Origin of the sequence: Streptomyces mauvecolor, from assembly GCF_039532965.1 — a bacterium.
Classification (GTDB): domain Bacteria; phylum Actinomycetota; class Actinomycetes; order Streptomycetales; family Streptomycetaceae; genus Streptomyces; species Streptomyces violascens.
The window spans coordinates 1-57671 of sequence record NZ_BAAASQ010000001.1; the positions used below are offsets into that span (position 1 = coordinate 1).

49 protein-coding genes, 1 tRNA gene and 2 CRISPR repeat arrays are annotated in these 57671 nt (G+C 69.1%); of the genes, 28 read left to right on the forward strand and 22 right to left on the reverse strand.

The features are described from left to right. The first annotated feature begins 1193 nt into the window (after positions 1–1193). Positions 1194–1886 carry a hypothetical protein gene (locus ABD346_RS00005; RefSeq protein ID WP_344370311.1) on the forward strand — a complete coding sequence of 231 codons (693 nt, stop codon included), beginning with the start codon at positions 1194–1196 and terminating at the stop codon, positions 1884–1886. After that, entirely contained in the window at positions 1883–2305 is a 423-nt protein-coding gene (locus ABD346_RS00010) for a MarR family transcriptional regulator (protein ID WP_344370313.1), read from the forward strand. The genes ABD346_RS00005 and ABD346_RS00010 overlap by 4 nt, the downstream gene beginning before the upstream one ends. A gap of 83 nt (positions 2306–2388) precedes the next feature. Here the strand turns inward: ABD346_RS00010 and ABD346_RS00015 are convergent, their stop codons facing one another. Then, a complete protein-coding gene (locus tag ABD346_RS00015; RefSeq protein WP_344370314.1) occupies positions 2389–4365 on the reverse strand; it encodes an AAA family ATPase in 1977 nt (658 codons plus the stop codon). A gap of 409 nt (positions 4366–4774) precedes the next feature. Here ABD346_RS00015 and ABD346_RS00020 point away from each other — a divergent pair, with 409 nt between their 5' ends. The 9 genes from ABD346_RS00020 to ABD346_RS00055 all read left to right on the forward strand — a co-directional run bounded on the left by ABD346_RS00020 (position 4775) and on the right by ABD346_RS00055 (position 15340). Beyond that, on the forward strand, positions 4775–4936 hold the full coding sequence (locus ABD346_RS00020) for a hypothetical protein (protein ID WP_344370316.1): 162 nt from the start codon (positions 4775–4777) through the stop codon (positions 4934–4936). A 91-nt stretch (positions 4937–5027) separates the two neighbouring features. After that, complete coding sequence (locus tag ABD346_RS38560) at positions 5028–5279, forward strand: DciA family protein (RefSeq protein ID WP_381225412.1); 252 nt, start codon at positions 5028–5030, stop codon at positions 5277–5279. A 230-nt stretch (positions 5280–5509) separates the two neighbouring features. Further along, positions 5510–7135: a hypothetical protein gene (locus ABD346_RS00025; RefSeq protein WP_344370317.1), complete on the forward strand. Its 1626-nt coding sequence runs from the start codon at positions 5510–5512 to the stop codon at positions 7133–7135. Continuing rightward, a complete protein-coding gene (locus tag ABD346_RS00030; RefSeq protein WP_344370319.1) occupies positions 7132–7878 on the forward strand; it encodes a hypothetical protein in 747 nt (248 codons plus the stop codon). Before ABD346_RS00025 ends, ABD346_RS00030 begins: the two co-directional genes overlap by 4 nt. A 3-nt stretch (positions 7879–7881) precedes the next feature. Then, entirely contained in the window at positions 7882–12459 is a 4578-nt protein-coding gene (locus tag ABD346_RS00035; protein WP_344370321.1) for a coiled-coil domain-containing protein, read from the forward strand. After that, entirely contained in the window at positions 12456–13571 is a 1116-nt protein-coding gene (locus ABD346_RS00040) for a hypothetical protein (RefSeq protein ID WP_344370323.1), read from the forward strand. Before ABD346_RS00035 ends, ABD346_RS00040 begins: the two co-directional genes overlap by 4 nt. 550 nt (positions 13572–14121) lie before the next feature. Next, positions 14122–14331, forward strand: coding sequence for a hypothetical protein (locus tag ABD346_RS00045; protein WP_344370324.1), 210 nt, complete (start codon positions 14122–14124; stop codon positions 14329–14331). A gap of 206 nt (positions 14332–14537) precedes the next feature. Then, positions 14538–14855 (forward strand): hypothetical protein, encoded by a 318-nt coding sequence (locus tag ABD346_RS00050; protein WP_344370326.1) that lies wholly within the window; start codon positions 14538–14540, stop codon positions 14853–14855. Then, complete coding sequence (locus tag ABD346_RS00055) at positions 14855–15340, forward strand: hypothetical protein (protein WP_344370327.1); 486 nt, start codon at positions 14855–14857, stop codon at positions 15338–15340. The genes ABD346_RS00050 and ABD346_RS00055 overlap by 1 nt, the downstream gene beginning before the upstream one ends. 30 nt (positions 15341–15370) lie before the next feature. Here the strand turns inward: ABD346_RS00055 and ABD346_RS00060 are convergent, their stop codons facing one another. Next, on the reverse strand, positions 15371–16441 hold the full coding sequence (locus ABD346_RS00060) for a pentapeptide repeat-containing protein (protein ID WP_344370329.1): 1071 nt from the start codon (positions 16439–16441) through the stop codon (positions 15371–15373). Between the two features lie 328 nt (positions 16442–16769). On the opposite strand from ABD346_RS00060, the gene ABD346_RS00065 reads away from it, so the two are divergent. Both ABD346_RS00065 and ABD346_RS00070 read left to right on the forward strand, forming a co-directional pair. Beyond that, the gene (locus ABD346_RS00065; RefSeq protein ID WP_344370330.1) at positions 16770–17252 is read left to right on the forward strand and encodes a hypothetical protein; all 483 of its coding nucleotides are present in this window, start codon (positions 16770–16772) and stop codon (positions 17250–17252) included. A 55-nt stretch (positions 17253–17307) separates the two neighbouring features. After that, on the forward strand, positions 17308–19845 hold the full coding sequence (locus ABD346_RS00070; RefSeq protein WP_344370332.1) for a DEAD/DEAH box helicase: 2538 nt from the start codon (positions 17308–17310) through the stop codon (positions 19843–19845). Positions 19846–20327: 482 nt separating this feature from the next. Beyond that, positions 20328–20599: direct repeats of the CRISPR family, unit length 28 nt; unit sequence CGTTCATCCCGCGGCGCGCGGGTCAGAC. A 160-nt stretch (positions 20600–20759) separates the two neighbouring features. Here ABD346_RS00070 and cas3 read toward each other — a convergent pair. Beyond that, positions 20760–23738: a CRISPR-associated helicase Cas3' gene (cas3, locus tag ABD346_RS00075; RefSeq protein ID WP_344370334.1), complete on the reverse strand. Its 2979-nt coding sequence runs from the start codon at positions 23736–23738 to the stop codon at positions 20760–20762. A 124-nt stretch (positions 23739–23862) separates the two neighbouring features. Between cas3 and ABD346_RS00080 the strand changes: the two genes are divergently transcribed. From ABD346_RS00080 to ABD346_RS00110, 7 genes are read left to right on the forward strand one after another with little or no spacing between them, the layout of a single operon-like run. Next, the gene (locus tag ABD346_RS00080) at positions 23863–25926 is read left to right on the forward strand and encodes a type I-E CRISPR-associated protein Cse1/CasA (protein ID WP_344370335.1); all 2064 of its coding nucleotides are present in this window, start codon (positions 23863–23865) and stop codon (positions 25924–25926) included. After that, a complete protein-coding gene (locus tag ABD346_RS00085) occupies positions 25923–26120 on the forward strand; it encodes a hypothetical protein (RefSeq protein WP_344370337.1) in 198 nt (65 codons plus the stop codon). The genes ABD346_RS00080 and ABD346_RS00085 overlap by 4 nt, the downstream gene beginning before the upstream one ends. Continuing rightward, complete coding sequence (locus ABD346_RS00090) at positions 26117–26287, forward strand: hypothetical protein (protein WP_344370338.1); 171 nt, start codon at positions 26117–26119, stop codon at positions 26285–26287. The genes ABD346_RS00085 and ABD346_RS00090 overlap by 4 nt, the downstream gene beginning before the upstream one ends. Beyond that, the gene (locus ABD346_RS00095) at positions 26284–27702 is read left to right on the forward strand and encodes a type I-E CRISPR-associated protein Cas7/Cse4/CasC (protein WP_344370339.1); all 1419 of its coding nucleotides are present in this window, start codon (positions 26284–26286) and stop codon (positions 27700–27702) included. The genes ABD346_RS00090 and ABD346_RS00095 overlap by 4 nt, the downstream gene beginning before the upstream one ends. Beyond that, on the forward strand, positions 27699–28553 hold the full coding sequence (cas5e, locus tag ABD346_RS00100; RefSeq protein WP_344370341.1) for a type I-E CRISPR-associated protein Cas5/CasD: 855 nt from the start codon (positions 27699–27701) through the stop codon (positions 28551–28553). The genes ABD346_RS00095 and cas5e overlap by 4 nt, the downstream gene beginning before the upstream one ends. Further along, positions 28550–29329, forward strand: coding sequence for a type I-E CRISPR-associated protein Cas6/Cse3/CasE (locus ABD346_RS00105; RefSeq protein ID WP_344370342.1), 780 nt, complete (start codon positions 28550–28552; stop codon positions 29327–29329). Before cas5e ends, ABD346_RS00105 begins: the two co-directional genes overlap by 4 nt. Positions 29330–29370: 41 nt before the next feature. Beyond that, on the forward strand, positions 29371–30219 hold the full coding sequence (locus tag ABD346_RS00110) for a 3'-5' exonuclease (protein ID WP_344370343.1): 849 nt from the start codon (positions 29371–29373) through the stop codon (positions 30217–30219). Positions 30220–31213: 994 nt separating this feature from the next. Beyond that, positions 31214–31548: direct repeats of the CRISPR family, unit length 29 nt; unit sequence CCGTTCATCCCGCGGCGCGGGGGTCGGAC. Positions 31549–32513: 965 nt separating this feature from the next. Here ABD346_RS00110 and ku read toward each other — a convergent pair. Beyond that, positions 32514–33455 (reverse strand): non-homologous end joining protein Ku, encoded by a 942-nt coding sequence (gene ku / locus ABD346_RS00115; protein ID WP_344370346.1) that lies wholly within the window; start codon positions 33453–33455, stop codon positions 32514–32516. 151 nt (positions 33456–33606) lie between these two features. Here ku and ABD346_RS00120 point away from each other — a divergent pair. After that, positions 33607–33680, forward strand: a tRNA-Met gene (locus ABD346_RS00120). Positions 33681–33770: 90 nt separating this feature from the next. On the opposite strand, the gene ABD346_RS00125 is transcribed toward ABD346_RS00120, so the two are convergent. Continuing rightward, entirely contained in the window at positions 33771–33983 is a 213-nt protein-coding gene (locus ABD346_RS00125) for a hypothetical protein (protein ID WP_344370348.1), read from the reverse strand. A gap of 237 nt (positions 33984–34220) precedes the next feature. Further along, positions 34221–35147 (reverse strand): hypothetical protein, encoded by a 927-nt coding sequence (locus ABD346_RS00130; protein WP_344370350.1) that lies wholly within the window; start codon positions 35145–35147, stop codon positions 34221–34223. A gap of 255 nt (positions 35148–35402) precedes the next feature. Here ABD346_RS00130 and ABD346_RS00135 point away from each other — a divergent pair, with 255 nt between their 5' ends. The 3 genes from ABD346_RS00135 to ABD346_RS00145 all read left to right on the forward strand — a co-directional run bounded on the left by ABD346_RS00135 (position 35403) and on the right by ABD346_RS00145 (position 36871). Further along, complete coding sequence (locus ABD346_RS00135) at positions 35403–35705, forward strand: hypothetical protein (protein ID WP_344370352.1); 303 nt, start codon at positions 35403–35405, stop codon at positions 35703–35705. Beyond that, positions 35705–36178 (forward strand): hypothetical protein, encoded by a 474-nt coding sequence (locus ABD346_RS00140; protein WP_344370354.1) that lies wholly within the window; start codon positions 35705–35707, stop codon positions 36176–36178. Before ABD346_RS00135 ends, ABD346_RS00140 begins: the two co-directional genes overlap by 1 nt. Before the next feature lie 243 nt (positions 36179–36421). Continuing rightward, positions 36422–36871, forward strand: a complete 450-nt coding sequence (locus ABD346_RS00145; RefSeq protein ID WP_344370356.1) for a hypothetical protein — start codon at positions 36422–36424, stop codon at positions 36869–36871. Between the two features lie 9 nt (positions 36872–36880). On the opposite strand, the gene ABD346_RS00150 is transcribed toward ABD346_RS00145, so the two are convergent. The 4 genes from ABD346_RS00150 to ABD346_RS00165 form a co-directional block, all read right to left on the reverse strand. Next, positions 36881–37030, reverse strand: coding sequence for a hypothetical protein (locus tag ABD346_RS00150; RefSeq protein WP_344370357.1), 150 nt, complete (start codon positions 37028–37030; stop codon positions 36881–36883). 74 nt (positions 37031–37104) lie between these two features. Continuing rightward, the gene (locus tag ABD346_RS00155; RefSeq protein ID WP_344370359.1) at positions 37105–37491 is read right to left on the reverse strand and encodes a hypothetical protein; all 387 of its coding nucleotides are present in this window, start codon (positions 37489–37491) and stop codon (positions 37105–37107) included. Beyond that, a complete protein-coding gene (locus ABD346_RS00160; protein WP_344370360.1) occupies positions 37491–37715 on the reverse strand; it encodes a hypothetical protein in 225 nt (74 codons plus the stop codon). Before ABD346_RS00160 ends, ABD346_RS00155 begins: the two co-directional genes overlap by 1 nt. Before the next feature lie 292 nt (positions 37716–38007). Further along, positions 38008–38721 (reverse strand): alpha/beta fold hydrolase, encoded by a 714-nt coding sequence (locus ABD346_RS00165; RefSeq protein WP_344370361.1) that lies wholly within the window; start codon positions 38719–38721, stop codon positions 38008–38010. Between the two features lie 274 nt (positions 38722–38995). On the opposite strand from ABD346_RS00165, the gene ABD346_RS00170 reads away from it, so the two are divergent. After that, entirely contained in the window at positions 38996–42499 is a 3504-nt protein-coding gene (locus ABD346_RS00170; protein ID WP_344370364.1) for a DNA polymerase III subunit alpha, read from the forward strand. Positions 42500–42552: 53 nt separating this feature from the next. Here the strand turns inward: ABD346_RS00170 and ABD346_RS00175 are convergent, their stop codons facing one another. The 8 genes from ABD346_RS00175 to ABD346_RS00210 form a co-directional block, all read right to left on the reverse strand. Next, positions 42553–42969, reverse strand: a complete 417-nt coding sequence (locus ABD346_RS00175; RefSeq protein WP_344370366.1) for a hypothetical protein — start codon at positions 42967–42969, stop codon at positions 42553–42555. Next, entirely contained in the window at positions 42966–45062 is a 2097-nt protein-coding gene (locus ABD346_RS00180) for a hypothetical protein (protein ID WP_344370367.1), read from the reverse strand. Before ABD346_RS00180 ends, ABD346_RS00175 begins: the two co-directional genes overlap by 4 nt. Continuing rightward, positions 45059–46762 (reverse strand): hypothetical protein, encoded by a 1704-nt coding sequence (locus ABD346_RS00185; RefSeq protein ID WP_344370369.1) that lies wholly within the window; start codon positions 46760–46762, stop codon positions 45059–45061. Before ABD346_RS00185 ends, ABD346_RS00180 begins: the two co-directional genes overlap by 4 nt. Before the next feature lie 181 nt (positions 46763–46943). Further along, the gene (locus ABD346_RS00190) at positions 46944–48401 is read right to left on the reverse strand and encodes a site-specific integrase (protein WP_344370371.1); all 1458 of its coding nucleotides are present in this window, start codon (positions 48399–48401) and stop codon (positions 46944–46946) included. 141 nt (positions 48402–48542) lie between these two features. Further along, positions 48543–49487, reverse strand: a complete 945-nt coding sequence (locus tag ABD346_RS00195; RefSeq protein WP_344370372.1) for an RNA-binding protein — start codon at positions 49485–49487, stop codon at positions 48543–48545. 62 nt (positions 49488–49549) lie between these two features. Beyond that, positions 49550–50416, reverse strand: coding sequence for a hypothetical protein (locus ABD346_RS00200; RefSeq protein ID WP_344370374.1), 867 nt, complete (start codon positions 50414–50416; stop codon positions 49550–49552). A 224-nt stretch (positions 50417–50640) separates the two neighbouring features. Beyond that, a complete protein-coding gene (locus ABD346_RS00205) occupies positions 50641–51303 on the reverse strand; it encodes a hypothetical protein (protein ID WP_344370376.1) in 663 nt (220 codons plus the stop codon). Then, positions 51303–51767 carry a DUF2199 domain-containing protein gene (locus ABD346_RS00210; protein WP_344370555.1) on the reverse strand — a complete coding sequence of 155 codons (465 nt, stop codon included), beginning with the start codon at positions 51765–51767 and terminating at the stop codon, positions 51303–51305. The genes ABD346_RS00205 and ABD346_RS00210 overlap by 1 nt, the downstream gene beginning before the upstream one ends. 371 nt (positions 51768–52138) lie before the next feature. On the opposite strand from ABD346_RS00210, the gene ABD346_RS00215 reads away from it, so the two are divergent. Further along, positions 52139–53200, forward strand: a complete 1062-nt coding sequence (locus tag ABD346_RS00215; protein WP_344370377.1) for a DNA polymerase Y family protein — start codon at positions 52139–52141, stop codon at positions 53198–53200. Between the two features lie 9 nt (positions 53201–53209). Beyond that, positions 53210–53698 carry a hypothetical protein gene (locus ABD346_RS00220; RefSeq protein ID WP_344370379.1) on the forward strand — a complete coding sequence of 163 codons (489 nt, stop codon included), beginning with the start codon at positions 53210–53212 and terminating at the stop codon, positions 53696–53698. 100 nt (positions 53699–53798) lie between these two features. Here ABD346_RS00220 and ABD346_RS00225 read toward each other — a convergent pair whose 3' ends face one another. Then, entirely contained in the window at positions 53799–54191 is a 393-nt protein-coding gene (locus ABD346_RS00225) for a hypothetical protein (protein WP_344370381.1), read from the reverse strand. 543 nt (positions 54192–54734) lie between these two features. On the opposite strand from ABD346_RS00225, the gene ABD346_RS00230 reads away from it, so the two are divergent. Further along, on the forward strand, positions 54735–55391 hold the full coding sequence (locus ABD346_RS00230) for a hypothetical protein (protein WP_344370383.1): 657 nt from the start codon (positions 54735–54737) through the stop codon (positions 55389–55391). Between the two features lie 463 nt (positions 55392–55854). Here the strand turns inward: ABD346_RS00230 and ABD346_RS00235 are convergent, their stop codons facing one another. The 3 genes from ABD346_RS00235 to ABD346_RS00245 all read right to left on the reverse strand — a co-directional run bounded on the left by ABD346_RS00235 (position 55855) and on the right by ABD346_RS00245 (position 57476). After that, positions 55855–56112, reverse strand: coding sequence for a hypothetical protein (locus tag ABD346_RS00235; RefSeq protein WP_344370384.1), 258 nt, complete (start codon positions 56110–56112; stop codon positions 55855–55857). Positions 56113–56391: 279 nt separating this feature from the next. Then, the gene (locus ABD346_RS00240; RefSeq protein WP_344370385.1) at positions 56392–56655 is read right to left on the reverse strand and encodes a hypothetical protein; all 264 of its coding nucleotides are present in this window, start codon (positions 56653–56655) and stop codon (positions 56392–56394) included. Between the two features lie 188 nt (positions 56656–56843). Beyond that, positions 56844–57476: a GmrSD restriction endonuclease domain-containing protein gene (locus ABD346_RS00245; protein ID WP_344370387.1), complete on the reverse strand. Its 633-nt coding sequence runs from the start codon at positions 57474–57476 to the stop codon at positions 56844–56846. Positions 57477–57671 lie beyond the last annotated feature (195 nt).

The window sequence follows — 57671 nt, forward strand, 5'->3', positions numbered from 1 at the left end:
CCCGCGGAGCGGGTTCCATCGCGCTGCGCGCGATGCAGTGAAGAGCCGCGCTCCGCGCGGCTCGAACTCCGTTGCTCCGCAACGGAGTTGTGCCCGCTTCGCGGGCACCGGCCCCCAAAGGGGCCGTCAAGTCCTGCGCTCCGCTACGGACTTGTGGTGGCAGCTCCCCACCACCACAGAAGAGACAGACGGCCGCTGCGCGGCCTGACAGCGGGCCAGCTCCGCAGCCCCGCACGGCCCTTCCGGCTCCGCCTCCAGAACCAGAACAGCCCGCTACGCGGGCCAGGCTGGCTGCGAAACAGATCGGCTGGTGCATCACATCGAAAACAGCATGTAGCTTTGGGGAATTTCGAGCACTACCCCAACCACACTCCACGCCACTTAGCGAACCCGAGACGAGAGCCGCACGAAAAACCGAGACAAGGAAACCCGTCAGCAATCGGCACGCCCGGAAAACAGAATACCCACCCGCACCCAACACCACGCCACACGAGGAATCCTGACGAAACCTCAAAACAACCCAGCGAGCCGAAGAACACAGAGCCCCGCCAGAGACCCGACCGAAGAGCCGACCCGGGAGCCCTGGCCTGGATGGACCCCAAGCCCGCAGACGGCCACACAGGCCGCCACACCACCCCAACCCGCGCGAGGCCCCCGACCGAGCGCACCACAAACCACCCACCACGCGGCGGGCCACCGGCCCGACGCCCACACCAACCCAGCCCAGCGCAGCACCCCCACCGACACGCAGGTTCACCGCCGTGGCGTGATGCTCCCGGATGCCTCCGCCGGGTGGCAACTATGAGATTGGGGAAGACTTGCGTTTTTGCTGGTCACAGCGTTGCGAATGAGGTTTGGGTGTCTACTCAGGAGGGACATTGAGGGCTTGGACTGTCCCTCCTGAGTAGACAGAGGAGGAACAAAAAGTCAGAAATCCTGACGCCTGGACACGCGGTTATGTCAGGAATCCTGACTAGTTGGCATCCCAGAGGCCCTCATTCACTGATGCGCTCGGACCGGGTCGGCTTCCCGCTGGACGACTGCCACTTGTCGAACGACCGGGCCGGTCGTGTGTCACTCCAGGGGTGACACACGACGCGCCAGAAGTCAGAAATGCCGACTTGAAGGTCAGGAGTGCTGACCTTCTGCTACGTTGCTGCTCGTCAGGGATCTTGAAATATGGAGAACGTCCCGTGCCTGAGTCGCAGCGCCGCCGCCGTGTCCCGAAGCCTGCCGACCCTGCCCTGAAGCCTGATCCACTGGCCGCCTTCGGCTCGCGTCTGGCCAGCATCAAGGGGCTCGACGACCTCGCCCGTCAGTACCCCGGCCGGGACATCACCGTGGGCCGTCAGCGCCAGAAGGTGGAGTTCTACTCCAGCCCTGAACGCCCGAACGCCTTCGCCATGGTGGCCCTGGAGTTCCTGCTCGTCATCGCGCAGTACTACCGCGAGGCACTTCCCCTGCGCCTGATCCTGCTGCTCATTGCCGGGCAACGCGCAGGAGGCGAAGTCCCCCTCACCCAGGACGACATGGCCGCGATCCTGGACGTGCCCCGGCAGAAGGTCAACCCCGCACTGCAAGACATCATGGAACACGGGATCCTCGTCAAGAAGCGCCCCGGCGTCTACCAGTTCAACCCGCCCTACTCCTACGTCGCAGCCGAACTTCTCCGCGGCACCGACGGGCGCACCGAGTATGTTCAAGTGGACCAGGCAGACGCTCTTGAGGAGCTTCGTGCCGGACCTCTGCCGGAGCTGGTGCGCTACCCGTCGTTGCAGCACATGCGCGAAGCCATCGACGAACTGCGCCAGCAACGGGCCGAGAAGCGCCGTGAGCGCCGCGAGAAGTTCGAGGCGCACGGAAGGGACCGAAGGGACCAGGGATGAGCAACGGACTGCTGTTTGCGCCCGTCAACGCAGAGGGCGTCGTCGCGGCCCTCGACCTGCCAGGTCCCGCGTACCGTGTCCTTTTCGCCCTGCGCTCGCGCAGTGAGGCCGGCGGCCGGGCAGAGATGGGACAGAACGAGATCGCAGCCCTCCTCGGTCTCAGCCGCCCCAGCGTCACCGCAGCCCTCCGCGAACTGATACTGGCCAGGCTCGTGAAAAAACAGCGCAACGGCGTCTACCGAATCAATGCCATGCTCGCCGGGTACGAATCATTCTCCGACGCGCAACGCGCCATCGAGGACATGGACCTCGCTGACCGGCTGGACGACCCGAATTTCATCGCCCGCTACCGCCAGGCCGTCGAGGACTACCGGGAACAACTCGCCCGCGATCGGCGCAAGAAGCTTCATGTCGCCTGACGGGGCGAACTGGCTGACGCCCGCCCACGCAGGACGACGTACGGGCCCCGGGCATCATTCCGGGAGCCCGTGTACTGGCGGACTCAGGCCCTGAGCTTCTCGAAGACCGTCTCGAATCGGTCGAGGGTCTCGTTGTCGACTTGCTCGAAGAAGGCGTCCTTGTCGCGGGTGAGCTGGTGTGCAGGTCCAACGTGGTCGAAGTCTCGGGGCCGCTGCTGCTTCTGGCGGGCGATCCCGAGTCGCATGAGGATCGGAGTGGGTTTGTCGGTGGTGATCAGATCTGGCTCATTGACGGTGACCTCGGTGGCTCTGTTGTACAGCCAGAGGTAGTCCTTGGCGGAGAACAGGTCCTCGATGTCAGCTGTCTCGGGGAGCCCCTCGAGTTGCCCGATGACGGTGATGTGGGAGGTGTCGACGTTTGCGGCCTCGGCCGCGCTGAGGACCTTGGAGGTCACCCTGGTGGTCTCAGCTCCGTCGATGAGCGCGCGGACGGACAGGCGGCGTCCCATGACGGCGACGAAGGCCGGCATATTGCCGATGCCGCCGACCGGGATGATAGCCAGTCGCGGATCGAGCCCGGTTCGGCCCTTGCTGATCAGGTAGTCGGACATGCGCATGAGGAAGACGAAGTCGCTGCTGCCCTCCACGATCAGGAGGGGGCCGGCTCCGAGAAACAGGTGTTGCGACACGGAGTATCCGAGCGCCGCCTCCACCGGCAGGATCGTCTTGGGGTCTGCGGACAGGCTGACCGAGGTGATGACCACGCCCAGGTTCGGGTCGTCGCGGGTTGCCTGGTCGTGGATGGCGCGCATGGTCTCGTACCGCGTGGGGTCGATCATGTGCTGGGAGTGGGTGGTGTAGAGGACCTGTTGATTGGGTCCGAGCTGTCCGTAGACGTACCGGACGAAGTCGCCCTGGGCCTCGCCGTGCAGGCTGGTGCCCGGTTCGTCGAGCAGGACCACGACCCGCTCATCGGTGTCGCGGTAGGCGCTGAACGCGGCGAGGAAGGAGAAGAACCACTGGAAGCCGGTGGAGCGGGTGGAGAAGTTGGTCTCCACCCCGCCGTGCCGGTCGTCACGTAGCTCGATCTTGAGGAGCCGGCGATGGGGCTGTGGCTGACCGTCGGGGGCCAGGGGCATGGGGATCAGATCGGTGTCGAAGACGACGGTGAGGGCGTCGTTCTGCTTCCAGTATGCGAAGACCTGATCGCTCAGGTCCAGGCTCGCAGCTTGGAGTTCGGCCTTGCGGCTGTCGTAGTCCTCATCCAGGAAGTCTGCGGGGCCCTCGCCGGCAAGGCGCAGCAGAGACATCATGGTCTCGTCTCCGCGCTCCCACTGGTGGGTCTGCGCCCGTTCGGTGAGCGCATGGAGGTCGCACTCGCCAGGGAGCAGTTCGTAGGTGGAGAAGTAGAAGAACCGGGGGAGCAGCCCGATCAGTTGCTCTTGCTGCTCGTCGTCGAGCCTCTCACCGACGTACTGCCTGTACTTGTCCAGCTCGGTCGGGACCTGCTCGATCGCCTTGACCCGGGCCGGCTTCTTACCGCCGCCCACTTCCTTTGCCTGGGCCTTCGCTGCGGCACTCACGGCCTCAATGGTCGTGTGGTCTCCGGCGATGGCCTCACGGTCCTCCACGTCGTCGACGCCGACTTCTTCGAAGACATGGTTCAGGACGTCCTCGAGTGCGCAGTACACCTCAGCGTCGAGGCTGCCGTCATACCGCCGTGATGCCCTGACGTAGGTACCCGCCGGTGGGCGCACACCGACCAGTTCGTCGAGTGCGTCGAAATCTGCATCTTCCAGTGCGAACGTGGCCGCCACCGGAGCGACCCTGCTGAGGTCCTTGGAGCGCCGGTCCCTGGACAGATGCCGACGCGGATAGTCAGTGGTGACGTGGAAATCGTCTGCGTTGTTGGCCGGGTTCAGCCGATGCAGAGCTTTGAGGATCGTCGTCTTGCCTGACTCGTTCTTACCGATCAGACATGTGACCTCAGGATCGACCGCCATAGTCTGCTTGTTCGTGATGTTACGGAACGCCTCGACCTCCACGGACGTCAGCAGCATGGCGCTCCCTTCCAAGGGCCTCATCGCCCCTGCATGTACAGCGGCAGCATGAGACCCGGCAGACGGGACAGGAGCGACCGCGTGTTGTGGCTTGATGCGACAGTATGGATCCCGCCACCGCCAGGGCGTCTCGCTTTCCATAAAAGGGGTGGCTCACACCGCGCGGGCCGGAACGACGGGCGGGGCTTCGCGCACTACCTGACCCGGGCGCGGCTCGGAGGGAACCGTGCGCCCGGATCAGCGGTGCGCGGGTTCTCGTACACCGCCGCCCCAGTCCCATTCAATGCCTGCAAGGTGCCGACAGGACCCGTGCCTTTCGCCGAGGGACACCTGCGAGTACGTCACCAAAGCGAGGTGTCCTATGCCACCAGAGGCACGCGGATCAATGTCTGGTCGCAGGCTGGGCGCCGTGGCAGACCTCAAGAACTCTGCGGGCTTCAAAGCCCCGCTCGCCCGGGCCGAGGCCGAGTTGCACACCCGCGGCTTGGGCATCCAGCCGCGCTCTGCTCTGCGCTACATCGACCCAGCCATGTTGAGGCTGTTGTCGTCCATGGCGAGCACCGTGCGGTGAAACGGCATCTGGATCTTCAACGCCAAGACCCGCCGCCGCCCCATGCAGCACCTACCGTGGTGCTCCGGCGCAGTCTCGTGGGAGGTAGACGATGTCGCTGTCACGCCCCGGCTGGTTCGCGGACCTCTGCGTCCGATGGCCAGCCGTGCTTGGACCTGAGCTGTCGGACCACGTTGAGCCCCTGGGTGTGGATACCGAAGGCCGCCTTCATGTCCGGTGTACGACGCCCCCCTGGGCCACGCAGGTCGCTCTGCTGTCCGAAACCGTCACCATCCGCATCAACGCCAGCCTGGCCGATGGGGCTTCCATCACCGGCATCACGGTGACCTCCTCCAGGCGCTGAACCTCGATCGGCGGGTGATCTATCGGCAGGTCCGAGTGGTTGCCGGATACGCCGGATCCACGTGCACGGCGCCGATCAGGTGCCGCTCTCGTTGCTGGTAGACGCCAGTGCTTCAGGGACAGGAGCACCGGCTTTCATTCGTTTGGGCGCGCGCCGAAGCGGTGACGAATTAGCAGCTTTTCATATGTTTTGTCAGTGTCAGCTGATCCACTGCTGGCATGGCAGAACACATGGATCCCCGCGACGGCTTCGGCAGTCCGGAGGAAGACGACATCGAGGCAATGGTCCAGGGCCTGCTGGACCGGGAAGAACGCCGGCTGCTTGACGCCGCGCCGCATATGTCCGACGGCGTTGAGGAGTGGCAGGCGCTGGTGGCCGAGGCCGGATTCGTCCGGCGCAGTTCGGTATTGGCGCGAGGGGCCCCGCTGCACCGCATCGATCAGCGCCAGGCGTGGCAGCGCTTCCCCCGAGACCTCTACGACCCACGCACTCTCGCCCTGGCCGCGCTGGAAGTGGTGGTGAGTCGGCAGGAGATGGAGGCGGAGGCGACGACAGAGGAGGTGATCGAGTTCTTGGCCTCCCTGGCGGCATCCGCAGCGCCTGAACGAGCGGCATCGGAGCACCGGGCGGTGGCCCGGTTCGTCTTGCGTGAGCTGCTCAACGATGCGCAGCACGGGGAGGAGTTCGAAGTCTGCTACAGCGACTACCGCGATGGGCACCAGAGGGTGAGCCTGTCGCTGCGGATGCTGGAGGAGGGCATCGGGCGACGTGGCCAAGGCGTGCTGCGGGCCACGACGGTGGCCATCAACCTGCTGCTGTCCGGGCTGGAGCACGACCTCGAGGACGAGCAGGCCGCCAAGGACACAATGCTGCGCCGCCAGGTGGCAAGCGGCCGGTGGGGACGTGCGGAAGAGAGCGCGGCGGAGAGCCTGAAGCTCTCCCTCATGTACTGCGAGCGCGTGCGCACGGTGTTGGAGGAGACCGAGCGGGATATGCGGGCGGTGGACTGGAGCCAGGACGTGCCCGCGCTCCTGCAGGCCTCCCGTAAGCACCTCGGTGAGCGCCACAAGGTCGAGCGCGAGCTGATGGAGTACATGCGCGGCGTTCGTAATGACGTGGAGGACTCGGATGTACGGCGAACCTGCGAGCGGGTCCTGCAGCTGTTGAAGCGGGCGCATCTGCGGCATACGCAGCTGTTGGCCAAGGTCATCGACGCGCGTCCGGCGTTCTTGCGCTCCCAGGCCGAGCAGCGTTTCCGGCCTCCGCCGCGCCTCGCGCTCGTGGGGGTGCAGGAGGACGTGCTGCAGCCGCTTCTCCGCCTTGGTATCGAGGAGGCTGAGGTGATCGCGAGCCTTTTCGCCGACGCGGTCGGCGGCCCGGTCATCACCCGGCAGCCGCGGCTTCGGGACTGGTGGGACTCGCTGCTGGCTCCGGCCCGGGACGTGCAGCAGGCGGTGCCCGAGCAGGAGATCGAGTTGATCGCTGACGATGCCGGTGACGTGTCCTTCTACAGCGAGGAGGACTTCGCGGCTGCTCACAGCGTGCTGATGGAGTCCCTGCGTGGGCCGGTCCGGCTGTCCCAGCTGCTTGAGCAGGCGCTGGAGCGGTCGGTGGAGGCGGCCGATCTGCTGGCCGTGTCGGCGCTGCGTGCCTACGCCCCCGACCCCGAGGAGTGCGAGGAGGACGAGGTGGTGGACGAACTGGCGGACCTGCTCGACGAGCACCTGGTGGTCCTCGACGACGGCACCCTCTTCGATCTCGGCCCGCTCGCCGGAAGCGACCTGCTGCTCGTCCCGGCAAACCCGCTGATCCCCGATCCCACCTACGCCGACGACGGCATGGAGGTCTTGGTATGACCACGAGCACGTGCATCTACTCCCTCACCGACCTGGTGGACGCCTCCGTACTGGTGAGGTTCGGCTGCCAGCCGCGGCTTCGGCCGCTCCAGTTCCCGCAGTACCGGGCGCTGCTGAACCGCTATCGGATGGACGGGCCATTCCGCGACGCGGTGGACGCGGCCGCCGAGGGCTTGGACCTGGACGTGAAGGAGGCGCACCCGGTCGAAGGGCTGATCCTGCTCCCCAGGGAGGGGTCCTGGCTGTCCTACCGCCTCAAGGACAATCCCAAGCTGGGCGTCAATGACCGTCTCGTGCTTGGTCTCGCTCACGTCGCCGTCGCCGCGCGCGCCTACCCCACGGCGGCGGACCTCGAAGACGAGAGCGTCAAGCGGATCTCCCTCGCAGACGTCGATGACTTCCTGCGACGGCTCACCGACAAGCTCCGCGAGGCGGCCGTGGACGGGGACGGCCTGGCCGTGTCCCACCCCGGTCTCCAGGCTGCGTGGCAGCTGTACTCCAAGCTTCCGCCCTCCCGGTTGACACCGACACGGCAGCTGTCGCAGTCCAGCACCCAGCGGGTGATCAAGGAAGCGTTGGACTGGCTGGTGGATCAGGGCATGGCCTACCGCGCCGACGAACTCGGGCCGGGACACTACCGGCTCGCCCACCGCTTCCGCGTCCACGTACGCGAAGCGGCCGCCTCGGCGGCCTACACCGCGCTGTGCGACCTGCGCCGCGCTCACCTCGCTGAGGAGGACTGACTCATGCTTCAACTCCGACGTTTCCGGCTGGAGAACATCGGCCACCGCGCGGCCGGCTTCAAGTCTCTGGTGCTGGATCTGACCGGCGGACCGAGCTTCCTCGATGGCCGTCCCTTGCAGCCGGTCGACGTGATCCTGTGGCTGCGCAACGGCGGCGGCAAGTCGAGCCTGCTGTCGCTCCTGTTCAGCCTGCTGCTGCCGGCCAAGAGGGACTTCATCGGGGCGGCCAAGACCAAGTCGCTCGCCGAGTACATCCCCGACGGGCAGGTCTCCCACGTGATCGCCGAGTGGGGCGACTCCGAACGGCCCGCATCCGGTGCGGTCCTGCTCACCGGGGGCGTCTACCAGTGGCGCGACCGGCAGCGTCCGGCGGACGTGAGCAGTGGCTGGGAGCGGCTGGAGCGCCGCTGGTACCTGCTGCGGCCCCAGCCCGGCGGGACGGAACTGGACTCCCTGCCCGTACGCACCAAGGACGGCCAGCTCACCATGAGCACGTACGTCAAGGAGCTGCAGGCGGCCAACAAGGCGGAACGCCGCCTTCAGCTGGCTGTGGTGGATGAGCAGTTCGAATGGGAAGAGCAGCTGGACAACCATGGCCTCGACCCTCAGGTCCTCAAGATCCAGAAGGCCATGAACCAGGAAGAGGGCGGCATCACCGACCTGTTCAAGTTCCGTACCGCCGAGGAGTTCATCGACTTCCTCATCGACATGGTGGTCGACACGGGCGCGCCCACTGCGGCGCGTGAGGCGCTGTCCAAGCATGCCGACAAACTGGCTGCACGGCCCGCGCGGGAACTGGAGGAACGCTTCCTGGCGCAGGCCCTCTTGCTGCTGCGGCCGGTACAGAAAGCCTCGGCCGAGGTCGCCTCCGCTGAGCAGGCGCTCTATCAGCAAGCCCGGCTCGCCCGGCGGGCAGGCGAGCACGTCCTGGCCCAGGCCGGACGTCAGGAACAGCAGGCGGGCGCCCTGCGGCAGGAAGCCGAGGCCATTGCGCGCGAGGCTCAACAGGCTGAGAACCGGGTCAGCGAACGCCGCCACCGCGTGGCCGTGGTGCGGGAGGCGACCGAGCTGCTACGGAGGGGGGACCGCGAGCGTGAGCACGCCGCGCAGCGGGAGGCGGCGGGTGACGCGGAGCGGGAGGCCGCGGCCTGGAAGGCGGTTCCCGTGCTCCTGAATCTGGCTGACCAGGAGCACCAGCGCCGCGAGATCAAACAGCTGCTGCTCCGGGTGCAGAGCGAACAAGCCCCGTTGCGGAAGGCCGTGGAAGGGGCCGGCGCCGCCTTGTATGCCCGGCTCGAAGACAGCTTCATCCGGCTCGCCGATGAGATGGAGCAGGCCCGTGCCGACGCCGAGGAAGCCGGCATGCGGGCTCAAGCGGGTGAGCAGGGGCACGAGGAGGAAACGGCCGCGGCCGGACGTGCCGAGAACCGTGCCACGGCCGCGGAGGCACAGCGAGAGGAAGAACAGGCAAAGATCACGGCTGCCCGCCGCAGCGGTGTCCTCGGTGAGCAGGAGGAGCCGCCCGAGGCCCTGGACAGGCTCACCCGCGAGAAGGCGGCAGCCCAGGGGCAGGTGGAACAGGCCCAGTCCCAGCTCAAGGCGGCTCGCGAGCGCGCGTCCTCCCTCGCGGCGGAACGGGTGGTGTGCGCCGAGCGGCTCAATGCTGTTCGACAGCAGCACGACCTCGTTTGGGAGAAGTGGAACACGCTGTCCCAGGAGCGCCGAGCCCTGGCTGTCGAGCCGCGGCTGCGAGAACTGGCGGGGATTGCGGACGCGGCAGCCGAGCTGGACCTGGACGAAGCCGGCGCCGACCTCCTGGCCCTGCTCGCCGACCAAGTGGCCGACGCCGACACGGAGCTGGCCGCCGAGCGGGCTCAGGCGTTCGAGGACGAGCGACTGCGCGAGGCCCTGGAACAGGACGGATTCTTCCCCCCGCCCCGCGAGGTCGAGCAGGCCGTGGCCGCGCTGCGACGTCGCGGGGCCAACGCGGTCGCCGGGATGCGGTTCCTGCGCGAGACGGTACCCGCCCACCAGCACGACGCCGTGATGGCGGCCATCCCTCATCTGATCGCCGGAGTGGTCATCTGCGGACCCGTCCCCGGCGGGGACCTCGCAGCCCTGGCCCGGCAGGCCGACGTCGCACTGCCCACGGTGATCACCGTCGCCGCCGACGTCCAGGCCCGCGCTCTGCTGTCCCAGCCCCCAGGCGACATCGCGGTCCTGCCCATGCGCCGCTCGGTGCTCAACGCCGAAGCCGGCGAAGAGGAACTGCAGCGCGTCACCACCCGCTTGGACACCCTGGAAGAGCGCTGTGCGGCCATCGCACAGCGCAGGGAAGACGACCGCAGCCTCAGCGGGCGGCTGCACGACCAACTGGAAGCGTTCGGCCCACGGGCACAGGCTGAGCTGGCGGAACTCCTCGGCCGACTCGACGACGAAGTGAACACGCTGACCGAGCGCACGAGCGGGCTGATCCGCCAGGCCGCGGAAGCCGAGGACGCCGGCCGCGGAGCAGAGCACCGGCTGAAGCAGCACACCAACGCGCTGATGGCACTCACCGCCACACTCCCCAAGGCCCAGTCACTGGTGGAGGCGGCCCACGCAGTCGAGCGCTGTACGGCACAGGCGCAGCAAGCCCGTACCGAAGGCCGAGAACACCGCAGCGCCGCCCAGGATTTCAAAGACCGATGGAACAAGGCCCAGAAAGAGCACCGGGCGGCACAAGCTGCGCTGCGCCACGGCGAAGAACGCAAGAACCGCTGGACCAGCTGGGCGGATGAGATCCGGCAGGAGCTCTCCGCCGAAGCCCTGAGCTCCAGACGACCCGCCACCTTGCCGGACGGCAGCGTGCAGGCACTCCGTGAGCGCTGGGTACAGACCCGCCAAGACTGGGTAGCCGGTATCAGCGACACTGCCCTCCAACAGCGGCTCACCGCCGCAGAGACGACCATCGAGAGCCTCAACGAGAAACTGGCCGAGAGCGGAGCCGCAGCACGCGCGCGAGCCGCCGAGCTCGTCACCGAGGGCGCGACGATGGATACCGAGCGCCTCACCACACGCCTCGCGGCCGCAGAACAAGTCCGCCAGGACGCGGCACGGGCCGAGGCACACGCGGAGCTGTTGCTGCGGCAGGCCGTCGGCGCACACGAAACAGCGGCCGCCGCGCTCGATGACATCCCCGGCGCCAAACAGCTCACGTTCCCCACAACCCAAGAGGCGCAGGAGGAACTGCAAGCAGCCGAACAGCTGTTGGAGGAGGACCTCGGCCTGGCCCAGGTGCGGCTCCTGGATGCCGAGAAGACCCACCGCCGTGCCGACCAGGCGGCCAGTCATGCCGCTCAGTTCCGCCAGTCGGCCACCGCCCTCAAGGCTGCAGGGGAGCATCAAGCCCCCGGCGAGAGCCCCGAAGACACTGCAGAAATGACCGCCGATGCGGTCCTGCTCGAACAGCACGGCCTGTCCCCGGCGACCGCACCATCCCTGGAGCCACCAGCCGCCGAGCAGCTCAAGGACACTCTCGTCCACGCGGTCGACCAGGCCCACCGCGCCCTCGAACGCTCCCGCAGCACCCTGCACAAGGACGTGCGCAAGGTGGAACAGCTCGCCGTTCAGCCCGAATACGTTCCCGTCGTCGACGGACGGCTGCGCGAACGCCTTCAGCACGACCTCACCGCCCCCACCCGGCTCGCCGGGCTCCTGGAAGACATCGAGGAGCGCGAACAGCAAGTCATCGGGCTGCTCGCCGAGTCCGCCGAAGACCAGGCCCGGGTCGTGGATGCCTGCGCCAGCACAGTCGAAGCGGTCCTGGACAGCGTGGAAGAGGTTGCCCGTCATTCCCGTCTGCCCCAGAATCTCGGCAGTTGGTCCGACCAGCGGTTCCTGTCCCTGGAGCTGCGCCAGCGCGCCCGCGGCAGCGAGCTGGCCCGACGGCTGTCCGCCGAGGTCGACCGTCTCATCACCGTCCTGCCCGCCACTGCCGCCGGCCGGGCCAGCGCCCTGCCCGACGCGCTGCCCCTGGCCAAGCGGCTTGTCCTGGCCGCACTCGGCGGCCGTGGCAACGTCGTCGCGAAAATCATCAAGCCGACCCAGAGCCTGGATGTCGTCGAACGTGAATCCGTGACCGAGATCCAGAAGTTCAGCGGCGGCGAACTGCTGACCGTGTCCGTCCTGCTGTACTGCACACTCGCCCGGATGCGGGCCGCCCAGCGCGACCGGCGAACCTGCGGCGGGGTCGGCACGCTGGTCCTGGACAACCCCTTCGGGAAAGCCAACTACGGGCCGTTCGTCGACCTGCAGCGCCGCGTCGCCGCCGCCCACGGCATTCAGCTCATCTACACCACCGGCTCCAACGACCTTCCCGCGCTGGGCCGGTTCCCCCTCATCATCCGCATGCGCAACGGCATGGATCTGCGCACCAAGCGCCGCTACGTCCAGATCCTCGACCGGTACGGTGACGCCGTCGCGGACGGGGTCGCCCGCGCCCAGGACGACGGCATCGCCGCCGCGCACCTTCTGCGCCGCGTCGTGCTGTCCCCCAAACCCAGCCAGGGCGGCGAGGCCGCCGAGCAGGAGGCCGGGTGACCGCCGCTGCCCACATGGCCGCGTGCCTCGCGCAGCATGCCCGCCAGCGCGTCGACTTCGACGCGCTGGCGGGCGCCGCCGAGGCGGGCGACTCCAGTCTGCCCGCCTCGCCACGGCGGCGCCGTATCCTCGCCGACGCCGCCCACTCCCTGGAACAGCGCGGCCTGGCCATGCTGCCCAAGGGCAAGAGCGGCTGGGACTACAGCGCTCATCCCCCGCTCCCCCGCTGGGTCCAACGCCCACCGGCAGGCAACACCCGGCGTCGGCCGTCGGACCCGCAGGTGTACGTCGCCCAACTCGACCCGGTCACAAGCCAGCGCCTGTCGGCGGCCGACCACACGCTGCTCGGCCCCATCAGCACGCTGCTGCGCGACCAGCCGGACGCCGAAATCGTTCCGCTCGCCGACCGCTCCTATCAGCTGTACGGCGACGAGAAACGCCTCAAGAACATCGAACGCCACCACCTCGTCACCAAGGGCCTCCTCGACGTCACCACACACCTGCGGGCCAGGCCCACACCCGCCCCGCTGGCGATGTACGAACTCGGGCCCGCACCCTGGCTCCTCATCGTGGAGAACACCGCCGCGTTCACCAGCCTGCGCGACATCCTCGGTACCTGGCCCGACCGCAGCCAGGTCGGCTGGCTCGGCTTCGGCGAAGGCGACCACCTCATCGCCTCCCTCCCCACGGCCCTGACCTCCTTCCGCGAACGCGATCACCCCGTTGACACCCTGCTGCTCTACGCAGACCTCGACCTCGAAGGCCTGCACTGCGCCCAGAAAGCCAGCGCCCGCGCAACCGCCATCGGGCTCCCCCCACTACTCCCGGCCACCGGCCTCTACCAGGCCCTCCTCACCCGGAAACCACGCCCCCACCCACCCGCCCCGGTCGACCAGGCAGCCGCAGCGGCTGCCTGGCTCCCGCCACATCTCGCTCGCACCGCGGCACAGATGCTCACCGACGGGCTCGTCCTGCGCCACGAAGCCCTCCCGCTGCCCGAGCTCCGCGCCACGCTCACCCCCCACGCACCCCTGCTGGCCCAACTCCTCGACGGGGGCCCACCAGAACGCCGCACACGCCGCCCGCCCCCCGCGCAGGAAGACCACAGATGAACCCCCATCGCCTGTCGGCTGCTCCGTCCTCGCGCGGTGCCGCTGCGCTCTCATCTAACCCACGGACCTGGAGCGACATCTTCACCACGACCATCGACGCCCTCCCCGTCGAATGCGTACGTGACCCCAACGCCACTCTCCCCACCTGGGGCCTCTACACCCCCGGCCGCTACAGACTCGACGACTACCTCGGCACCCTCCACATCCGCGACACCGACAACCTGTGGCACGTCCAAGCCACCGGCGAGAACCACGTCTCCTTCAGTGATGCCGTCCGCGCCCTGCGCCGTCCGCCCACCTGGCACGAAGACCGCGCCCGTGCCGCTGGCCCACTGACAACACCGCTGATCCCTCTGGCAGCCAAGCCCGTTCCGCATGGCCTTCACGCTGGTGCCGATCTCCGGCCGCTTCCGCAGATAGACGGAGGCGGCGGGGACAGGGCGCACACGCCCTGCGGGAGTCCCCGGGGCGCGGTGGCCCAGGATTTCGTGGACCGGCGCTTTCCCTTCGCATGGCAGGCTCTCGGGCCATGAACCCTGGAAGATTTCGCGTGACCACCCAGTTCCGACCCGAAGGCCCCAGCACGGAGGGCTATTGGAATGACCGGCAGGTGGCCGAAGGCAAGTTCCTCGGCGAGGTCGGTCTCTACGGCTCCGGCGAAACCGTGATCCGCCTGGCCGAAGAGTCTGCCGACGGCCGGTATGAGGTCGTCAAATCCTGGTCACAGCGCACCGGCATGGTCACAGGAGACGTGGCGTGATCGGACCGGCGCCGGTTGGGCCGTGTTGATCACCGAGTGGCGTCCGTACCTGCTGATCATCGCCACCGTGATCGCGGCGGCGCCGCCCGGTGCGATGATCACCGTTCTCCCCCGCCAGAGTGAACCGGCCTCTGTTCAGCTCGACTTCGGCCTGCCATCCTCGCTACGAAGATCACTCCATGTGGAAGATCTATGGAGGGGTACTGATGCGCGCAGGGACCAGGACACTGACCGCGGGGATCGGCGTGCTTGCCGTCCTCGCCGCCTGGCCTGCGGGCGCGGCGGCGGTCACGGGTGAGGAGCCCTGCCGGATCAACACCGACGCCGCCGTCATCCGCCAGGCCCCGTCGAAGAACGCGGCGAGGGCCGGGATCGGCTACCGCGACCAGACGTGCCGCTTCCACGGCTACACCCGCGATGTCACCTGGGCACACATCACGATGAAGAACTCCGGGGTGGACGGCTGGGTCAACCGCGACCTGATCTCCACCGCCAAGGAGCAGCTCGCCCCCACCGGCCCCTGATGCGCTCGACACACCGGCTTCGCCTGCTGTTTGCGGTGGGCGTCGTCCTGCTCGCCACGGGCTGCGTCACCGTCGCTCACAAGACCGTGCCGCACGGCGGGGAGTTCATGCCCCAGGGCGCCCGCCTCACCACCGTGGCCCCGAGGTCCCTCTGGCCCGACCCCGTACAGCCGCCCGCCCGCGAGACACTGGCCCCTGCCTACGGCCCATCCCCCGCCACCACTCCGGCACCGGCACCGGACAGCAGCGTAGGGACGGCGGACCAACCGGGTCACGACCAGCCGCAGCCTGCGGCCGCTCCCGCCCACCGCGACCGGGGCAACCGGGACCCGAGCACGGCCCGGCACTCCACGCCCGCACCCCCTCACCGGGCCCACCCCCATCCCCGCCCTGAGTACGACCCCGGTGCCGTCTGCGCGTGGGCGCAGGGCATCCGCCTCGACCCGTCGGTCGTCCGCGCCTGCCGTGAGCAGCTGAGCCGTTGATCTCTTGGCCGCCGCGCGCCCTGGAACCGGTCATTCCACGGCCGGTGTTGGCGGCGGAGGTGGTGCTGGTCCGTCGTGCTGGTCGCGCCAGCTGCGGCAGTCCGCGAGGCGGGCCACAACCCATGGGTCATCGGCGAGGGCCGGGGGCAGCCGGGTGGTTTCATCGATCACAGCTCCGGCAAGCTGGCCCGCGGTCAGGTCGGTGTCCCTGAGATCTGCACCTTCGAGGTATACGCCGAGCAGGTTCGTCCCGGCGAAATACGCATCCCTCAGGTCTGCATTGTCAAGGCGGGTGCGATTGAGGCGCGTGTCCCCGAGCCACGCGTGCCGTAGATCGGCGCCGTTGAGAAGGGCGCCGCTGAGATCGGTGCCCCGCAGATCTGCGTGGCAGAGGTTCGCCCAGGTCAGGAACACCCCATTGAGACGGGGCGGGGCATCGAATTCGAAGCTGCGCAAGGACAGTCCGACCAGCTCGGCGTGCCGCAGGTCGACGCGGCGGGCTTCCTCCCTGTCGGGGCGCCGGGCCAGCGCATCCATCGCTGCTTGGACGTCTGCGGGTGGCTGGGTCCCGCGAGTGGGAAGCGGTCCCTGGCGCCGTGGTATCCCCGGGTCGGTGAGATCGGGGACAAGGGACGGGTTGCGGGTGCTTTCGCGGATGAAGGCGGACAGGACTGCGACCACGGTCGTGTGGTCCTGGGGCGACTCCGCCATGACGTGTTCGAGCGCGTAGACGGCTCCGAGGCGTTCGGTGAGCTTGTCCGAAGCCAGCTTGGCGATGGCCGTGCCGAACCTGTCGGTCACCTGCCCACGCCGGGACAAGTGATAGGCGCGGGCGGTGTAGGCCGATCCGATCAGGACCGCTACTCCGCCCACTGCCGCCAGAACCGTCTGGCGCACCGCGTTCAGGGCATCTGCCCGGTCTTTGCCGTGAAGGGCACGGACAGTGTCCCCGGCCACCAACCACGACACCGGCCCCAACACCCACAGCAGCACGGCTGCGAGGACAGCAATGCCGCCGACGGCCAGCCCGACGGCGACCCGGTAGCGGCGGAGCAGGCGTAAGTGCCGGCGCCCTGTGTCCCTGAGATTGCGATGCCTCATGGGCAGTCATTCCATCGCACTGGACCAGGGGATCGGGCCCGGATCCCGACTTCCGGTGTGCGGCCGGCGGAGCAGTCCTTCCCCCTGCGCTGCCGATCCGGCCCGAGCTCGCTGTTTTGCCGGGCTGGTTCCGAGACTGCTGCCCGAAGAGGTCCACCGGCTCGCTCCCTGCCGCAGGGGCGCGCGGATCTTGCTCGAAAACTTGTATATGAACTTCTTGTTTATTAGAACTCATGAGTTGTAGCGTGGAGGGATGTCGGCTTCCCTGATTGGTCCGCTCCCCACCGGTCACGCGGCCAGAATCCTGGGCCTCAACAGCCCGGCACGGATGGACAAGTTGATCGACTGCGGTCTGGTACCCGTGGTGGAAACCACCCCGGGCGGACAGCGCCGTGTCGACCCGGACGCCGTCCTGGACCTGGCCGCCCGGCCGTTCGCGGCCGCCCCCGCGGCGGGCAGCCCGGACCTGGCCGTCCATCTGGGCCCGTTGCAGCCGGACAGCAACGGCGCCGCCAACCAGCGCACCCATCACGGCTGGCACCAGGACGCGGCCGCGCAAGGCCTGAGCAGCAGCCAGATCGAGGACGCCTGGGCGGGACTGTGGTCCTGCAACCCGGACCGCTACCAAGGCGGCGCGCTGGTCGCCGACGTCTCCGGTTTTGTCGTGGCCGTCGCCGTCATCACCGGGCACCAGCGCATCAACCGGTTGGTGCGTTTCACCCTCGCCCCTGCCACCCCGGCCCTCGCAGCGCACTATCTCGGGCACCGCATCACCGCCCGGCCCGGAGCCCCCTTCCAAGCCCTCGGCTGACCACCAGAAACAACCTCCCCGCCACCGCACCAGCCGCGAAAGGACACCAACGCGCATGAGTGGGATCAGCCTCCGGGAACATCAGGTCGACGCGAAGCACCGCATCCTGCACGCCTTCGGCTTCCCCACCCACCCCACCGCTCCCGTACAGGGGGCGCGGGCCACGGTGGTGTCGGCGACCGGATCCGGGAAGACGTTCACCGCCGCGTCGGCCGCGCTGGACATGTTCCCCCGAGGGCGGGTCCTGGTGCTGGTGCCGACGCTGGACCTGCTGGTGCAGACCGCGCAGGCCTGGCGCCAGGTCGGGCACCGCTCCCCCATGGTCGCCGTGTGCTCGCTGACCGGGGACCCTGTCCTGGAGGAGCTCGGGGTACGCGCCACGACCCATCCGATCCAGCTCGCCCTGTGGGCCGGCACCGGGCCTGTGATCGTGCTCGCCACCTACGCCTCGCTCGTCGAACGCGACGACCCCGACGACCTGTTCAGCGGGGCGGAACAGGCGGGGAAGGTGCCGGGGCCAATCGAACACGCCCTTCAGGGAGGTGAAGGGATGTACGGGCAGACCATGGAGCCGTTCGACCTCGCCGTGGTCGACGAGGCCCACCGCACCGCCGGCGACACGGGCCGCCCGTGGGCCGCCATCCACGACCAGACCCGCATCCCCGCCGCCTACCGCCTGTATCTGACCGCGACCCCGCGGATCCTCGCCGCGCCCGACGCCATGCGCGCGGACATGGAGATCGCGAGCATGACCGACGACCCCGCGGGCACGTACGGCGCGCAGGTCGTCAACCTCGGGCTGGGCGAGGCGATCGAGCGGGGCATCCTCGCCGGGTTCGAGATCGACGTCCTGGAAATCCACGACCCCGCCCCGCCCACCGACGACGCGACCGAAGAAGAAGTCCGCGGCCACCGTCTCGGTCTGCTCCAGGCGGCGCTGCTGGAACATGCCGCCCGGCATGACCTGCCCACCGTGATGACCTTCCATCACCGGGTCGAGGAGGCCAAGGCGTTCGCGGCCAAGCTCCCCCAGACCGCGGCCGCGCTGTACGCCCACGACCCGGTGCAGCACATGCCGCCGCACCGGGTCTGGGCCGACTGGCTGTGCGGCGACCACCTCGTCACCGAACGCCGCACGGTCCTGGACCAGTTCGCGAACGGCCTCGCGCCCGAAGGGCACCGGGTCAACCGGGCCGTGCTCGCCTCCGTACGCGTGCTGGGCGAAGGCGTCGACATCACCGGCGCCGTCGGCGTCTCGGCGGTCTGCTTCGCCGACACCCGCGGCTCCCAGGTCGAGATCGTGCAGAACATCGGCCGCGCCCTGCGCCCCTCAACCGACGGCACCCCCAAGCTCGCCCGGCTGATCGTGCCGGTCTTCCTCGCCCCCGGCGAAAGCCCCGACGCGATGATCGCCTCAGCCAGCTATAAACCGTTGGTCGCCGTCCTCCAAGGCCTGCGCGCCCACGACGAACGCCTGGTCGAACAGCTCGCCTCCCACGCCCTGACCCGCCGCAACCACCCCCGGGGAATCCACCTTCGACGGGACGAGGACGGGCACATCATCAGCGCCGACACCCCCGACACCGAAGACCAGGAGCAGCCCGCCGAGAGTGCGCTGCTGCGGTTCTCAACCCCGCGGGATCCAGCGACGATCGCGGATTTCATCACCACGCGGGTCTACCAGCCGCAGTCACTGGTCTGGCTCGAAGGCCTGAACGCCCTACGCGCCTGGCGCGCCGAACACCACGTCACCGGCCTGTACGCGGTGCCGTACGACGCCGAAGTCCAGGTCGGCTACACCGCCTACCCGGTGGGGCGGTGGGTTGCGCAGCAGCGCCGCACCTACCGCGCCGGTGATCTCCACCCGCACCGCATCAAGCAGCTGGAGGCCGAGGGGATGGTGTGGGAGCCCGGCGACGAAGCCTGGGAGACCAAACTCGCTGCCCTGCGCGCCTACCGCCACGCCCATGGTCACCTCGCGCCCCGCCAGGACGCCGTCTGGCTGGACGTCCGTATCGGCATGGACCTCGCCAACCTCCGCCGCCCCGGCGGCCTCGGCAAAGACCCCCACCGCGCCGCCACCCGCGCAGCGCAGCTCGCCGAGATCGACGCGGACTGGAACTGCCCCTGGCCACTGAACTGGCAGCGCCACTACGCCGTCCTGCGCGACCTCGCCCAAGCCGACGGCCACCTTCCCCAGATCGCGCCCGGTGTGACCTTCGACGGCGACGACCTCGGCCGCTGGCTCCACCAACAGAGGCGCGACTGGAACAAACTCACCGCCGCACAGCAAGAACGCCTCAACGCCCTCGGCGTACAGCCCGCGCCCCCGCAGGCCGCTGTGCCGGCGCGGCCAACCGCCGCCGCGGTACCGACCGCGTTCGAACGGGGTATCGCCGCTCTCACCCAGTACATCGGCCGCGAAGGCTCCGGAAATCCCGTGCCCCGCAGTCATGTTGAGCCCGTTGTCGTCCAAGGCGAGCACCATGAAGTGAAACTCGGCATCTGGATCTCCAACACCAAGACCCGCCGCAGCAAACTCACCAACACGCAGCGCGGCATACTCGCCGAACTCGGCATCACCTGGACCTAGAGGCCGTTGTAGGCGGGCCGTTCCACCACCGCTCACACTCCCCCGTCGAGATGCTTTGTTTCGTTCATCCCTGGTCAGTGCCGGTCGCGCAAGGCAGGTCCAGCAATGCGGTGCGCGATCTGGTAATCCCACGACACGGGGGCCAGACACGATGCCGTCGCCACGGCAGGTCTGTGACCATCGTTCATCCCGCCGCGCGGGGGTCAGACTTGCCGCTGAAGCGGTTGGCCAGCGAGGTTGCCGGTTCATCCCGCGGCGCAGGGGCATAGAGCACGATGATCCGGGCGTTGGTGCCGTCGACCGGTTCATCCCGCGGCGCGGGGCAAACTTCCCGGTCGCCGCTGCGATCTTCAATGCCTGCCGTTTATCCCGCGGCGCGGAGGTCAGACCGGACCGGTGCCTACTTGACCTCCTTGATGACCGTTTCATCCCGCGGCGGGGGGGCAGACGCCTCCCGCGAGGCCCATGGCGCCCATGGCGCCCGTTCATCCCGCGGCGCGCGGGTCAGACCTGTTCCTCGACGTTCTGGTGCTCCGGGGGTTGCGTTCATCCCGCGGCGCGCGGGTCAGACCGCGGCGGGCATCTACCCGTTCCTGCACGCGTCCGTTCATCCCGCGGCGCGCGGGTCAGACGACGTGCGGGGGTACCTGCGCCCCTTCACCTCCCGTTCATCCCGCGGCGCGCGGGTCAGACGCTCCTGGCCAAGACGGCGGAGGAGATCACCTCCGTTCATCCCGCGGCGCGCGGGTCAGACACTTCGCCACCTGCGGCATTGGAGAGCCTTTGCCATCACATGACCTAAGAGCAGAGCTGTCCCTTGGTCGGTCATCATCCCGCGAGTGCAGGTAGGTGAAGCCCAACGGCCACGAGTCCGACTGGCGTTCATCCCCACACTGAGTGCGGGGATGACGACGTTACGGCATGTCCTGGTCTGTTCTGGTGTGCGACAGGCCGGTATAGGGGCTGTAGTTCAAGTCTGCGAGGCGCGGGTCTACGGGGCGGCCGTCGGGGTTGAGGAGCAGGGCTGGGTGGTTTTTGAGGGCTCCGGGGTTGTTGATGGTCCAGGTGTGGGGTGGTGGGAGGGCGTTTGCGCCGCGGAACCAGGAGGCGGGGATGCGGACGGTGTTGAGGAGGATTTCGCGTTTCTGGTGGCGGCGTTCGTCGGGTTGGCGGGTGGTGTGGTGGGGGGTGAGGTCGGCGGGCAGGGTGCCTTTGCTGTCCCAGGTGCGGGTTGGTTTGCCGGGGTGTTGGTAGAGGCCGACTGCGTTGATGGTGGGGGTGCCGAGGCGGGAGCGTGCGGTGAGGTGGAGGGGGGCGTTGGGGTCGTCGGGGTCGCCGTGGCTGGTGCCGGTGGCGAGGTCGGCGACGGTGATGGGGGTGCCGTCGGTGCCGAACGGTCGCAGGATGCGGCCTCGGGCCTCCTGTTGTTCTTCGGCGAGGGTCTTCTGCCAGAGCTTGTAGAGGGTGTTGAGCAGGTGGTGGATGGGGTCGTTGCCGGTTTCGGGTGGCAGGTCGTAGAGGGCTTTCAGGAGGGGGTGGGTGTCGCGTGGGGTGGTCAACCGCAGGATGGAGCGGGCGGGCATGCGCTGGTTGAGGAGGTGCCAGGTCGCGGCGAGGAGGTAGGGCTCGTAGGGGCCGGAGGGGTCGGGCAGCCCGTCGCTTGTGGGGGTCCACAGGACGTGCAGGAGCGGGGTGTGGCGGCGCAGGTGGGGACGGTTGAGCCAGTGGCGCCATTGGCGGCCGCGGCGTTGTTCCACGAGGTCCCAGGGGGCGAGGTCGGTGTAGAAGTGGTCGGCGCAGTAGTCGAGGCTCTGTTCGAGGACCTGGGTGCCGATGAGGAGGAAGCGGTCGGGACGGTGCGGGTTGCGGGTGGTGCTGCGGTGCTGGGGGTCGGGGTGGGGTCCGAGGAGTCTGAGGACCCTGGCCTGTTTGCGGGCGCGGTCGCGTTCGAAGAAGCGGCCGTGGAGGCAGAGGATGTCCCGGCGGCGCCAGCCGTGGCGGTGTGCGGCGTCAATGGCGGCCTGGTAGAGCGCGGCTGTGGGTTCGACCTTGTTGCGGACGATGGTGGTGATGCCGTGGGGGTGCTGGGTGAGGAGCCGTTCGGCGAGTTGCTGGGGGCCGGGGTCGGGGGTCAGGAGCAGGCGAGTGCGCAGCTTGGGGGCGCGTGTGGTTTTGGGGATGATGCTGCGGGTGTGGCCGGTGGTGTCGATGAAGGTGATGGGGCCGGTGGGGGTGTCGCCGGTGGGCGTGGTCTGGTGCCCTTGGCACCAGGCGTCGATGAGGGGCTGGCGGATGGTGTCGGTGAGGGTGGCCGACAGGATGATGATGCTGGCGCCGGCGTCGGCGAGCCAGGAGATGGCGGCGCCCAGGAGTTCTTGCTGGAACAGGGCGTAGGCGTGGGCTTCGTCGATGATGACGGTTTTGTTGGCGAGGCCGTACAGGCGCAGGAACCAGTGGCGTGAGCGCTGGGCGGCGAGGGCGATCTGGTCGACGGTGCCGACACCGAAGGGGGACAGGAGTCCGCGCCCGTGGGCGAGGAACCAGGCGTCCAGGACGGCACGCCCCTGGGGGTCGTCGCAGTCGGTGAGGTTGATGAGGTCGGCGAGGGTTGCGGGTCCGGCGGCGGCGTCGAGGAGTTCTTGGGTGACCGCGGCCGCGCTGGCGGTGCCGTGGACGAGGGCGAGGTTGGCCTGGCGCCGGCCGCCGAGGGTGGTGGCGAGGAATTCGGCGGCGCGGTGGGTCTGTTGTTCGCTGGCGGCACGGTTGGCCTGGGCGAGGTAGAAGCCGTGGTAGCCGCAGGTGCGGGCGAGGTGGTGGGCGAGCCACAGGGCATTCTCGGTCTTGCCGGATCCGGTGTTGGACTCGATGACAGCCATGACGGGGCCGGTGGGGGCGGCGTCGATGACGGCCTGCTGGGCGGGGCGGGGCCTGGGGGTGGCGGGCAGCATCCGGCGCCAGGTCGCCGGGGGCGGGTCCCAGCGGGTGAGGCGGAGTTCGCGGATGGCGGTGGCCGCCTGGTCCTGGGCGTCGTGCCACCACTGGTCGGGGCTGGTGTCTGGGGTGCGGTAGGTGAAGCGGCTTTCGTCGGAGGCGATCCAGTCGCTGTGGACGACGAGGCCGGCCATCAGCACGAGTACGGCGGGCCGTTGGGGGTTGATGAGGTCGGGCAGGGTGTCCAGGTCGATGCCGATCAGGCGGGCGAGTTCGTCGCGCAGGCCGGCGTGGAGGTCGTGCCAGATCGGGGGCAGGGCGCAGTCGGCGCGCAGGACGCGGGAGGCTTCGGGGATGTGGCCGTGGTGGCCGCCGAGCAGGTGGGCCAGGGTGTGCAGGCCTTCGTGGCGGGCCGTGGGCGTGCCGGGCGTGCCGGGCAGAGCGTTGATGCAGCGCTTACAGCGGCAGCCCAGGAGGCCGGGCAGGTAGTAGGCGGTGACGTGGGCGTGGGGGACGTCGGCGTGCCAGTGGTTGAGGCTGAGGCCGAATGACTCGATGGTGCGTGCCCATTGCCGGCCGGCCGCGGTCAGCTCGGGGTCGTTGCGGTCGGTTCCGTCGGGGAAGCGGCGCTGCATGGCGGGCTGGACCTTGCCGGGCATGTCGTGCAGAGCGGCCAGGAACATGAGCACGCGGCGGGCGGTGGCGGCGCAGCCGCCGCCGAAGGCGTCGGCGAGGCGGGCGCGGACGTTGGCGGCGAGGTAGCAGTCGAAGAGCGCGCCGGTGACGGCGGCGGTGTCGAGGCAGTGGGCGAGCAGGGGGTTCCAGGCCGGGCCGCCGCGGGCGCGGCTGATCCCGTTGAGGTCGGTCTTGCCCCAGATCCAGCGCCAGATGAGTGAAAGCCGCGACACGTCGGCAGGTGGTGTTCTGCGGATCGTGTCGTTGTGGCAATCATTCCGACTCATGACCACATCCCTTTCATCATCTAAAGTTAGTAATGATCTGGTTCGCTGTGACTTGCGGCACGTATCCTGCATCACGGCACTGACAATCGGCTCTGACCAGGCAAAACCCCCGACGTTGGGGTGGTTGACGCCGCTGGAGTTCTTCGAGCAGGCCGAGGATCTGCCCGCACTCGCCTACAACTCGCCGGGCGCCGGGGTCGCGCAGTGGCAACTGCTGCTCGGGCTCTGCTACGCCACCGGCATCCACCCCCGCAACCCCGGCGAGTGGGAGCGGTGGGTCAACGACGGGCACGATCTGAGCGAGGTCGCCCGGCGGCTGCGTGAACCTCCTTTCGACGACGGCCGCTTCCGGCTCTTCGATCCCGAGCGGCCACCGTTCGGGCAGAACGCCCTGCTCCGCAAACACCTGCACGAACACGGCTACGGCACCGCGCAGTTGGTCATGGAACGCACCGCGGACGGGGCCCAGCTCGCCGACCACGTCCACCTGCACGATCCGGAGCCACTGCCGCTGGGTGCCGCGGTGCAGGCGATGCTCACCCAGCACCACTACGGGCTCGGCGGACGCGTCCGCGCCAAGACCGACTGGCTGGGCAAAGCCTTCACCTACGGCGCGGTCGGCCGGCTCACCAGCCGGGTGCACACCCTGGCCCTCGGGAAGAACTGTGCGGACACGCTGCGGCTGAACCTTCAGCCCACCACCGAGCCCGGCACCTTCAACTACTCCTGGACCGACGGCAAGACGCGGCGCACCTTCACCGGCGACGCCGCCGACAAGGCCGGCCGCGGCGTCGACGGACCCGCCGACCTGTACAGCGTGCTGGGCCGCTCCATCCTGCTGCAGCCCGCCGTCACCGACCAGGGCGACATCGTCGTCACGAAGATGCTGATGGGCGCGGGTGAACTGCTGCGGGAGCTAGGCCAGAAATGGCTCCAGGACGTCCCCCTGGACGGCAAGCGGCCGCTGGCTCCCAGCGCGACCCGGGCGCTGTGGCACCAGTCCCACGCCCTGTACGCGGCCGCGCTGCCCAACACCAAGGACAGCGACCTGTTCAGCCGGCTCCTCACCCTGGACCGGCCGGTGCAGCTGTGGACGGTGGGGCTGCTGGCCGACCAACGCAAGCCGCTCGACTGGGTCAGCGACACCTTCCCCTTCCACGGCGCACTCCACCTGCCGCTGCTGCGCGCCGCGACCGACGGCGCGGCCTGGGCCACCTTCGTGGACAAGGCGCTGCAGCGGGCCGCCGTCACCGCCCGCGACCTCATCTACCCCAACGCCCGCCCCGAAGACCGGCCCCGGCTGCTGCGCCGCTTCCACCCCGGCGGCGATGTGTGGGCCCAGTTCGAGGAGCCCTTCCACACCCTGCTCGCCGCCATCGCCGACGCCACCGTGCCCGAGGCCGAGCTCCGCGCCGCCTACGCCGCCCGCCTGGTCGGCGTGGCCCGCTCCGCCCTCACCAGCCGTCTGCGCATGCTGCCCCGCTCCCCCGCCGCCCGCCAGGCCCGGGTGCTCGCCGCGGCCCGCCTGGAACGCGAACTCACCGCCCGCACCACACCGCCCGAACTCAAGGACGCCGCCATGACTCTGCCCTTTCCGCCGCCCGCGCCTGCCGTCCTCGCCTCCACCGCTGCGGCCACCGGGGCCGGCGACACCAGCGAACCGCCCCGCCCCAGCCCCCAGATGTTCGCGCACTGGCTCGCCGGCCTGGTCCGCACCGCCGACCAGGGCATGCTCGGCATGCTGCGCCGGCGCGTGGACGACCGTGAGGCGCGCATGGTGGCCGCAGACTTCGCCCCCACCCGCGAGGCACGCCCCGCCTACAACCTCACCGCGCACCTCTTCGCCCGCTACCACCAGGGCCTGCCCTGGCGCGAGCCGGTCCGCCTGTACGGAAGCGGCGACGTGGGCACGGTCCTGCGCGGCCTGGGCACACCGGCGGGCCGGGGTCCCAAGGACCCTGGCATCAAGCGGCTGTTCGACCGGGTGACCGGCGCCCACGAACTGCCCGTCACCGCCCTGCAGAGCGTCATCGACCGGCTGCGCACGGATGGCCGCTTCCCGCCCAGCTGGTCCCAGCTCGCCCGTGACCTGTCCGTCTGGGACCACCCCGAGGAGATCACCCAGGACCTGTGGGCCGAGAGCTTCTACACTCCCAACTCCCGCGCCCGGCAAGGAGCCGCCACGTGAACACCCCGTTCGGCCACGCGCGGCGCATGATGCTGTCCGCGCACGTGCAGCGCCGCGTGGTTCGCGCCGCGCTGCGGGAACAGCCCACCACCAGCCCAGGACCGCCGGCTGCCTACGCCTTCGGACACCGCACCCCGGCGTGGGGGCACATGACCGCGCAAGCCCTCAGATCTCTGCCCGATCCGCCCCGGTGACCGGCGCCCACGCGCTGCCCGCCACCGCCCTGCAGACCGTCATCGACCAGCCGCGCCCGCAGGGCCGCTCCCCGCCCCGCCGGTCCCAGCTCCACACCACCCACACCCCCTGGGCCGACCACCTGCCCTTCACCCACTCCCGCACCTGGCAAGGAGCCACCGCATGAACCGCTACCTCAACCTCCACAAGCTGCTCACCGTCAACAGTGTCCTCCTCGTACGCGACGCCGACGGGCGTCCCAAGGAGACCCCGTTCGGCACCGCGCGGCGCACCATGCTGTCGCCGCAGACACAGCGCCGTGCGGACCGCACCCATATGCGCGACCAGGCCAACACCGGCCGGGGACCGCTGGCCGACTACGCCTTCGGATGCCGCACCCGCGAATGGGCGCGCCTGACCGCCGCGGCCCTCAAGTCCCAGCACAAGTGGAAGGAGGAAGAGGCCGCGCTGACTGCCCGCACCGCGCTGCAGGGCCTGAACATCTCCTTCGGCACCAAGGGCTCCACCGCCGACCTCACCAAAGTCATGATCTTCGCTCCGGAGTCGGCCGCCACCCAGCTGGCCGCAGCCCTCAACGAGCACGCCGAAGCCGTCCGGGCCTGGATGTCCGATGTCGCGTCCGCCCGCACCCGCCAGGAGGAGAGCAAGAAGAACAAGTCCAAGGGCAAGAAGAAGGCCGCGGCTGCCGAGGAGGAGCAGCCCGCGGCCGCCGAGGAGGCAGCGCAAGACGCGGAGGCGGCTGAGTCCAAGGAGTTGCCGGCGCTGCCCGCCGAGCTCCGTAAGAAGATGCTTTTGGCTCTCGCCCCGGCCGACGCCATCGACATCGCCCTGTTCGGCCGCTTCCTCGCCGAGGTGAACCACAGTCCCAATGTCGACGGAGCCCTGCAGAACATGCCCGCGATCACCGTCGGCCGGGCCGCCGGCACGGAAGACTTCTTCAGTGCTGCCGACGATGCCAAGCTCGCCCGGCAGCGGGCCACCCCGCCCGCCGACCTGAGCACGCTGGACTTCCTGGAGGCGATCGACCCGTTCCCCGCCGACGGCAGCAGCGGGGACCACCAGGGCGCCGGCATGACCGGCTACCAGCACTTCGTCAGCGGCACCTTCTACGCGCACGCCGTCCTGGACCGCTACCAGCTGCGAGTGAACCTGCGCCGGGCCGGCATGGAAGCAGACAAGGCCGAGCAGGCGGCCCGGGCCGCCGAGGCCGCCTACATGGACGCCTTCTGCAACGCCGTGCCCGAGGCCAAGAAGACCACCACCGCCGCCCCCGGAACGCTGCCCAAGCTCGTTCTCGCCCACAGCAGCGACCGCCAGCACAACTACGTCACCTGCTTCGAGGACGCCATCAACGAGAACACCACCGTCGCCAGCATCGAGGCCACCCGGCGCCTCCTGAACCAGCACGCCCTCATCTCCCGCAAGTGCGCGCTGGAACCCGGAGCGGTCCTCACCTACGACCTGGCCATCACCGAACTCCTCGACGAACTGCGCGCCGCCGGACGGCTCCAGCCCCGCGAGGTCGACCGGCCCGACCAGCTCACCGACGCCACCGCCGACGTCGCCGCGGTGCCCGCATGAGCACCTACACCCTGCTCCTGCGCCTGGAAGGCGTCCTGCAGACATGGGGAGGCCTCTCGCGGTTCAACGCCCGCGACAGCCTCCCCCGCCCGACCAAGAGCGGCGTCATCGGCCTCCTGGCCGCGGCCGACGGCCACGACCGCGACGAAGCCGACGGAGACCACGGCGACTACCTGCCGCTGGCCACCCTGGCCGAACTCCGCTTCGGGGTGCGCGCCGACCGGCCCGGCCAGCTCATCGAGGACTTCCAGACCGCCGGCGGCGGCCGCTATCCCCTGCGACCACGCGATGTGATCCTCGACCCGGCACGCGCCCAACTCGCCGCCACCGCCCTGAACGAGGCCACCGGACCCACCTTCACCCGCGACGCCGGCAGCAGCATCGAGGGCTGGTACGGCGCCCCCAAGAACATCGCCCCCCATCCCGCCAGCGGAGAACTCCAAGCAGGCAGCAAAGACCGCTACCCGCAGATCACCCGCCGCTGGTACATCGCCGACGGTGCCTTCCTCGCCGGAGTCGAAAGCAGCGACCGGCGCCTGCTGGCCCGCCTCGCCTCCCGCCTGGACGCCCCACGGCGCCTCCTCGGCCTCGGCCGGCGCAGCTGCGCCCCCAGCCACCCGGTCAACGCGGGCATCCGCCCCGGCCCCCTCGAGGACGTCCTGGCCACCACCCCGCTGCTGCCCCGCCCCGCCGCCTCCGCCTGCGCGGCCTGGTTCGAAGTCCCCCCGCACACCAAGGGGTCCGTTCCCCAGAACGACCAGCCCGTCAGCTTCTCCTCACGCCACCGCACCCACCAGCCCCGCTGGGAACAGCGCACCCTTCTCACCCCGCCCGCAGGAGCCCCCGCATGACCCGCCCGTCGGCCCCGGCCCGATTCATCGCCCACCACACCCTGTGCGAACTCGCCCTGGAGCACCCCGACGTCTCCCTGGCCGTCCTGGACCCCCACGACATGCACCGCCTGGTCATGCGGGCCTTCCGTCACTGGGTCGAGGACGGTGCGCCCGACGCCCGCGCCCAGATGCGCATCCTGCACACCTACGTCACCAACCTGCAGAGCAACACCGTCACCCTCATCGTGCAGTCCCGCGTACCCGGGGACTGGAGCAGCCTGCCCCGGACCGCCCGCATCCGGCCGCCCGTCACCCGAGCCGTCGATCTCACCATCAAGAACGGCCAGACCTTCCAGTTCCGCACCGTCATCAACCCCCACCGCTACGCCCCACGCACCACGACGGCCCCGGGTACCCGCCAGCGCCTGGACCCGAGGACCCCCACCGTGGCCCGCACGCTGGAATGGTTCACCGCCCGCCTGCAGCCCCACGACACCCAGAGCCAGGGCGCCTTCGCCCCGCTCGGCGCGAACACCGACCCCACCACCCTCACCGCCCGGATCCTGCCCACCCTGGCCAGCCAGTCGGCACACCTCGGCATGCGCGTCCACCGGGCAGAAATCCGCGGCCGGCTCACCGTCACCCACCCGGAGTCCTTCGCCGAGACCCTCCGCCGCGGCATGGGCCGCTCCCGCGCCTACGGCTGCGGCCTCCTCCTCGCCCAGCCCGTCACCGCCCCCACCGCCCCGGCCCCCCGACAGCAGACCGGCCAACCCGAACTCTCCACCCCCTGACACCCGTTCGCTCCCGTCCCCAACCCCGACCCCACACCGCCATGAACCCGACCACTCCCCACCCCCTCCCCGCCGGACCAACCCACCCCGACCCCCAGCACTGGGACGACATCTTCACCACCACCGTCGACAACGTCCCCATCGAGTGCATCCGCCCCATCGACACCGACCGCCCCACCTGGGGCATCTATCCCCCCGGCCGCTACCGCTCCCACGACTGCCTCGGCACCCTCCACGCCCGCGACACCGACGGCCTCTGGCACGTCCAGGCCACCGGCGAACGCCACACCACCTTCGCGAACGCCGTACGCACCCTGCGCCGCCCCGCCTCCTGGCCCACCGACCGCGCCCAGGCCACGGCCTGGGCGCGCCGGCTCCTCAACAACCCCGCCCTGCTCCTCATCGACATCCAGACCACCGGCCTCCACCAGCCCTACGCAGTCCAGATCGCCGCCCTGGAACCCGACGGCACCCTCGTCCTCGACGAACTCCTCAACCCCCAAGCCGACTTCGAACCCGAAGCCAGCACCCTGCACGGCCTCACCCGCGACAACACCCAGCACGCACCCCTCTTCAGCGACCTCCTGCCCGCCCTCACCCAGCTCTTCCACGGACGCCACCTGCTCGCCTACAACATCCGCTACGACCACGACGTCATCACCCGCGAACTCCACCGGCACTACAACAACCCCGCCCCGGCACACACCTGGCTCACCGCCAGCCACTGGGAAGATGCCATAACCCCCCTCGCCACCTGGACCGGCCTGTGGTCCACCCACCACCACTCCTACCGCTACCCCCGCCTCAGCAGCCTCTACAACGCCACCACCAACTGCCGCCTCCTGCTACACCGACTCCACCAAGCCGCCAACAACCAACGCCCCCGCTAGCCCCACTGCCAGGCCTCCGCGAGGCCCAACTGACGCCAGACGCCGCGTCAGTCATCCCGCTGCACACAGGCAAGACGCCTCAGCGGTGAACGTGGCCGCTACCCAGTCCCGTTCACCGCTCAGACGGGCCATGACGGGCCATCGCTCGTGCACCGGTTCATCCAGCGGCGCGAGGGTCAGACGGCGTGGCTGGACGCTCTTCGGCCTGGACCTGCCGTTCATCCCGCGGCGCGGGGGTCAGACCTGTACGGCCCGGCCCCGCTGCTCGACCACCGCCGTTCATCCCGCGGCGCGGGGGTCGGACACGGTGCTCGCCGCGAACACGATCGAGTACTGCCGTTCATCCCGCGACGCGGGGTCAGACGCCGAGGACGCCGCCGACGCGTGCCGTTCATCCCGCGGCACGGGCGTCAGAGGAGGTATCGACCGCCGCGTTCTGTCGTCTGCTCGGTTCATCCCGCGGCGCGGGGGTCGGCACAGCGGCCGCGCACCGCGTCACGGCGGCTACCGGTTCATCCAGCGGGGCGGGGGTCAGGCCTCATGGCGTACCGAACGACGGCCGCATTCGAACGTTCATCCCGCAGCGCGGGGGAGGCAGACCCAGCCCCGGGTAGTACCGGATGCCGTTCGACGGTTCATCCCGCGGCACAGGGGTCAGACCTGATGCGCATCGGACGCACCTACACGGAGCACCGTTCATCCCGCGGCGCGGGGATCAGGCACGACGGGCCCCTCCGTGCCGTACAGGACCAGCGGTTCATCTGCGGCGCGGGGGTCAGACAACGCGCACGAGATGCTGAACGGCCTCCCCGTCGGTTCATCCCGCGGCGCGGGGGTCATGGATGACCAGTTCCTTCGCGTACGTGGAAAAGGACGGTTCATCCCTCGGCGCGGGTGCAGACGTGTCCTCGTGGGCGCGAATCCGTACAGACTCCCGTTCATCCCGCGCGCAGGGGTCAGACGACGCCGCCGCCATGCTCCGCCACCGGCTCGAACGTTCATCCCGCGGCGCGGGGGTCAGACATCTGCATGTAAGTCTGCTGTTTCTGCTGCTGCCGTTCATCCCGCGGCGCGGGGGTCGGACGTCTGGAGGAACGCCGCGAGCGTGTCGGTGACCCGTTCATCCCGCGGCGCGGGGGTCGGACACATCGTGGCGCGGCTGCCTGCGCATGAGGTTCCGTTCATCCCGCGGCGCGGGGGTCGGACGGGTAGAGCTGGCGGAACTCCCGCGTCCACTGCCGTTCATCCCGCGGCGCGGGGGTCGGACAGCCAGTGCGCCAAGCTGTCGTTACGAGGCTTCCGTTCATCCCGCGGCGCGGGGGTCGGACACTTCCCCGCCTGCGGTTTTGGAGGGTCTTTGCCGTCACGTGCCCTAAGGGCACAGCTATCCCCTGGTCGGTCGTCATCCCGCGTCTGCGGGTAGGTGAAGCCCAACGGCCACGAGTCCGAATGGCGTTCATCCCCGCACAAGCTGCGCGGAGACTAGCCACGCTACGGAACCCAACCTCCAACAGGGCCCACGACATGCCGACGAACCCCTGCAACGTCAGAACTGCTCCCATTCGCGTCGCTGCGCGGTGGCAACTCCCTGCTTAACGCGACCAGTACAGCTCCCACGCCCGTTCATCCCGCAGCGCGGGGGTCAGATCAGGCGATCGAAACCCCGGACATGGGCGACGACCGTTCATCCGGCGGCGCGGGGGTCAGAGACCGGCGGTCACGTCCACGTTGGGTTACACGACCGTTCATCCTGCGGCGCGGGGGCAGCCTTGGCACGTGGGCCGTCGTGGATCCGTTCGAACGGTTCATCCCGCGGCGCGGGGGCGAGACGTCGCCGCAACGTTCGGTGCGCGGGTCGTCTACCGTTCATCCCGCGGCGCGAGGGTCAGACCAGCAGCGCGCCAACCAGATCATCCGCGCCATCGGTTCATCCCGAAGCGCGGGGTCAGATGACATGTTCAGCGTGGTGCACATGGCGATGAGCCGTTCATCCCGCAGCGCGGGGGTCAGATACTTTCCCACCTGCGGCGTTGGAGGGCCTTTGCCGTCACGTGCCTGAGGACAGAGCTGTCCCCTGATCGGTCGTCATCCCGCGTATGCGGGTAGGTGAAGCCCAACGGTCACGAGTCCGAATGGCGTTCATCCCCGCAACACAACCGCGGGGACCGCCCACACTACGGAACATGCACACCGGTTGCAGCGCGACAGGCCGACGCTCATCCACAAGGTCGGCTCCAATGGCATCCACGGCACGGCAGGTTTCTCCCCCGCATGCCAGGTGCGCTCACAGAGCCCTACGCGGAGCGCGGCTTGCGGCCGGTCGACTTTTTGGTGGCCGTCTTCTTCGCTGCGGCCTTCCTGGCGGTCGTCTTCTTTGCCGGGGTCTTGTCGGCTGCGGTCTTCGCCGCGCGCTTCTTCGGGAGGTCGTGGACGACGGCGTTTTCGGTGTTCTCGCCGCGCGCGGTCCTGGCCGCCTCGACCGAGGCGTTGAGGGCGGCCATGAGGTCGACGACCTGTCCGGCCGGCTCGGGAGTCTCGCCCGCGACCGGGGCCGGCTTGCGGTGCTCGGCCTTCGCCGCGAGCATCTCCTCGACCGCTTCACGGTAGTGGTCGCTCAAGTGGCCGATCCCGTCCTGTGCCATGGTTTCCAGGAGCTGGATCGCCGCCTCGATCTCGTCGTCGCTCAGGTCGACTTCGCGCGGGGTGAGCTCGGCCGGGGAGCGGAGTTCGTCGTCCCATTTCATCGCGTGCAGGACGATCACGTCGCCCTTGACCCGGAGCAGCCCGAGGCGTTCCCGGTTGTGCCAGGCGAACTTGGCGACGGCGACCTTCGAGCTGCGCTCCAAAGCCATGCGCAGCAGCTTGTACGGTTTGGCTGCTACTTGGCCGTCGGCCTGGAGGTAGTAGCCGTCGCCCACCCGGACCGGGTCGATGCTGTCCGCGGTCACGAAGGCGACGATGTCGATCGCCTTCGCCGTGGGCAGCGGCATCGCGTCCAGTTCCGCATCGGTGAGCTGGACGATGGTGTCCTTGGACAGCTCGTAGCCCTTGCCGATCTCGTCGGCGCCCAGCTCCTGGCCGTCGATCTCGCACACCTTCCGGGTACGGACCCGGCCCATGTCCGCCAGGTGGACCTGCCGGAAGTTGATGTTGTGATTTTCCGTCGCGGCCAGGACCCGGCACGGGATCGAAACTAGCCCAAAACTGATCGCACCAGACCAAACGGCATGAGGCATAGGAAACCTCCCGAACCCCCTGGTCAGACTCAGCCTATGCTGCGGACCGCCACCCGGCACATGCTGGCCGGACGGATGCCGTCCCCGGCCGGAAACGACACTCTCCCGGGCGGGGACGGTGCCATGGATGGCGTAGGGTTACGAGCACCGACGCGGGGTGGAGCAGCTCGGTAGCTCGCTGGGCTCATAACCCAGAGGTCGCAGGTTCAAATCCTGTCCCCGCTACTCCACGGCACAGGGCCGGGAACCCCGAGAGGGTTCCCGGCCCTGTGCGTGCTCCGGCCTGCGGGGGGTGCTGCCCGGCCGATGGACGGGTCAGGCCGCCGCCGGGGCGCCGTCCGCGTGCATGTCCTTCAGCACGGCCGCAGGGACATCCTCGCCGAAGGGGACCTCGACGATGCGGACCACAGCTCTCTCGGCCTGGAGCCTCCTCTGCGCGCCCTCGGCCGCACCCAGCGAGTAGGACACCACCGACGTCCGCACCATCTGGCTGCCCTGCTCCCGCCACACCAGCTTGTAGTTCTTCACCGACAGCCCCTTAACCAAGATCAAGTCCGCCCCACGGGCGAACACGTGAGCCATCGTGGCAGCAGGCACTGACAGTCAGACTTGCGATGGCGCTGTTCATCCACTCATCCACGTGCGCCCGTGCGGCGGAGGCGGTGATGGGCAGCTCGTACGCACGGCTTGCTCCGTCATCTCGTAGGCGGCTGGCGCCGGTATGCGCGATGACGGCAGGTGCGAGACCCGATACCGCTCCTTGAATCAATTCAGCGCAAAGAGGCCGTCTGCCCCGGCCATCGCGCGGCGCCGCTTGGGATCAAGTTCCGGTCGGTCCAACAGCAGGTCCACCAGCGTCTTGGGCGGGCCGTAGCCACCGGACTTCCCGATCAGGAAGTCCTGGATACGGATCCGGCGCACTTCCTTCGTCGAGGCGCCTGCCAGGAGCCCGTCGTCCGCGATCTCGCGGGCCAGCGCCTCCAGGTCGCTGCGGTAGGAGGCGTACACGCGTCGGCTCTCCCGCTCAACGACCTGGGACGCGTCCCGAATGGCGCTCCTGATGACGAAGCCGTGAGCGGCACGGGCTTCTTCTTCGTCAGTGTCCGGCTCCGGCATGAGCGTGTGCGCGATCTCCTCCCAGGCCGCGTACCGGGTCTCCGACCGGAACGCGGGCAGGTCCGTCAACTGCGCTGCCAGACGCTCGGCTTCCTCCTGGAGACGGGCGGCCTTGTTGCTCTCCCGCGCCTCCTCTTCAAGGCGCCGCTGTTCCTTGAACTCCGCCCAGGCGGCATCGAGGGCACTGCTCCACGGCGCCTCCGACACCCAGTAGTGCGCCACGCCTTCCCGCACAAAACACAGGTCCACCCCCGCGAGCTCGCCGTCATGGGAACGGGCCGTACGCTGCAGGTCTTTCACTCGCCTGCGGTTGGGCTTCTCCAGGAGTCCCAGCTCCTCGTCGCTCATGGCGACACCGGGAAAGGCCTCGGCGTCGAAGCAGTCCGTCTCCCGGTAGAGGAAGCAGGCCCCCGCGTGCTGCGCGAGGCGCAGAAAGTCCTGGGGGTCCATGGTGTGGTCCCTGATCAGAACAGTCAGCCCGTCCGGCTCCGGGCCTGCTTCGACCACAACGAGCCCTGCTTCTTCCGCCCAGCCGGGAAGGGCATCCACCATCTCCTGGAGGTCAACCGTGCTCATGCAGAACCCTTTCCCATCCGTTTCGCCACCCTCTGTAGCGAACCGTGACAGAGAGTAGAGGCAGGCACTGACAACGCTGCCCGCTGCCCGGAATCCGCTGCCCGTAGATGGGCGGTGCGATAAACGCGGTTTTCACACTCCGGGGTGAACCGGTGCACGCACGGCTCGACTTCGGCCGGCGCAGCCCGCTACGAAGATCACTCCATGAGGCAGCTATCCGCGAGCGAGGTTGCGTTGGGCGCAGCAGCAAGAGCGATGACCGTGGGGATCACCAGCGTGGTGGCCGTGCTCGTCAGTTGGCCCGTGTCGGCGATGGCAGCGGGGTCCGGTGAGGAGCCCTGCCGGATCAACGCGGACGCGGTCGTCATCCGTCAGGGCCCGTCGAAGAATGCGGGGAAGGCCGGCATCGGCTACCGCGACCAGCAGTGCCGTTTCCACGGCTACACCCGCGATGTGGTGTGGGCGCACATCACGATGAAGGGATCCGGTGTGGACGGCCGGGTGGACCGCGGCCTGATCTCCACTGCGAAGGAAGAGCTCGCCCCCACCGGCCCCTGATGCGCGCTCTTCGCCTGTCGTTGGTGGTGCTGGCGGTGCTGGTCGGCACGGGCTGCGTCGCCGTCGCCCCCAAAACCGCGGCGCCCGCCCGGGAGTTGGTCCCCACCGGGAGCCGCTTCGCCAACGTGGCACCCGGACCATCCTGGCCCGACCCGGTGCAGCCGCCCGCCCGCGAGACCCTGGCCCCCGCCTACGGCCCCGCCCTCACGACGCCCACGGCTCCCAGCGCCGAGCCCGTGGACCCGCCCGGCCCGGACCGGCCACCACCCGAGACCCACGCCGGGCGGCACGAACATGCCCCGCGCGCCGCCGGCCACGCCCCGGCTGCCGTCCCGCCGCCCTCCCCCATACCCCGCCCCCGCCGGCCTCGCCCCCGGCCCGGCTACGACCCCGGGGCCCTGTGCTCCTGGGCGCAGAACACCGGTGTCGATCCGTCCGTCGTAGCCGCCTGCCGGCAGCAGCTCGGCCGTTGACCTGCATCCCCGGAGGGCTTGCTTGTGGTGGGGTGCGTGACCTCGCGGTGGCCGCTGCGTTGGGCACGGCGACACGTGTGGGACTCCCGCCCCTCCCCCGAGGCGGTTCGTGTTTTGCGGCCCTGACGCCCTCGCCACCCGCTGGCGTCAGGGCCGACCTATCTGTCGGCACGGCATCGGCAGTGACCTTCCGGTCCAATGAGCGGTTGGACTCAGCGTCGTCCGCCCTCAGGAGGTTTCCCTGTGCCGAGGTATGTGAGAGTCCGCGCGCTCTGGGCCGCTGCGCTGGCCGTGGCCGGTCTCGCGATTGCTGTGGCTCCGGCGACGTCCGACGCCTATGTCGATGAGCGGGCGAATGCGTGCCGGGCCGAGGCCGGCAACCCTTGCGCGTACGGGCTGGTCGTCACCTCCTGGCACCGCCCCGGTACCGGGGCGCGCACCGTGAGCTGGGTCTATGCCACCCGCAGCCCCGCCAAGGACCGCAATCTGGCCCGCTGGTGGTACCAGGCTCCCGGTGGAACAGCCCGGATCGGCGGGGGCTGGCGCGGGGGCCGGACGGTGAAGTCCTGGACCGAGATCACCTGGGGATCCGGCGGCCACGACCGCGTCGGGCCCGGCCTGCCCGCGGGCAGCCGGATCTGCGTGGAGTTCAACTACGGTGCCACCGCCCGGCCCTGCATCACCCTCAGGTAGAGGCCCGCTCTACGGTTTCGGCCTCTTGCGTCTCGGTGGTTCCTGGCAGTGCGGCGACCGCTCGTGCAGCGCCGTACGCACCAGGAGGTCGGCGATCGGCGCGCCGGGCTGAGCCGCTTCCCGGCGCAGCGCCTGGCAGGTGGGGCAGTTCTTCTTCACCGGTCTCTTTTCGGGGGTGTCACTTCTCGTCGGGGTTCAGGCGGACCGTGTGCCCCGTCTCTGACGGCGGGGTGTCAGCTGGTGGCCCAGGAGCGCAGGCGGGCGGCGGTGGCGCGCAGAGTGAGGGTGCCGGTGCGGATCTCTTGGACGAGGTCGGCCATGGCGCCGGCAGGGGGTTTGGCGGGTTCGGCGGAGTGGTGGAGGTAGCGCAGGGCGAGGGCGGATCCGACGAGGCCGTTGTAGTCGGTCAGGGGCCTGAGGGTGACGAACATCTGCAGCAGGACGGCGGCCCGGACGGGGGCTTCGAGGTAGAAGGGTTCGCCGGCGTGGAGTTCGTAGGCGTGGCGGTAGACGGCGGTGGCCAGGGCGCCCCAGTCGTCGATGCCGGTCTCGCGGCCGGAGCGCTGTTCGAAGTCCTGCAGGGCGTCCTCGATCCAGCGGGCGTCGATGCGCAGGAACATCAGCGCTGGCCGGGGTCGAAGGCGTCGTCGAACTCGGCGAGCAGGCCGGTCATGTCGTCGACGAGGCCGGCCACGAAGGGGTCGCGGGCGGGGTCGATGTCGCTTTCGATGAGGCCGGAGACGTAGGCCTGCATGGTGACGCCCCTGCGCTGGACGCGCTCGGCGAGGAGTTCGTGGGTGCGAGCGCGGACGCGGACGTTGAGCTGCTTCTCATCGGCTGCCATCCCCCAAGGCTAGCAATTGCTAGCAATCGGCGGGGGTGTGTTCCGTCCCATTCGACCTTCTCGCCGCGCACCTCGGTGACGAGGGGCTAGGCAAATCGCGGTGAGCGCGGCAGCACACGAAATCCCAGGAGGCGTTGTCGCCGAGAGCGATGTGCGCTCAGCCGTCCCAGCCTTCGTTATCGGCGGACTCTGTTATGCCCCTGGTTGGAAGGTCGTAGCGGCCATCGACGAATGGCTGCGACCAGCACACATCAAGCGCGTCCTAAACGAGCCCGCGGGCGTGGAGGTGCTCTCAGTCCAGGGCAGCATTGAGGAGAATCTGCGCCAGCTCGCGCGGCTGGGAGAACATCGGCCAATGGCCGGTGTCCATCTTGACCAGCCGCCAGCGTTTGCTGTTCAGCAGCTCGGCCACATCTTCGTCGGGCTCGGCGTCGTCGGGCTCGGCCCCTGGCATCACGCACAGGATGTATGTCGCCGGAAGTTCACTGAGCGGCCCCGCCAGTACAGCGGGCTCGGTCAGCGTGGCACCTGGGTGAGGCGTCGAGCCACGCACGAGGCGTGCGATCTGCTCATCGGTGAGACCTTCGCCGTGGTAGTGAGCAGCTGGCGCGAGCGGCCAAAACCCTCCGTTCTCGGCGATCGATGCCTGCACGGCCGCCCCGCCGTCCGGCCAGGCGGAGACAAACGACTCGCCGTCCGTTGGAACACTTGAGTCGACGAATACCACGCGGGCCAGTCGGTCACCGATCCGCTCCGCGGCCTGACCTACCGGGATGCCCGAGTAGCTGTGGCCCACCAGGACTACGTCACGCAGACCCTGGTGCTCTACCTCGGCAACGATGTCCTGGACGTGAGTCGCTTGCCCCGCCGGTACACCCTGCTTGTCAGCAAGACCGGACAGCGTCAACGGATAGACGCCGTGGCCAGCCGCGCGCAGATCCGGCACCACCTCGCCCCACGCCCACGCCCCGAGCCGTGCACCTGCAACCAGCACGAAATTCACCATGCCCGAACGGTAGCCGAGCCGCCTGACGATCAGACGACAGCGAAGGACAAGACACCTCGGGACACCTGACCCGGTGCATACGCAGCGAGGGGCAATCCGCCCCGGGACGAACAGCGAACTGAACGACTTCACCTGGGACAGCGACAAGATGACGAAGGACGGGACACAAGTCCTTACTTTCTATTCGAACACCCATTCGGTTCTGTGGGCTATGGTGGATATCTGGCCACTGGGACAGAAGGGGCAAGGGGGCATAGAGCAGCTGGAGGAGCGGATGGGCGGGTTTGTGCATCTGCATGTCGCGTCCGGCTATTCCGCCCGGTATGGCGCCTCCCACCCCGATGCCCTGGTGGTGCAGGCCGCCGAGCGCGGCATGACCGCGCTGGCGCTGACGGACCGGGACACCGTGGCCGGAATGGTGCGCTTCGTGAACGCGTGCGCCGCCCACAACATCCGGCCGGTCCTCGGCGTCGATGTCGCCGTCGCCCCCCACCAGCCGACCGCCCCCGGCGCGCGCCGCCGTACCCCGGTCCGTGGCGGTGCCCACGTCGTCGAGCCTCCGCTGCGCATCACGTTGCTCGCCCAGAGCATCGAAGGCTGGGCCAGGTTGTGCCGGCTGGTGTCGGCCGCGCACGCCGAAGCCGCGGGCGGGCTGCCGGTGGTGTCCTGGCCGATGCTCCACGCCCACGCCGGAGTCGGCCTGACCGCGCTGCTCGGCCCGGTCTCCGAGCCCGTGCGCGCCCTCTCCGCCGGTCGGCCCGACCTCGCAGGCAAGTTGCTGGAGCCGTGGCGGGAGCTGTTCGGTCCGTCGCTGCGTCTGGAGACTGTCTGGTACGGGCAGAGCGGCACTGGTCCCGGTTCGCTGCGGCTGGCCGGACGCACCCTGGAACTCGCCGATGAGGTCGGCGTCGAGGCGGTGCTGACCAACGCGCTCCGCTACGCCGACCCCGCCCAGTCCCGGGTCGCCGACGTCCTGGATGCGGCCCGGCTGCTGCGCCCCATCCCCTTCCGGCACACCGACCAGCTCGACCCGGGCGAGCGGTGGCTCAAGGACCCCGGCGCGATGGCGGCCGCCGCCGAGCAGATCGCCCTGGCCGCCGGCGCCGGGCCAGGGCGTGCGGTGCGCCTGCTGGAGGCAACCGTACGTGCCGGAGAGGAGTGCCGTCTCGATCCCGTCGTGGACTGGGGGCTGGGCCGTGCGCATTTTCCCGAAGCTCATGTGGTGGGTGCGGGCAAGGCGGCCGGGGAGGGGATGGCGTTGCTGCGCCGGCGCTGCGAGGCCGGGATGGTGGCCCGCGGCCTGGACCGCGACGAGCAGGCGGTGCGCCTGCTGGAGCACGAGCTCGGCGTCATCGCCCGGCTCGGTTACGAAGCCTATTTTCTGGCGGTCGCGCAGGTCGTGGCCGATGTGCGGGCGATGGGGATCCGGGTCGCCGCGCGCGGCTCCGGGGCAGGCTCGATGGTCAACCACGCCCTGTTCGTGGCGACGGCGAACCCGATCAGTCACCGGCTGATGTTCGAGCGGTTCCTGTCCGAGCGCCGCACCTCACTGCCCGACATCGACCTGGACGTGGAGTCCGCCCGGCGCCTGGAGGTGTATGACCGGATTTTTGAGCGGTTCGGGCCGGAGCGGGTCGCGGTGACCGGGATGCCCGAGACCTACCGGGCCCGCCACGCCCTGCGCGACACGGCGCTGGCCTTGTCGATCGCGCCGCAGACCGCGGACCGGATCGCCAAGTCGTTCCCGCACATCCGGGCCGTCGACATCCCGCACGCCCTCAACGAGCTGCCGGAGCTGCGGCAACTTGCCGCCGAAGCAGAACGGTTCGGCCCGCTGTGGGAGCTGGCTGCCAACCTGGACGCGCTGCCGCGCGGGTATGCGATGCACCCGTGCGGGGTGATCCTGTCCGATGCGAGCCTGCTGGACCGCCTCCCCGTCCAGCCCACCCCGGGCGGCCAGTACCCGATGGTCCAAGCGGCGAAGGAAGAGGTCGAGCAGCTGGGCCTGTTGAAGCTTGATGTGCTCGGGGTGCGGATGCAGTCCGCGATGGCCCACGCGGTCACCGAGATCCGCCGCACCACCGGCCGCCACCTCGACCTGGACAGCCCCGACCATGTCGACCTCGACGACCCGGCAACCTTCGAACTCATCCGGTCCGCCAATGTCATCGGCTGCTTCCAGATCGAGTCACCGGGCCAGCAGGACCTGATCTCCCGGCTACAGCCGCGGCACATGCAAGACGTCATCGCCGACATCAGCCTCTTCCGCCCCGGGCCGGTCGCCGGCGGCATGCCCGCGAGGTTCATCGCCGCCCGCCACGGCATCGAACCACCCCGCTACCCCCACCCCGACCTGGAGCCGACCCTCGCCGACACCTACGCCGTGGTGATCTGGCACGAACAGATCATCGAGATCCTGTCCCGGATGACGGGCTGCGACTGGGCCGCCGGCGACATCGCCCGCCGCGCCCTCGCCTCCCGCGACCGCCTGCCCAGGGTCGAGGCCTGGTTCAGGACGGCGGCCGCCGCCCGTGGCTACACCCGGTCTGTCATCGACGAGGTGTGGGGCACCGTCAAGGAGTTCGGAGCCTACGGATTTTGCAGGGCGCATGCGGTGGCGTTCGCCGTGCCCGCGGTGCAGTCCGCCTGGTTGAAGGCGCATCATCCGGCGGCGCTGTATGCCGGGCTGCTGGAGCACGACCCGGGGATGTGGCCGCGCCGGCTGATCGTGTCCGACATGCGCCGCAACCACGTGCCGGTCCTGCCCGTCGACGTCAACGCCTCCCGTGCCGCCCACCGGGTGGAGGAGACCGCGACGGGGTGGGGGGTGCGGCTTGCGCTGTCCACCGTGCGCGGGATCAGCGAGGCGGAGACCGCCCGGATCGAGGCGGGCCAGCCCTACAGCAGCCTCCAGGACCTGTGGCACCGCGCCCGCCCCTCCCTGCCCACCGCCCAGCGCCTCATCCAGATCGGCGCACTCACCACCCTGCAGGGCGGCCTGTCGCGGCGTGACCTGCTGCTGCAGGCCACCGAACTGCACCGCCACGCCCGCCAGCGCACCCAGAGCGAGGGGCAACTGCCGCTCGGCGGCGACCTGGTCACCGCGGCCCCCAGCGGCCTGCCCGAGATGACCGCCCGCGAGGCCCTGGGCGCCGAGCTCGACATCCTCGCCATCGACGTCAGCCGCCACCTCATGGAGCACCACCACCGGCTGCTGCGGGAGATCGGCGCCACCGACGCCGCCCACCTCCAGCACCTCCACCCCGGACAGCAGGTCCTGGTCGCGGGCGTGCGGGCCTCCACCCAGACGCCCCCGCTCGTTCACCGCACCAAGTCAAGCCCGTACGGGGAAGCGACCGCGCGGGAGCCGCAGCGGATCATCTTCGTCACCCTCGACGACTCGACCGGCCTGATAGACCTGGCCTTCTTCGCCGACAGCCAAGCCGACTGCGCGCACACGATCTTTCACAGCTGGCTGCTGCTGGTCCGCGGGAAAGTCCAACGTCGTGGCCCGCGTTCGCTCAGCGTTGTCGGCTCTGCCGCGTGGGATCTGGCGGAACTGGCGGAGTTGCGTCGGTCCGGAGGTCTCGATGCTGTAGCGGGCCGATTGGCGGAGCGTCAGGAACGTCCTGCCCCTGAGTCGAGAAAGCGTGGCCGAACGATTCAAGTGGCCAACGGCGTCGAAATGGATCCATGGGCGGATCTCAGGCCCGCTGGTGGTGACTCCGTGGAAGGCCGTAAGTTCTGGCACTCCAGGCCCGGTTCTCCAGATCTTTAGATGTCTCACGAGACAGCGGGTGCATCTCCGGCTGAGCACGATGACGAGCGGGGTCACCGTCGTGGCGTAAGAGGTACGACGATCGCCGACTGGTTCGATATCTGCTCACGGAGAGCCGCGTTCTCGGCGTACAGGGCGGCGATGACGGTTGCTGCGGCGTCGACTTGGTCCTGGAGACGGTCGCGGTCTGTCCGGGCTTTTCGGAGATGCTGGCGTAGTGCGGTGATGGTCTCGGCCTGCTTGCGGTCTTGGGTACGGGCTGGACTGTGCCCAATGCGGTTGTCCCAGTCGGCCAGCACGTTCGTGGCGCGGTTCATGGTGGCGCGGCTGACGCCGGCTTCCCGCCAGAGGTTGTTCTTGGTGAGTTTTCCGTCGGTGCGGGTGGGGCGGCCGGTGAAGAGCCGTTCCATGGCGTCGCGCAGAGCGCGTTCTGTGCGCGGTGAGACGCTCGGCCGCTCGGCTGAGGTCATGAGGTGGTCCTTCGCAGGACGTGATCGACTTCGTTGAGTTGCTCGGTCAGTTGCTTGCGGCGATTGGCCGGGAGCTTGGGGGTGGCCAGCAGGTCCTTGATGGAGGCTCGCTCGGCGGTCCAGATCGGCAGGTGCGCGGGGGCGATGATGCTGCGGGCGCAGCGGGCGGGTTGGCACCGGTCGATGAGAGGGCCTTGATGTCCTTGGGGGACGACGGCGTCCTCGAGGCATTTGGCGCCGATGGGGTTGGCTTCGTCCATCGTGCAGTGGTTGAGCTTGCCGAAGCGCACGGTGAGGTGGACTTGGCGGAGGAGGCCGTACTCGACCCGGAGATCTCCGCGCTGGGCTTTCTGGTTGGCGCGGAGGTGTTCGGCCTGGTTTCGTACGGTGGCGAAGGCGCCGCGGAGCTGGTCAGCGCCCGGGCCGTAGCCGATGTTCTCGCCTCGTCCGTCGGCGTCGAAGAGTTCCTTGAGCTGCTCGAAGCGGCGCTCGCTGATGGCGGTGGTGAGGTGGCCGGCCCAGGCCGGGGATGGTTCGGTGTAGCCCTGGGTGGTGGTGTTGGCGAGCGCGCGCGTTGCGGCGTGTTTGAGCTGCATTCCGACGGCGATCTCCGATCCGGGGAAGTCCCGGGTGAGCATGGCCATGGTGCGTCGGAACATGTGAGGGCTCAGCTTCTGCTCGGGAATGCCCGGCAGACCGGTGATGTCCCGGTGGCGATTGACGTGCTGAAGGAAGCTCGTGATCGCCTGGCAGCTGTCCAGGTGGGCGATGGGCGACTTGGCCTGTACCGAGGCAAAGGCAAGCGTGTCGTGTACGGAGAGCTCGGCAGCCGTCTGGATGGCCTGGGCGACCGGCTCGATGATCCACCAATGCTTGACGGGCAGGTTGGGGTTGAGTTTGTGCAGGGTCGACCTCACTGCCGGGCTGCCGTAGTGCTCGACGACCGAGTCCTTGAGGATTTCCCGGACCTCGCTGTCCCGCATCATCGACAGCGCGGTGACGAACACCAGAGCCGCATTGCGCAGCGCTGTGAACTCGATCCAAAGGCGCTGCGGATAGAGGCTCATGCACCAAGGCCCCGCGGTGCCGTCCGGGCGGTCGACCTGGGTGAGGTCGCAGAGCAGACCACTCTGCGTGCGCCCCTCGGCGGCCAGTTCCTCGACACGCGCGCGCAGTTGGCGTCCGTGCGGTGCGGTTGCGGCGAAGACGGTGGTGGGCTGCGCGACGCCGATCATCGTGGCCAGCACGGACCAGTTCACGGCCGTGGTGGCGTTCTTGTTCCGCGTCATGTCGTTCGCCAGCCACACCGGAATGCGGTGGGAGGGGTCGGCCAGCCACTTCTCGCACAGCTGGCGTGCCTCGGATAGAGGGACTGGACGGGCGGTTTCTTGAAGGTACCGCCAGTAGGCGCGGGCCCGCAGGATGTCGGGACCGAAGGTCTCGATGTATGTCCAGGCAGAGTGGATGAGGGGAAACCAGGTCTGCGGCGGGATGACGGGCGTTCGTAGCGGCCTGTTGCGCGACAGCTCGAGTACCTGGGCACCAGTCTGTCCCGGCCACGGGTCCGCGGTGAGCCCGCCATGCGTGAGCGCGGGCGCCAGTCGGTGCAGCAGCTTGATGGTCAGGATGTGGGGCCGGACCGCGGTCAGGTCAAGGTGTTCGCGGCGGTTGGTGAGGTAGCGGTGGAAGTCGGCTGTTGACCATTGGCCGAAGTCTTCGGGCAGGCCTTCGCCGGCTCCGAACGTAGCCAGTGCGCGCAGGATGCCGACGTGCCGCTGTACCGTGCCGACCTTGCGTGGCCGAGGCTGCAGATGAAGTCCTCGGGCCAGGATCTTGGGATGGCGTGGGTTGAACTCGATCATTGCCAGCTCGCGGGCGAGAAGGTTCTGCACCTCGGTGAGCTGCATGAGCGTCAGACGCCATTGCCCGGGCACGAGCCGGGCAGGGCGGCGCAGCACGTCGTTGAAGTCCCAGGTCTGCGTCTCCCCGAACAAGGGTGGACGTGCCCTGGGCAGTAACGGCAGGGACTGCAGGACCGGTTCGTCGTCCGCGAAGACGCTGGGGCGGCCGGATGGGGCCGGCTGGCCGCTCATACGTCTAACTCCACCTGCGAGGAGATGGGGAGCTGCAGCGTCAGGCCCTCGTCGGCGATGCGCTGGCGGGCCCGGGAGATCTCGGCGTCGGTACGCAGGCCGAGAACCTCGGTGAGGTTGGCCTGGCTCTGTCCCCACAGGGCGTGAAAGTGGCGCGGGGCGAGCCGGTGACGCAGCTGTTCCAGATGGGCGGCGAACAGCAGAAGTTGAGGAAGGTTGGACGGCAGGATGAACGCATTGCGGCATTCCAGGCAGCGGGTCGGGGCGACCGGGCACATCTGACCCGGGCGCCCGAACGGGGAAGTGAAGGGGTCGCGGCAACTGGAGACGCCCATGTCGAGTTCACCGGCTCGCAGCTGCTCGATGTCCTGCGCCGATAGCCCCAGTGCCGCTTCGGCGTCCGGATCGTGGAGGGACTGTTCTTGGTCGAGGACGACCGGGCCAGTGAGGGCCTTGGACAGCCAGTGCTGCTGGGCCGTGGTGATGACCTGGCCTGCGATGACGCGCAGCGTGGTGCCGTGGGCGTAGCTGCGGCGGAACGTCTCCTCGGTGTGGTCGTCGGCGATGTCGCTGATGCGGCCCTTGAAAGTCAGGGCCTTCTCAACCTTGCCGGACTTCCGCAGCCGGCGGATGTCCGCCGGCCCGTCGATGCGGACGTTGTGGATGTTCAGCCAGTCGGTGAGCCGCAGTCCCGAGCCGGTCCCGCGGAAGGACTGCACGGTCATCGTGTGGTGGCTGACCGCGGCACGCAGGAAGAGCGGAACCGGCAAGGTGGCGGAGCGTTCGGCTAGCGGACGGGCCAGGGTCAGCAGGGAACGGGTCACCTCGGCGACATCCAGGCGGGGGTTGCTGGGATGCAGCACCCGATCTTCCTTCTGAGCCGGTGTGCTGTACGCGCTACGGCGTGTGGTCCGAGCTCGCTGCTTCGTAAAGTCGATCAGCACACTGCGGGGACCGTACTCGATGTCATCCTCGTGCAGGGCCACGACTTCCTCCGACGTACGGCCGGTTGCTGCCATCAGCAGGATCCGATAGCTGTGCAGGTCGAGGTTGTGCGGGTAGAGCATGCCGACCAGGTGCCGCAGCAGGCAGTTGACAGTGTGCTGCGGCAGGGTGCCGGGCGGGAGGAGCTCGCGCAGCGGCGCCGACCATTGTGCTGGGGGCGGGAGGCGCTCCGCGATGTCCTCGCAGGTCCACACCCCGTGAGCCAGGGCCCACAGCAGGTTGGCCGGCTCCGCCCACCCGTCGACTCGCGGGTCGCTCCCCACGGCCGCGAGAGCCCAACCCTTCTTGATCCTCTCCTCGGTCGCACGCCGGGCCGCCCAAGCTGCCTGGATGATCTGCTTCTTGTCGGCCCGACTGAACTCGTCGACTTCGACGCACTGCCCCTTGCTCACGCCGAGGGCACCCTTCACCCAGCCATGCAGGTGTCCGGCCACCGAGCGGTCCGGGTGGGCGATACGACGGGCGATCAACTGCCGAAGCCGGCTGGCGAGCCAGGCCGGGCTCGGCGAACCTGTCTGGTAGCCGGTCGGCAGCAGCCGGATCCACTCCGTGACCGCATGGTGCAGATCGGGTTCGCCCGCCGCCAACGAGGCCTCTGCGGCTCTCGGCTCCGCCGAGTCCAGGTACGTGCAGAAGTCGCTGATGGCCTTGCGGAACCCGCGGCATGCTCCCGTCGACAGCACGGCAGCTGCCATCAACTCCACCCACTCATCCGCTAGTTCAGCGGCCAGCTGCGAGCACGCATATCCGCTCGGGTCGAAGGTCACGGTGACCGGGCGCCGCCCTGTGTCCAGCGACACTGCCTGGCGCACGCCGATCCGCGGCGCCGTGTTCGACGATGCTGCCGGAGCCGGAGGCGGAAAGCCTCCTCGGTACTCACCTCTGCGGGGCACCCGGTTCCTCCAGGTTCAACAGGTGACGGGCGAGGGCGATGTACGAGGCCCCACCGGCCGCGTCCCAGTTTCGGAATGCGTCGTCGACCTCCCGCATCGGATCCTTGAGATAGCGGATATAGCGGTAGGTCGTGCCGGGATGGGCGTGACCGAGGCGGCGCTGCACGACCAGCAGCGGGTTGCCGACCATGTGGTCCAGCAACGTCGCCATCGGCAGCTTCCTGGCCTTGATGTCGTCAAGGGCCTCACGGGTGAGGTAGATGAGGAGCCGCAGGGCGAACGTGTGCCGCAGATCGTGATAGCACCAGCAGTGCCGCGGAAGGACCGGGGCCTCCCGGTCGTTCGACCACTGCTGCATCCGTTCCCAGGCCCGCCAGCGCACCCGGTCCCAGCCGGAGAACGACAACATCGCTCCGCCTTGCCCGAGGAACACCGCGAGCGGATCCAGACCGTCCCCAGTCTCCAGTACGGCGATGCGCCGCAGTTCAGGATCCATGTCCTTGATCACGCGGGTGACCGTGCACCCATCCAGGACCCCACGGATCCTCGCGCTGTCCGCGTCCAGGCGCTGGATGACGAACAGTTCCCGGCTGCGACGGCGCAGCGCGCGCTGTGCCTTGGCCACGATCCGGGGGCGCTCGAGCAGCAGATAGGGGTCCATCAAGGCCATCGCGCCGAGCGGAACGTACACCGAGCGCGGGCGCTGGTACTTGGCGCAGGCAGCCAGATCAACGTCCGCGGTGGCGGGCTTCGGGCCGCCGGTTAGGCCGATTTCGGGCAGCAGCAGGGTGGACCATTCCTGAAGGCGCATGCCCGTCATCAGTGCCAGCTCGCACGCGGCACGGTTGCGGTGCGGCCACCATCCACGGAACGTGCCGTCCAGGCTGGCGTCCGGCCGCAGACCCCCGAATCCGACGTCACGGCAGAACAGGTACTGCTCGAGTTCCATGTGGCGCACACGCAGGTCACGGCTGACACCGCTGCCCAGCGAGGCCGTACGGCCGGTGGGGCGCCACGGCCGCCCAGGGACCTGACCGCGCTGGACCAGGTAATCGTAGAGCTGGCCGAGTGCCGCCGAATCACGATCCCAAGCGGCCTGTCCGACGGTCTCCTCGGCTTGCTCCCGCCGCCACAACCGAAACTCCAGCAGGTCCGCCTCGCTCGCCGAGGCGAAATCGCGGCCACGGGTGGCCAGGAAATTGAACAACATCAACGCGGTGTACGCGTAGGCCTTCATCGTCTTCGCATCACGGCCCGCGAGCCCCATCGCCCGGAACCAACTGGTCAGCGGTTCGACCGGACGCATCGTGTCATCGAGCAGGATCGGGGTGCCCCGGGGCAGTCGGCGCCGTTCGAAGAGCTCGCTCAGCTCTGCATAGCTCCGCCCCGCGACCGCACCCACCTTCCAGACCCGGCGCTGGTCCACGAAGAACAACTGCACAAGACCCCCGAGAGCAGCCCCATCATCCGACATTCCGTTCAACGGATGAATGGCCGACGAGGAAACTGTCGCAGCAGGGTTCGGGACACAGACGCCGGGTCAGTCGAGCTACCGGTCTGTGGCCAACCGATATGAGCGGGGTCACCACCGGGCGCGCAGCACGCCGTCGCTATCGGGCAGGGCGGCGCAAAGAAGTGGGTGGCGTTCGTCGAGGTATACGGGCAGGGCGCAGGCGGCTCGGGCGTCGACTACAAGGGTGGCGAGTTCTTGGTACTCGGTGTCGTCGACGACCGCGTGTCTGATCGTCCCGTCCTGCGACTCCCAGACGAACTCCGCGGATCCCTCCTCTGGCAGCGTGGCGAGGACCGCGCCGACATCGGGGTTCAGGTCCGGCCAGACGGTCAGCAGGGCGCGCGGGCTGAGGCCGGTACGTACCGCGTCGAGGTTCTGCTGCGTGAGGCGGTGGAAGCGTGCGGCGTTGCGGACGTAGCCCTCCTCCAGGAGCACCGCCTGCTGTGAGGCCAGCGCCGTGCGCACGTGCGCCCAGAACCCCTCGTCGGCCGCCTCCGTCACGGCCGGCTCCTCCAGCTCCGCAGCGTAGGGGGAGGTCGCCATCGGTTCCGGGAAGAGACCGAGTTCCCGTGTACGGGCCACGGCGTCCGCGCAGTCGCTGCCCACGTATACGTACTGGTCCCACCCGACATGCACGGTGAACACGTCCCCAGCCTCCAGACGGCACCAGGCACCTTGGTCGCGGAGCATGACCCGGATCAGCTCCAGAGCGACCGGAAGGGAAACCTCGGCCCCGTCGTGGTAGCCAGCGAGATCGGGCGGGAAGAGCTTGCCGAGGCCGTGTCCTGCATCCGACGGCTCCACGCCGAAGTGGACGAAACCGGTGACTGCAGGCTCGCGGATCTCCAGCCGATCGATACCCGAGGCCTCCGCGAAGGCGGCGATCGCCGCGAGGTACGCGGCTTCGACCGGCCCATGGTCACTGACCGTCTCCTCGGCACCGGTGTAGTGGCCGTGTTCGTCACGGTCGGCGGGGTCGTACTTGGTGATCCGGTGGACGAAGGACGGCGGCACGTTGCTCCCTGCGCGGTCAGATAGGATGCCAGCGTTGGAAATGGCCTTTCCAGTGCTGGGTATCAGCTGCTGAGGTCGAACACGCCCCAGGTGGTGAACGGTTCGGCCTGGACGTAGATCCTGCTTCCTCGGCCGACAACCCGCCGACGGCCGGGGGCAGAGCCATCGGGCAGGGTGAGCAGGCCGACGTCCGTTGGCTCGACGGATGTTTCACCGATCTCTCCGTGGGCGAGTCGGTCCCGCTCCTCGCCGTAGCCACCGTAGAAGGCGACTCGCTCATCGTGGACGGCCAGTGCGTGGGAGCCCCGCACGCGGTTCGCCCACACCCTTACGGGCCGATCGGTGCGGTCGGGGCGTATCTCGACGAGCGGGAAGTCCGTGTAGGGGCACGCCCAGGCGGTGGTGCCCGACACGTTCAGGGCATAGCAGTCGAAGAGACCGGGGATGCCGGCGTCGTCCGACGTCCAGGTGTGCCGACCTGTGGAGCTCCAGCGGTGGATCCCGATCGGGTTCTCGTCGAAGTGCCCGACCCAGATCTGGCCAGCCTCGTCCACAAGCAGGTGCTCGATGGCGTCCCCGACGGAAAAGGACGAGGTCTCACGGCCGAGCGCATCGAAGACCTGGACCTGGTGCGTGTCCTCGTACCGGCGCACGCGAGACGCGGCGACGACAAACCCGCCGTCAGGCAGGCGGTCCAGGTGCGGCCAGCGGGCCCACACGGCGCTCAGCTCGGTGAGTTCGACGTTGCCGCCCAGATCGACGGAAACGACCAGCGCGTCAAAAGGCAGGACATCGCCGCCGGGTTGCGGAGCGCGTTCGGCAAGCAGCCAGTGGGCGGCGCCGAAAACGTCGACGGTACTGGTCAGGACGTGGCGGTCATGGTGCGCTTGAGGGAGATGGGCGTAGGGAACGAGGGCGGTCTGCTGCACGGGCTGGCTCTCCTGAGTGGGCGGTCGGTCACGGCCATCGGGCACTGCGGTGCGGCGACGGCGGTGCGCGAGCGGTGGAGAGCGGAGCGGGGCGCCTAGACGGCATGGCCCTTTCTGGTCGTCATGAGGTGATCCTGGTTGACATCCGACCTGGGGACAAGCCATTTCTCCAGACCCTGCGCTGTCCCTGCGCTGCAAGGAAATCCGGAGGGGCTGGCGAGCGGCTAGCCACCGTGGAGGACCCACTCGTCGAGGCCTCCGTAGACGTGAGCCTCAAGGCATTGCGGCGCGTCAAGGCCAACAGCTTCGCCGCGGTAGAGGGCGATCAGCGAGTCCTCGCCTCGCCACCACGTGTCGGTCAGGCCCTGCACTTCGGGTACCGGCTCGTATCCGCCGAGGTCCAGGGACTCGACGGCCTTGCCTCTGATCTTGGTGACGGTCTTGGCCCAGCGTCCGGCATGGGCGGCGAGCGCCAGGGACTCCACCCATCCGTCCGTGTTGGCGTGCAGGGGCGTCCAGCGGTTGGCATCAATCCCGAACTCGCCGTCAGGTCCGATCACGAATCCGTAGGCCATGGACACCCGACCGTTCCCGGCCGGGAACGACCAGCCCTCTGTTTCCGAGCCCTCGGGATGGTCGGCGTCCAGGATGCGCGGGCCGCCCTCGTAGAACGAAGCCGGCGGCAGGGCAAGGCCGCCCCAGCGGTCCTGAAATGCCACGGCCCGGTCGATCTCCACTGCGGGAATCCCAAGCCCGATCCAGGCGTCGCGGTGGCGCCGGATGCCCTGCACCGGGACACGGATGCCGTCCACCTCGACGAACCTCTGGGCTCTGCGGCTCAAGCCGGAAGGCGCGACCGGGATCGACGACATCGATGTACCGGCCATCACTGCTCCTCGCTGCTGCCGGAGTGGAACACGGCCTCCGCGATCTCTCGCACGCGGTCCATGGTGATCCCCGCGCGTTGTTCGACGGCGAGGGGATGGTCGGTGGGCTCCAGTTCGACGTAGGGGCGCTCGCCAACCGGGCGGGTGTGGACGTGGGTCTTGAGATTGAGTGTCGTGGGCGAATAGACCGGCAGATCAGTGGTCAGCCAGCCGAAGTAGGGCTTCTCGGCCTCCCGGCCGAGCGTGTCCCACAGGTCCGCCGAGCGGGAGAAGTTTTCGCGGCTGAGCGACACCCAGACACCCCAGGAGAACACCTCGTCGCTACCGACGATTGGTATCTCGATCATGCCCTTCACGAAGTGGTGCTGCGCGTGAACCACGCACTGGTCCGAGGAAAGCAGGCAGTCTTCGGCGTCGGCGAAGGCCGGATCCCACACAGCCGGGGCCTCGGCCGAGTAGGTCATCGGCAGCTCAGAGTGGTGGGCACCGCAGCACGAGCAGGTGAACCCGAGATCACTGGTCATGGCACTGGAGCCTAGTGACGGGTTCCGACACTGCCTCGGGCAGGAGCCCCGCCTGACCCGCTGCCCTACTGGACGCTCAGTCGCAGTGGCTCGAACGGCAAGGGCAGTCCTCGCTTAACTCGCAACGTTCGATTTATGTTCGATATATTGATCTCAGAGGTGCATCGGCAGCCCTCGAATGCACTGAGAGGCGGATGGTCATACTGCTGCGAACGGCGTGCGTCTCGCGGCCCATGGTGACGAACCCGTCCGCAGCAGGAGAACGAGACACTCTGAGGCGTCTGGAGAAGCCCGGAAGCGCGGGGTGAACCATGGCCACAACTACCCGTACGCGCTGCGTGCTCAGAATCCACTTCCACCTGGCCGAACAAGGCGCAGGCGAGGAGGTGTTCGCGCGGCTGCTGACGCTGGTCGAGGACATCACCCCGTGCTATCAGCCGCATCCTCCTGACACCGTCGACGCCGAGCTGACCGGGGCCTTGCGCTTCTGGGCTCCCCGCGGCCCCTACGAGATCGCCTCCGTGCTCCGCCTGCGCGCGCTGGCCCATGCCGGTATTTCCTCGACCGCGGGCATAGGCCCGTCCCCGATGATCGCGGCGATGGCCGCGGCCGCGACCCCGCACGGCCAGATCACCGTGGTCGGCCCCGACCCGGTCACGGTCACCGCGTTCCTGCGGCCCCGCCACGTGGCCACGTTGCCGGGCGTCGGGCCGGCCACCGCGAAAACCCTCGCCCAGTTCGGCATCCTCACCATCGGCCAGCTCGCCGACACCCCGCCGCCCACCCTGGCCCGCCTGCTCGGCACCCAGACCGCGCGTGAACTGAACGCCCGCGCCCGCGGCATCGACGACCGTCCCGCCCAACGCGCCGCGCTCGTGCGCTCCACCACCGCCAGCCACCGCTTCGCCCACGACGAACTCGACCCCGACCAGCACCACCGCGCGCTGCTCTCCCTGGCCGAAGAACTCGGCCAGCGCCTGCGCGCCTCGAAGGAGGTGTGCACGGGCCTGGCGATCGTGGTCCGGTATGCCGACAACTCCTCCACCACGCGCAACAAACGCCTGCCGGAACCAACCGCCCACACCGCCGCCCTCACCCACACCAGCCTCGACCTCCACCGCGCGCTGGGACTGCAACGCGCAAGGGTGAGGAGCATCTCCCTGCGCGCCGAGGGACTCACCGGCATCGAAGCCGCCTTCCACCAACTGCTCCTGGACCCCGGCGACGACAAGGCCCGCCGTATCGAGCAGGTCGCCGACGCCGCCCGCGCCAAGTACGGCCCGCACATCATCGGCCCGGCCGCTCTCGCCGCCCAGCAGCCCTCCCCGCCCAGCCCTGCCCACCGCCCTCTGGCACGACGAACACCCCTGTAGGAGCCCCCTGTGAGACCCGAGCGCTTCCGCCGGTTCTGCCTCGACACCCTGCCCCAGCACGGTCCCGACATCACCGCGGCCGAGGTGTGGGAAGGCGACGGTGCCCCGCCGTTCGGCATCGTGATCACCTTCGCGAACGGCAGCCGCCTGTGGGCCACCATCACCGGAGTCCTGGCCCCCGGCACCAAAGTCGACGACGCCGACATGCCCGTCACCGGAACCGCGCCCGAACCCGTCACGCTGCCCGCGCTGTCCATCGACGGCCAGACCAGCCCGGCGCTCGCCGAGGCCTACCTCGCAGCGGTCCTCACCCAGACCGGGAACAACGAAATCTCCCACGTCTACGGCTACCAGCAGCGCGTGAACCAGGCAGCCACCTATCCCGGCATCGGGATCGGCTTCCACAACGGCGCCCGCATCTACATGCCGATCACGCACACGGCCCGGCCCGGCCAGAACCTGGGCCGCGAACCGTACCGGCTGCAGAAGGATTTCTAAGCATTCGGGGTGAAGTGTGATGCGGTTCGTGGGACCACTTGGATCGGCGTCCGCGATTCCGGTCAGGATGCAGCACCACGCCACATGCTCGTCGCGGACCTCACCCCATGGGACGCCCTGCGAGCGAAGCAATCGGATTCTCACCCCGCTGGGACTGCTCAATGCGCGTGGCCTGCATGCGCGCCAGCGAAAGCAGCACCTGCGGATCAACCTCACCCTTGTGCGTGTAGACCATGGCGACGACCACCGTGCCGACCCGCATCACCATCGAAGTGAGCGGTTGGCCAGAGGTGTTGTGGGATCCGGTACGCGCCACGCTGGCATTGCCCACCATGGGCATCGAGATCTCCCGGTCGTTCTCACTGGCGAAGGTGACGCTGCGGCTCTTGTAGCCGGCCTGCGCAGCCTCCACGCCCTCATACCCGCTGAGGGCAATGTGGACGTTGCCAGTGCTGTTCGCGTTGTCGTACTGGACGTCCGCGTAGCTCGTCATCCCGCAAAAGTCGGCGGCTTTCCCGCACGGTGTGTCCTTGGGGATGTCCGTGCTGTGGAGCGATGTGGCGCCGGCCTTCCAGCCGGTTGGCATGCTCTGCAGATCCGGCAGGGTTTTCTTGAGCCGGGAAGCGCCGAGGGGCGACGCTGAGTCCTCAGTCGCCGCGTGCGTGCTGTCCCCTTTGCTGCTGGGCGCCGGTCCTCCGCCACCACATCCAGCCGCCCCAAGTACCAGAGCGATCACTGCCGCCGACGCCCATGAACCCGTCACTGACCGCTTGCGATACACCCGCCGGACCCCCCTGTATGTGGCTCGCCCGCCGAGAATAGATGGTGGCCACAGTCGCTGGGGAACGATCACTGAAGAGCTTGGAAACGATCTCCGAAGGTGCAAGAAGTACGCCACCGCCCAGGCACACTCGCCCAACGACTTGTCCGGCCAGCCAGAGCGCAACTTACATACGCAAGATCCCTTAGCCCAGCACCCGGTGACGCGGCTGTTATTGGCTGGCGGCGGCGGGAGCCTAGTTGTTACAACCGGTCCATGGGGATCTGGACCGATGCTTTCGTCGCGCCCGCCGAGCCGCACCTGTTGTCCCGAAAGGACTTCGGGCGCCTGGTGGTCGATCTGGCGCGCGAGCGGGTCGTCCGTACACCCTGGGCACTGATCGCGGGCGAACTCTGCGTCAACGCGAGTCTCAACTGGGGCAGCGTCAGCGGGCAGGCGCGCTGGGACGGCGCGCCGGTCGGCAGTGTGCTGCGCTCGGAAGAGATCCCGGAAGACTTCCGGGATCCCGATGCCGACCCGCCGCCGTGGGGCCCCTCGCACGAGAAGGCTCGGCTGCTCGGCCGCGGTGAGCGGATCCTCGACGTGCTGCCCGCCCTGAACAGCGCCCCGTACGGGGACGAGGACGTCGCGGTCGTCTTCGACCACCTCGACTTCACCCACCGGGCCATCCGCAACCACGTCTACTTCGAGGACCACCGCACCATGCTGGTCTGCTTCGCCCTGGCCCGCCCGCAGAACCGGCCCCTGTCCACCAACGACTGCGGACCCGCCGGCGGCCCCACACTCCCGGTGCGCACGTGCATCGTCCACACCTTCAAACACGCGATGGAAGACGGTGTCGTGCCGCCGATCGCCGACATTGCCACCCGCTACTTCGGACCCGCTCTGGTCAGCGGGGAAACCTGGGGCTAACTCAGCTATGCCCCCCGGCCCCGGGGTGACCGGCCCGGCCGCTCGGATCCCGAGGCGGCGGGCGAGCTCATCAAGGGTGCGACCGGTCGCCAACGTGCGAGAAGACGACCGGCCGCGCAAGCACTCTCGGGAGCACTCACACTCACCGTAGGGCGAGCCGCATCCTCCCGCCCGCCACGACGTCCTTGGCCCTGGGGCTGCGCGTCCGGCGGGGTGATGCCTCAGGCCGCAGGGCGGCCAGCCGACGGGCAGTGCAGGGCGGAACGCAGTTCACGGGGGGGGCATGGGCGGGGGCCCGGCGGCGGGCAGCATCGGCCAGACAGTGTCCGCGCCGCCGGGTCCGTCCAGTGTCGCCCAACCACGGGGCGTGGTGCGGCCCGGGTACCGCGCCGCGCCGGGATCTCCCGACGGGTCAACCGCCACCGGACGCCCCGGCTGTCCCTGGGCGGAACCAACCGCGGCTTCAGGTGAGGGTGATCCGCAGCTCGTAGGGCCGGCCGGTACTGATGGCCTCGGCCTGCTCGCGCAGATCGGCCGTCGTGAACCCGAGCAGCGCCTGGTCGGCGGCGCGGCGCAGCAGCGGCACGATTCGAGCCGGCGGCTGGCCCCGGTGGGTGGCGGCCAGGGCGGCGAAGGCCCGCTGGTAGGACGCACCGTAGGTGCTCGTGCTGTCGGTCAGGAGCCGGGGCAGCGCCTGCTTGTCGATGCGGATGTTGCCCATGGCCGCTCCCTCGTTCTATGGTCCCGGCCGGTCCGGTCCCAGGGATTCGACGCTAGAGCGCGGCACTGACAGTCCAGTCGGAGGTGGGCTCAACTCCAGGGGACACGGGCGAGGACCAGACCGCGGACTTCACGGGCGTGTCCGGTGTACATGAGGTGGCGGGCGACGGCGTATGCCCGGGCCCCGGTGATGAAGACGTCGTCGGCGAACAGGATCTTCTGCCCGGCGAGGTCTCGATGCAGGTGCAGGGCGTCGGCGCGCTGGCGGCGGCGCGCCTGCTCAACGCACGTCGCCGGTCCGGCCGGTGGTCACGGCGGTGTAGAAGTCCTCGGCGCGCTGCACGTCGTCGGCCGTCAGGTCCGGGCACAGGTGTGCGCGGACGTAGGCCAGGCCGCGGGCGGCTTCCTCTTCCCGCTCGGCCCGGGTTCGCAGCCCCATCAGCGCGCTCTCCGCCAGCGCCCGAGGGCTCACACCCCGCTCCTTGGCAACAGTCCGCAACCGGTCCCGGACCTCTTCACTGATCTTGATCGTGACGTCCGCCATGACCCGAGAATAGAGGCAGCCCCGTAAGCGATCTCGGGATTGCTGTGGGCGGCGTCGCTGTCCTCCCCACTGGCCCCGGCCGCGATTCGTCCATCTCGAAGACGCACGCGAACTCGCTGCCTTTCCCAGCGGCCGGTGTACGCGGGCGCGGGCAGACGCTGTACGACGGCGCGGTCCCGGCGCGGGTCTCAGCCGGTGCACGTGTCCAGCATCGATGCCAGCGCGGTCTTCTCAGCGTCGGTGCTGGTGAGCTTCCAGACGGACTTCACGTGGGTGTAATCCTTCGCATAGGTGCACCAGAAGGCCTGGTTGGTGGGCTTCCAGCCGGCGGGGCCGCTGTCGGACTTGGAGCTGTTGGAGGACTCCGACGCGATCAGCAGCTGCGGGTCTTTCAGGTCGTTGCCGAACGCCTTGCGCTGGTCCGCGCTCCAGGTGTCGGCACCCGAGCGCCAGGCCTCTGCGAGCGGGACCATGTGGTCGATCGTCGCGTGCGCCACCTCCGTGACCGTCGCACTGTCGTAGGCCGAGTACCACGACCCCGATGTGGGCTGGCAGCTGCCGGGCTTGTCGACGACGTCCTTGCCGTCACGGGCCAGCACGGCCTGACGGGTCGTGCACCCGCCGGGCTGCTCGGCCCAGATGTCGAACTTGTCCCGGGCGTAGCCGTCCATCGAGTGCGGAGCCGCCACCGTCAACGCGGCGAGCTCGGCGCGCACGGCCGCGGTCGACGGCGGCGCGGGAGGATCAGCCAGAGCCGGCGCCGTGGACAGGCCGACCAGCACGAGCGCGGACACGGGAAGCACAACGGCGAAGCGACGCATTCAACTCTCCACGGACGGTGGGGGTTTGGAGGTTCTGGCCGCCTCAAGGCAACCGCACCCACCACCCGCGCGCTACGCGCGTCGACCAGTTCCGACAACACCCCCACGCCGCGTTCACCCCGCCAATACCACCGGACGAGCCGCACCCCTCGGGTGCTGGCATCGACCACCGGGGCACTTCTTTCACCCAGCCAC

Coding starts and splice junctions, on each gene's coding strand:
- ABD346_RS00105 (WP_344370342.1), top strand. CDS start 28,550: ATGACCCGCCCGTCGGCCCCGGCCCGATTCATCGCCCACCACACCCTG.
- ABD346_RS00240 (WP_344370385.1), bottom strand. CDS start 56,655: ATGGCGGACGTCACGATCAAGATCAGTGAAGAGGTCCGGGACCGGTTG.
- ABD346_RS00060 (WP_344370329.1), bottom strand. CDS start 16,441: ATGAGGCATCGCAATCTCAGGGACACAGGGCGCCGGCACTTACGCCTG.
- ABD346_RS00185 (WP_344370369.1), bottom strand. CDS start 46,762: ATGGCAGCTGCCGTGCTGTCGACGGGAGCATGCCGCGGGTTCCGCAAG.
- ABD346_RS00210 (WP_344370555.1), bottom strand. CDS start 51,767: ATGACCTACTCGGCCGAGGCCCCGGCTGTGTGGGATCCGGCCTTCGCC.
- ABD346_RS00065 (WP_344370330.1), top strand. CDS start 16,770: ATGGACAAGTTGATCGACTGCGGTCTGGTACCCGTGGTGGAAACCACC.
- ABD346_RS00025 (WP_344370317.1), top strand. CDS start 5,510: ATGGATCCCCGCGACGGCTTCGGCAGTCCGGAGGAAGACGACATCGAG.
- ABD346_RS00155 (WP_344370359.1), bottom strand. CDS start 37,491: ATGTTCCTGCGCATCGACGCCCGCTGGATCGAGGACGCCCTGCAGGAC.
- cas5e (WP_344370341.1), top strand. CDS start 27,699: ATGAGCACCTACACCCTGCTCCTGCGCCTGGAAGGCGTCCTGCAGACA.
- ABD346_RS00015 (WP_344370314.1), bottom strand. CDS start 4,365: ATGCTGCTGACGTCCGTGGAGGTCGAGGCGTTCCGTAACATCACGAAC.
- ABD346_RS00205 (WP_344370376.1), bottom strand. CDS start 51,303: ATGGCCGGTACATCGATGTCGTCGATCCCGGTCGCGCCTTCCGGCTTG.
- ABD346_RS00110 (WP_344370343.1), top strand. CDS start 29,371: ATGAACCCGACCACTCCCCACCCCCTCCCCGCCGGACCAACCCACCCC.
- ABD346_RS00215 (WP_344370377.1), top strand. CDS start 52,139: ATGGCCACAACTACCCGTACGCGCTGCGTGCTCAGAATCCACTTCCAC.
- ABD346_RS00055 (WP_344370327.1), top strand. CDS start 14,855: ATGCGCTCGACACACCGGCTTCGCCTGCTGTTTGCGGTGGGCGTCGTC.
- ABD346_RS00050 (WP_344370326.1), top strand. CDS start 14,538: ATGCGCGCAGGGACCAGGACACTGACCGCGGGGATCGGCGTGCTTGCC.
- ku (WP_344370346.1), bottom strand. CDS start 33,455: ATGCCTCATGCCGTTTGGTCTGGTGCGATCAGTTTTGGGCTAGTTTCG.
- ABD346_RS00035 (WP_344370321.1), top strand. CDS start 7,882: ATGCTTCAACTCCGACGTTTCCGGCTGGAGAACATCGGCCACCGCGCG.
- ABD346_RS00175 (WP_344370366.1), bottom strand. CDS start 42,969: ATGACCTCAGCCGAGCGGCCGAGCGTCTCACCGCGCACAGAACGCGCT.
- ABD346_RS00010 (WP_344370313.1), top strand. CDS start 1,883: ATGAGCAACGGACTGCTGTTTGCGCCCGTCAACGCAGAGGGCGTCGTC.
- ABD346_RS00235 (WP_344370384.1), bottom strand. CDS start 56,112: ATGGGCAACATCCGCATCGACAAGCAGGCGCTGCCCCGGCTCCTGACC.
- ABD346_RS00095 (WP_344370339.1), top strand. CDS start 26,284: ATGAACCGCTACCTCAACCTCCACAAGCTGCTCACCGTCAACAGTGTC.
- ABD346_RS00225 (WP_344370381.1), bottom strand. CDS start 54,191: ATGACGAGCTACGCGGACGTCCAGTACGACAACGCGAACAGCACTGGC.
- ABD346_RS00170 (WP_344370364.1), top strand. CDS start 38,996: ATGGGCGGGTTTGTGCATCTGCATGTCGCGTCCGGCTATTCCGCCCGG.
- cas3 (WP_344370334.1), bottom strand. CDS start 23,738: ATGAGTCGGAATGATTGCCACAACGACACGATCCGCAGAACACCACCT.
- ABD346_RS00160 (WP_344370360.1), bottom strand. CDS start 37,715: ATGGCAGCCGATGAGAAGCAGCTCAACGTCCGCGTCCGCGCTCGCACC.
- ABD346_RS00130 (WP_344370350.1), bottom strand. CDS start 35,147: ATGAGCACGGTTGACCTCCAGGAGATGGTGGATGCCCTTCCCGGCTGG.
- ABD346_RS00135 (WP_344370352.1), top strand. CDS start 35,403: ATGACCGTGGGGATCACCAGCGTGGTGGCCGTGCTCGTCAGTTGGCCC.
- ABD346_RS00140 (WP_344370354.1), top strand. CDS start 35,705: ATGCGCGCTCTTCGCCTGTCGTTGGTGGTGCTGGCGGTGCTGGTCGGC.
- ABD346_RS00030 (WP_344370319.1), top strand. CDS start 7,132: ATGACCACGAGCACGTGCATCTACTCCCTCACCGACCTGGTGGACGCC.
- ABD346_RS38560 (WP_381225412.1), top strand. CDS start 5,028: ATGTCGCTGTCACGCCCCGGCTGGTTCGCGGACCTCTGCGTCCGATGG.
- ABD346_RS00180 (WP_344370367.1), bottom strand. CDS start 45,062: ATGAGCGGCCAGCCGGCCCCATCCGGCCGCCCCAGCGTCTTCGCGGAC.
- ABD346_RS00165 (WP_344370361.1), bottom strand. CDS start 38,721: ATGGTGAATTTCGTGCTGGTTGCAGGTGCACGGCTCGGGGCGTGGGCG.
- ABD346_RS00230 (WP_344370383.1), top strand. CDS start 54,735: ATGGGGATCTGGACCGATGCTTTCGTCGCGCCCGCCGAGCCGCACCTG.
- ABD346_RS00070 (WP_344370332.1), top strand. CDS start 17,308: ATGAGTGGGATCAGCCTCCGGGAACATCAGGTCGACGCGAAGCACCGC.
- ABD346_RS00245 (WP_344370387.1), bottom strand. CDS start 57,476: ATGCGTCGCTTCGCCGTTGTGCTTCCCGTGTCCGCGCTCGTGCTGGTC.